Annotated in this window: 48 protein-coding genes, 1 tRNA gene and 2 pseudogenes (2 of these 51 cut by a window edge); 19 read left to right on the forward strand and 32 right to left on the reverse strand. The window is 74.4% G+C overall.

Going from position 1 to position 56132, the window contains the following annotated elements; all coding sequences use genetic code 11:
- Both AB0K43_RS07575 and AB0K43_RS07580 read left to right on the forward strand, forming a co-directional pair.
- Window positions 1-83: the 3' end of a hypothetical protein gene (locus tag AB0K43_RS07575; protein ID WP_363636834.1), read on the forward strand. Its footprint begins 529 nt before the window's first position; the window shows 83 of its 612 coding nt (coding positions 530-612); the start codon falls outside the window, past its left edge; its stop codon occupies window positions 81-83.
- 118 nt (window positions 84-201) lie between these two features.
- Window positions 202-294, forward strand: a tRNA-Cys gene (locus tag AB0K43_RS07580).
- A gap of 45 nt (window positions 295-339) precedes the next feature.
- On the opposite strand, the pseudogene AB0K43_RS07585 reads toward AB0K43_RS07580, so the two are convergent.
- From AB0K43_RS07585 to AB0K43_RS07595, 3 genes and pseudogenes are all read right to left on the reverse strand, one after another.
- Window positions 340-488, reverse strand: a pseudogene (locus tag AB0K43_RS07585) (IS5/IS1182 family transposase); the annotation flags it as partial.
- Window positions 489-509: 21 nt separating this feature from the next.
- A complete protein-coding gene (locus tag AB0K43_RS07590) occupies window positions 510-698 on the reverse strand; it encodes a transposase (RefSeq protein ID WP_363636836.1) in 189 nt (62 codons plus the stop codon).
- Window positions 699-883: 185 nt separating this feature from the next.
- On the reverse strand, window positions 884-1291 hold the full coding sequence (locus AB0K43_RS07595; RefSeq protein ID WP_363636838.1) for a helix-turn-helix domain-containing protein: 408 nt from the start codon (window positions 1289-1291) through the stop codon (window positions 884-886).
- A 92-nt stretch (window positions 1292-1383) separates the two neighbouring features.
- On the opposite strand from AB0K43_RS07595, the gene AB0K43_RS07600 reads away from it, so the two are divergent.
- Window positions 1384-2133: an SDR family oxidoreductase gene (locus tag AB0K43_RS07600; protein WP_363636840.1), complete on the forward strand. Its 750-nt coding sequence runs from the start codon at window positions 1384-1386 to the stop codon at window positions 2131-2133.
- Between the two features lie 365 nt (window positions 2134-2498).
- Here the strand turns inward: AB0K43_RS07600 and AB0K43_RS07605 are convergent, their stop codons facing one another.
- The 3 genes from AB0K43_RS07605 to AB0K43_RS07615 all read right to left on the reverse strand — a co-directional run bounded on the left by AB0K43_RS07605 (window position 2499) and on the right by AB0K43_RS07615 (window position 5480).
- A complete protein-coding gene (locus AB0K43_RS07605) occupies window positions 2499-2915 on the reverse strand; it encodes an acetyltransferase (protein ID WP_363636842.1) in 417 nt (138 codons plus the stop codon).
- A gap of 158 nt (window positions 2916-3073) precedes the next feature.
- A complete protein-coding gene (locus AB0K43_RS07610) occupies window positions 3074-3505 on the reverse strand; it encodes a hypothetical protein (protein WP_363636844.1) in 432 nt (143 codons plus the stop codon).
- 376 nt (window positions 3506-3881) lie between these two features.
- Complete coding sequence (locus tag AB0K43_RS07615; RefSeq protein ID WP_363636846.1) at window positions 3882-5480, reverse strand: FAD-binding oxidoreductase; 1599 nt, start codon at window positions 5478-5480, stop codon at window positions 3882-3884.
- A gap of 76 nt (window positions 5481-5556) precedes the next feature.
- Here AB0K43_RS07615 and AB0K43_RS07620 point away from each other — a divergent pair, with 76 nt between their 5' ends.
- The gene (locus AB0K43_RS07620; protein WP_363636848.1) at window positions 5557-6195 is read left to right on the forward strand and encodes a helix-turn-helix domain-containing protein; all 639 of its coding nucleotides are present in this window, start codon (window positions 5557-5559) and stop codon (window positions 6193-6195) included.
- 14 nt (window positions 6196-6209) lie between these two features.
- Here AB0K43_RS07620 and AB0K43_RS07625 read toward each other — a convergent pair whose 3' ends face one another.
- The 3 genes from AB0K43_RS07625 to AB0K43_RS07635 all read right to left on the reverse strand — a co-directional run bounded on the left by AB0K43_RS07625 (window position 6210) and on the right by AB0K43_RS07635 (window position 8100).
- Window positions 6210-6887, reverse strand: coding sequence for a hypothetical protein (locus AB0K43_RS07625; RefSeq protein WP_363636850.1), 678 nt, complete (start codon window positions 6885-6887; stop codon window positions 6210-6212).
- A gap of 9 nt (window positions 6888-6896) precedes the next feature.
- A complete protein-coding gene (locus tag AB0K43_RS07630; protein WP_363636852.1) occupies window positions 6897-7310 on the reverse strand; it encodes a VOC family protein in 414 nt (137 codons plus the stop codon).
- A 325-nt stretch (window positions 7311-7635) separates the two neighbouring features.
- Window positions 7636-8100, reverse strand: coding sequence for a VOC family protein (locus tag AB0K43_RS07635; protein ID WP_363636854.1), 465 nt, complete (start codon window positions 8098-8100; stop codon window positions 7636-7638).
- Between the two features lie 128 nt (window positions 8101-8228).
- On the opposite strand from AB0K43_RS07635, the gene AB0K43_RS07640 reads away from it, so the two are divergent.
- A complete protein-coding gene (locus AB0K43_RS07640; protein ID WP_363636856.1) occupies window positions 8229-8789 on the forward strand; it encodes an isochorismatase family protein in 561 nt (186 codons plus the stop codon).
- A gap of 74 nt (window positions 8790-8863) precedes the next feature.
- A complete protein-coding gene (locus AB0K43_RS07645) occupies window positions 8864-9868 on the forward strand; it encodes a YdcF family protein (RefSeq protein ID WP_363636858.1) in 1005 nt (334 codons plus the stop codon).
- 25 nt (window positions 9869-9893) lie between these two features.
- Here the strand turns inward: AB0K43_RS07645 and AB0K43_RS07650 are convergent, their stop codons facing one another.
- The 5 genes and pseudogenes from AB0K43_RS07650 to AB0K43_RS07670 all read right to left on the reverse strand — a co-directional run bounded on the left by AB0K43_RS07650 (window position 9894) and on the right by AB0K43_RS07670 (window position 13048).
- Entirely contained in the window at window positions 9894-10274 is a 381-nt protein-coding gene (locus AB0K43_RS07650; protein ID WP_363637162.1) for a hypothetical protein, read from the reverse strand.
- Between the two features lie 427 nt (window positions 10275-10701).
- A pseudogene (locus AB0K43_RS07655) lies at window positions 10702-10890 on the reverse strand (TIGR04222 domain-containing membrane protein); the annotation flags it as partial.
- Window positions 10891-10932: 42 nt separating this feature from the next.
- Window positions 10933-11292: an avidin/streptavidin family protein gene (locus tag AB0K43_RS07660; RefSeq protein ID WP_363636860.1), complete on the reverse strand. Its 360-nt coding sequence runs from the start codon at window positions 11290-11292 to the stop codon at window positions 10933-10935.
- Between the two features lie 90 nt (window positions 11293-11382).
- Window positions 11383-12090: a pyridoxamine 5'-phosphate oxidase family protein gene (locus AB0K43_RS07665; protein WP_363636862.1), complete on the reverse strand. Its 708-nt coding sequence runs from the start codon at window positions 12088-12090 to the stop codon at window positions 11383-11385.
- 103 nt (window positions 12091-12193) lie between these two features.
- Window positions 12194-13048 carry a universal stress protein gene (locus tag AB0K43_RS07670; protein WP_363636864.1) on the reverse strand — a complete coding sequence of 285 codons (855 nt, stop codon included), beginning with the start codon at window positions 13046-13048 and terminating at the stop codon, window positions 12194-12196.
- Between the two features lie 296 nt (window positions 13049-13344).
- Between AB0K43_RS07670 and AB0K43_RS07675 the strand changes: the two genes are divergently transcribed.
- Window positions 13345-14376, forward strand: coding sequence for a zinc-dependent alcohol dehydrogenase family protein (locus AB0K43_RS07675; RefSeq protein ID WP_363636866.1), 1032 nt, complete (start codon window positions 13345-13347; stop codon window positions 14374-14376).
- 99 nt (window positions 14377-14475) lie between these two features.
- Here the strand turns inward: AB0K43_RS07675 and AB0K43_RS07680 are convergent, their stop codons facing one another.
- From AB0K43_RS07680 to AB0K43_RS07695, 4 genes are all read right to left on the reverse strand, one after another.
- The gene (locus AB0K43_RS07680; protein ID WP_363636868.1) at window positions 14476-17217 is read right to left on the reverse strand and encodes a beta-ketoacyl synthase N-terminal-like domain-containing protein; all 2742 of its coding nucleotides are present in this window, start codon (window positions 17215-17217) and stop codon (window positions 14476-14478) included.
- Window positions 17210-20332 carry an amino acid adenylation domain-containing protein gene (locus tag AB0K43_RS07685; RefSeq protein ID WP_363636870.1) on the reverse strand — a complete coding sequence of 1041 codons (3123 nt, stop codon included), beginning with the start codon at window positions 20330-20332 and terminating at the stop codon, window positions 17210-17212. The genes AB0K43_RS07680 and AB0K43_RS07685 overlap by 8 nt, the downstream gene beginning before the upstream one ends.
- 237 nt (window positions 20333-20569) lie before the next feature.
- A complete protein-coding gene (locus AB0K43_RS07690; RefSeq protein ID WP_363636872.1) occupies window positions 20570-21664 on the reverse strand; it encodes an alpha/beta hydrolase-fold protein in 1095 nt (364 codons plus the stop codon).
- A gap of 97 nt (window positions 21665-21761) precedes the next feature.
- Window positions 21762-21986, reverse strand: coding sequence for a hypothetical protein (locus AB0K43_RS07695; protein WP_363636874.1), 225 nt, complete (start codon window positions 21984-21986; stop codon window positions 21762-21764).
- Window positions 21987-22088: 102 nt separating this feature from the next.
- Between AB0K43_RS07695 and AB0K43_RS07700 the strand changes: the two genes are divergently transcribed.
- The 3 genes from AB0K43_RS07700 to AB0K43_RS07710 all read left to right on the forward strand — a co-directional run bounded on the left by AB0K43_RS07700 (window position 22089) and on the right by AB0K43_RS07710 (window position 27991).
- Window positions 22089-24545, forward strand: a complete 2457-nt coding sequence (locus AB0K43_RS07700) for a helix-turn-helix domain-containing protein (RefSeq protein WP_363636876.1) — start codon at window positions 22089-22091, stop codon at window positions 24543-24545.
- Window positions 24546-24610: 65 nt separating this feature from the next.
- The gene (locus AB0K43_RS07705; protein ID WP_363636878.1) at window positions 24611-27352 is read left to right on the forward strand and encodes a SpoIIE family protein phosphatase; all 2742 of its coding nucleotides are present in this window, start codon (window positions 24611-24613) and stop codon (window positions 27350-27352) included.
- Between the two features lie 81 nt (window positions 27353-27433).
- Window positions 27434-27991, forward strand: coding sequence for a GNAT family N-acetyltransferase (locus AB0K43_RS07710; RefSeq protein ID WP_363636880.1), 558 nt, complete (start codon window positions 27434-27436; stop codon window positions 27989-27991).
- Here AB0K43_RS07710 and AB0K43_RS07715 read toward each other — a convergent pair whose 3' ends face one another.
- Window positions 27992-28612, reverse strand: coding sequence for a hypothetical protein (locus tag AB0K43_RS07715; RefSeq protein ID WP_363636882.1), 621 nt, complete (start codon window positions 28610-28612; stop codon window positions 27992-27994).
- 141 nt (window positions 28613-28753) lie between these two features.
- Between AB0K43_RS07715 and AB0K43_RS07720 the strand changes: the two genes are divergently transcribed.
- Both AB0K43_RS07720 and AB0K43_RS07725 read left to right on the forward strand, forming a co-directional pair.
- On the forward strand, window positions 28754-29173 hold the full coding sequence (locus tag AB0K43_RS07720; RefSeq protein WP_363636884.1) for a helix-turn-helix transcriptional regulator: 420 nt from the start codon (window positions 28754-28756) through the stop codon (window positions 29171-29173).
- A 10-nt stretch (window positions 29174-29183) separates the two neighbouring features.
- Entirely contained in the window at window positions 29184-29597 is a 414-nt protein-coding gene (locus AB0K43_RS07725; protein WP_363636886.1) for a VOC family protein, read from the forward strand.
- Here AB0K43_RS07725 and AB0K43_RS07730 read toward each other — a convergent pair.
- Complete coding sequence (locus AB0K43_RS07730; RefSeq protein WP_363636888.1) at window positions 29578-31491, reverse strand: transcriptional regulator; 1914 nt, start codon at window positions 31489-31491, stop codon at window positions 29578-29580. The two genes, AB0K43_RS07725 and AB0K43_RS07730, sit on opposite strands and share 20 nt — an antisense overlap.
- A 234-nt stretch (window positions 31492-31725) precedes the next feature.
- Between AB0K43_RS07730 and AB0K43_RS07735 the strand changes: the two genes are divergently transcribed.
- Window positions 31726-34539 (forward strand): BTAD domain-containing putative transcriptional regulator, encoded by a 2814-nt coding sequence (locus AB0K43_RS07735; RefSeq protein WP_363636890.1) that lies wholly within the window; start codon window positions 31726-31728, stop codon window positions 34537-34539.
- A 45-nt stretch (window positions 34540-34584) separates the two neighbouring features.
- Here AB0K43_RS07735 and AB0K43_RS07740 read toward each other — a convergent pair whose 3' ends face one another.
- Both AB0K43_RS07740 and AB0K43_RS07745 read right to left on the reverse strand, forming a co-directional pair.
- A complete protein-coding gene (locus tag AB0K43_RS07740; protein WP_363636892.1) occupies window positions 34585-37536 on the reverse strand; it encodes an AAA family ATPase in 2952 nt (983 codons plus the stop codon).
- 268 nt (window positions 37537-37804) lie between these two features.
- A complete protein-coding gene (locus AB0K43_RS07745) occupies window positions 37805-40282 on the reverse strand; it encodes an RICIN domain-containing protein (RefSeq protein ID WP_363636894.1) in 2478 nt (825 codons plus the stop codon).
- Window positions 40283-40990: 708 nt separating this feature from the next.
- Between AB0K43_RS07745 and AB0K43_RS07750 the strand changes: the two genes are divergently transcribed.
- Window positions 40991-42052 carry a magnesium and cobalt transport protein CorA gene (locus tag AB0K43_RS07750; protein ID WP_363636896.1) on the forward strand — a complete coding sequence of 354 codons (1062 nt, stop codon included), beginning with the start codon at window positions 40991-40993 and terminating at the stop codon, window positions 42050-42052.
- Between the two features lie 121 nt (window positions 42053-42173).
- Here AB0K43_RS07750 and AB0K43_RS07755 read toward each other — a convergent pair whose 3' ends face one another.
- The 7 genes from AB0K43_RS07755 to AB0K43_RS07785 form a co-directional block, all read right to left on the reverse strand.
- A complete protein-coding gene (locus AB0K43_RS07755) occupies window positions 42174-43001 on the reverse strand; it encodes a sigma-70 family RNA polymerase sigma factor (RefSeq protein WP_363636898.1) in 828 nt (275 codons plus the stop codon).
- A gap of 508 nt (window positions 43002-43509) precedes the next feature.
- Window positions 43510-43974 (reverse strand): hypothetical protein, encoded by a 465-nt coding sequence (locus tag AB0K43_RS07760; protein WP_363636900.1) that lies wholly within the window; start codon window positions 43972-43974, stop codon window positions 43510-43512.
- A gap of 56 nt (window positions 43975-44030) precedes the next feature.
- Window positions 44031-45062 carry an SCO0930 family lipoprotein gene (locus AB0K43_RS07765; RefSeq protein ID WP_363636902.1) on the reverse strand — a complete coding sequence of 344 codons (1032 nt, stop codon included), beginning with the start codon at window positions 45060-45062 and terminating at the stop codon, window positions 44031-44033.
- Window positions 45063-45207: 145 nt separating this feature from the next.
- Window positions 45208-46644 (reverse strand): NADH-ubiquinone oxidoreductase-F iron-sulfur binding region domain-containing protein, encoded by a 1437-nt coding sequence (locus AB0K43_RS07770; RefSeq protein WP_363636904.1) that lies wholly within the window; start codon window positions 46642-46644, stop codon window positions 45208-45210.
- Window positions 46641-47333: a ferric reductase-like transmembrane domain-containing protein gene (locus AB0K43_RS07775; protein WP_363636906.1), complete on the reverse strand. Its 693-nt coding sequence runs from the start codon at window positions 47331-47333 to the stop codon at window positions 46641-46643. The genes AB0K43_RS07770 and AB0K43_RS07775 overlap by 4 nt, the downstream gene beginning before the upstream one ends.
- Window positions 47334-47580: 247 nt before the next feature.
- Window positions 47581-48972, reverse strand: a complete 1392-nt coding sequence (locus tag AB0K43_RS07780) for a DUF1996 domain-containing protein (RefSeq protein ID WP_363636908.1) — start codon at window positions 48970-48972, stop codon at window positions 47581-47583.
- Between the two features lie 69 nt (window positions 48973-49041).
- Window positions 49042-49665: a DUF4142 domain-containing protein gene (locus AB0K43_RS07785; protein ID WP_363637148.1), complete on the reverse strand. Its 624-nt coding sequence runs from the start codon at window positions 49663-49665 to the stop codon at window positions 49042-49044.
- Window positions 49666-50318: 653 nt separating this feature from the next.
- On the opposite strand from AB0K43_RS07785, the gene AB0K43_RS07790 reads away from it, so the two are divergent.
- The 3 genes from AB0K43_RS07790 to AB0K43_RS07800 all read left to right on the forward strand — a co-directional run bounded on the left by AB0K43_RS07790 (window position 50319) and on the right by AB0K43_RS07800 (window position 53030).
- Window positions 50319-51251 carry a LysR family transcriptional regulator gene (locus AB0K43_RS07790; protein ID WP_363636910.1) on the forward strand — a complete coding sequence of 311 codons (933 nt, stop codon included), beginning with the start codon at window positions 50319-50321 and terminating at the stop codon, window positions 51249-51251.
- Between the two features lie 74 nt (window positions 51252-51325).
- Window positions 51326-51859, forward strand: a complete 534-nt coding sequence (locus AB0K43_RS07795) for an AAA family ATPase (RefSeq protein WP_363637150.1) — start codon at window positions 51326-51328, stop codon at window positions 51857-51859.
- Window positions 51860-51986: 127 nt separating this feature from the next.
- Window positions 51987-53030 (forward strand): alpha/beta hydrolase, encoded by a 1044-nt coding sequence (locus AB0K43_RS07800; RefSeq protein WP_363636912.1) that lies wholly within the window; start codon window positions 51987-51989, stop codon window positions 53028-53030.
- A gap of 17 nt (window positions 53031-53047) precedes the next feature.
- Here AB0K43_RS07800 and AB0K43_RS07805 read toward each other — a convergent pair whose 3' ends face one another.
- Window positions 53048-53833, reverse strand: a complete 786-nt coding sequence (locus tag AB0K43_RS07805; RefSeq protein ID WP_363636914.1) for a helix-turn-helix transcriptional regulator — start codon at window positions 53831-53833, stop codon at window positions 53048-53050.
- 55 nt (window positions 53834-53888) lie between these two features.
- Here AB0K43_RS07805 and AB0K43_RS07810 point away from each other — a divergent pair, with 55 nt between their 5' ends.
- Window positions 53889-54461, forward strand: a complete 573-nt coding sequence (locus AB0K43_RS07810) for a class I SAM-dependent methyltransferase (RefSeq protein WP_363636916.1) — start codon at window positions 53889-53891, stop codon at window positions 54459-54461.
- Window positions 54462-54529: 68 nt separating this feature from the next.
- Here AB0K43_RS07810 and AB0K43_RS07815 read toward each other — a convergent pair whose 3' ends face one another.
- The gene (locus tag AB0K43_RS07815) at window positions 54530-55045 is read right to left on the reverse strand and encodes a carboxymuconolactone decarboxylase family protein (RefSeq protein WP_363636918.1); all 516 of its coding nucleotides are present in this window, start codon (window positions 55043-55045) and stop codon (window positions 54530-54532) included.
- Between the two features lie 75 nt (window positions 55046-55120).
- Complete coding sequence (locus AB0K43_RS07820; RefSeq protein ID WP_363636920.1) at window positions 55121-55660, reverse strand: hypothetical protein; 540 nt, start codon at window positions 55658-55660, stop codon at window positions 55121-55123.
- A gap of 90 nt (window positions 55661-55750) precedes the next feature.
- Here AB0K43_RS07820 and AB0K43_RS07825 point away from each other — a divergent pair, with 90 nt between their 5' ends.
- Window positions 55751-56132: the 5' portion of a PadR family transcriptional regulator gene (locus tag AB0K43_RS07825; protein WP_363636922.1), read on the forward strand. The gene runs 128 nt beyond the window's last position; only the first 382 of its 510 coding nucleotides appear in the window; the start codon lies at window positions 55751-55753; its stop codon lies off the right edge, out of view.

The raw sequence follows: 56132 nt of genomic DNA on the forward strand, positions 1-56132 counted from the left end.
CGGTGGCCCTGTGCCTCCCGGTGGCCGCGGCCGTCCGGCTCGGCCGCTCCGCCGCGCGGCTGCGCCGGGCGAGCGCGCTCTGACACTCCCGGCGCGGCAGCCCCGACCGACCGGCGGCCGGGTCAGCCGCGGCTCAGCGCCGCGTCAGGCCGCCCCGGCAGCATGGATCCAGGCCGGGGAGCAGTCGGACTCCCCGGCTCGGGAGAGGTGCCCGGAGCGGCTCATCGGGTGCCAGGCCGGCAACGGCCAGCAGGGTCCACGCGGCCCGCGCAGGTTCGAATCCTGCCCTCTCCGCCCTGTGGCCCTCCTGGGGCGTGTTTCGAAAGGGATCGTGCAGCCGATGCGACGTCTGCGCGGGTAGCTGCGGTTCGCGCGGGAGCCGTACGCCGGGTCGGCGCGGACCCTGTCCGGCCGGGTGCGCGGCCATCCCGGGCCGGGCCCGGGCACACGGATGCGACCCAGGACCACCGGAACTGTGGAGACTCGCCCCGCCAGCGGCGGAACGGCCCCTACACCGTCTCCCAGGGCCCGTGGCGCTCCGGGAGATCCCGCCACCGTATGCCCATCCGGACCCCGAACCGTATCCCGTTGATCAGCTGCCGCTCGGTGTGCACCGGCGGCCGACCGGCCTTGCTGCCCTGCGGCGACAAGGGTTCCAGCAGCGCCCACCGTGGGTCTGTCAGATCTCCCCGAGCCATGGAATGTGATCATCGCACGACCTTGATCCACTTCTGAAGCGGACCTGGCCGCGATCGCCTGCGGCACCCAGCGGGACGCCATCCTCGCCCGCGCCCTGGAGCTGGTGGACGGGACCTGCGTTCTCCGGCCAGGTCGGCTGGTGCTGCCGCAGGACTCCGCCGAACCGACCCATGGGACCGGCCCGTTACTCGCGAGCTGACGCCTGCTGGCTGTCGTAGTGCTCCTGGGCGGCGAGGAGCTCGCCTCCGTGCCGGCCGAACCACTGGATCAGTTCGGTCAGCGGCCCGGCCAGGCTGACACCGAGTTCCGTCAGGCTGTAGGTGACCTGGGGCGGGTTGGTGGGCGCGACATGGCGGCCGACGAGCCCGGCCCGGGCCAGTGCCTTGAGGTTCTGCGACAGCATCTTCTGGCTGATGCCGCCGACTCGTTGGTGCAGCTGCGCGAAGCGGTGCGGCCCGGCGATGAGGGCCGAGATGATCAGTGTCGCCCAGCGACTCGTCGTCTGGTCCATGATCGGCCTGAGCGCGCACTTGTTGTCGAAGGTGTCGTGGGCCAGGAGCCGGGTGGCGGTCGCGACCTGCTGAGTTTCCATCACAGCAGGAGCTTACAAAATAGTAGGTACTTCCCAGCAGTAACGGGCTTTCCTACGGTGACCTCGTAAGCACCGACGTTCGAGGAGCCACTGTGAGCAGCAGCAACGCACGTACGGCGATCGTCACGGGCGCATCGAAAGGCCTGGGCGCGGGGATCGCCAAGGCGCTGGCCGGGACCGGCGCGGCCGTCGTGGTGAACTACCGGGAGGATGCGAAGGGTGCCGAGCGGGTCGTCGCGGGCATCACCGCCAAGGGCGGCCGGGCGATCGCGGTCCGGGCCGACGTGGCCCGCGGCGACGAGGTGCGCCATCTGTTCGATCGGGCGCGCGAGGAGTACGGACCGGTCGACGTACTCGTGAACAACGCGGCCGTCGCCGCCTTCGCGCCGCTGTCGGGCATCACCGAGGCGGAGTTCCAGCGCGAGATGACCACCAACCTCCTGGGTACGATCCTCACCACGCAGGCCCTGGCCGCGCAGGACGACATCGGCGCCGCTTCGATCATCAACGTCTCGACGGCCGGCACACTGACCCACCCGCCGTACGCCTCGCTCTATGTCGCGTCCAAGAGCGCTGTCAACGCGTTCACCATCGTTGCGGCCAAGGAGCTGGGCCCGCGCGGCATCCGGGTCAACGCGATCATGCCCGGACCGTCGGACACGGAGGGCACCAGGGCCATGGGATTCCCCGGCTCGGCCCAGGAAGCGCAGGCGATCGCCGGCACCCCGCTGGGCCGAACGGGCACCCCGGACGACTACGGCCCGCTGGTGGCCTTCTTGGCTTCCGACGACGCGCGCTGGATCACCGGGGATGTCATCCTCGCTTCCGGCGGCATGCGCTGACGCCCCGTCCGTTCGGCTACCGGCTCCGCCGCCTGCCTGCGGTCGGCAGGCCCCTGCAGCCAGATCGGTGATCGTCCGCAGGAGGTGCGTGTGGTGGCCGCGGCATGGCTCGCACATCTGACGGGTGGCCCCGTTGCCCTCGCGGTACCCGCTCCAGGACGGGCGTGATCGAGCTGACCTTCCGGTCCGACGGCAACCTCGTCTTCCACACCACCAGCGGCAAGGCCACCTGTTCGCCCGCTGCATTCGGCCCCGGCATCGGGCCCGCAGCGGCATCGGGCGGGGCGGAACGCCGAAGCCCCGCCACCGGGCCGGACCGCTGTGGGGCGGGATCCGGGTCCGGTGGCGGGGCCAGCGTCGGCGGGTCAGCCGCAGTGGCTCCAGGGGCTCTCGTACGCGCTCTGGTCGAAGTCGCTGAAGAAGCCGCCCCACTTGACGCACTTGCCCGCGGCGTGGGCGTAGACCGGGCCGGCGTAGGACCCGTAGTAGCCGGTGTCGGACTTCTGGGAGCCGCCCTGGACGGTGAGGTCGGCCGACATGTGCACCGGGTCGCCCCCGTTCCCGCGGATGGTGACCACGCAGTTGTAGCCATTGGAGCTGTTGTAGGTCAGGTAGACCCACACGGTGCGGTTGATGAGCTGTTCGGAGTCGACGACCTTGTAGCCGGGGCCGCAGACCTCCGTCGGCGAGGCGGTGAGAGCCGAGGCCTCGGGCGCGGTCATCACGGTGGCGGCTCCGGCCATCGCGAGGGCACCAAGGACGGAGACGAGCTTCTTGCGCATGGAAAACCTCTCTTGCACCGAACATCCAGTGGTTCGACACGGTCGGAAATGCGGATCTGTCGGGCTCCGGTCGGTCCGCCGGGGGACGGGCCCGCCGGAGCCGGGAACGGGACCTCGGGGGCGTTCCCGCGGCCCGTCGAGGGGGCGGGACGCGGTGCTCAGCAGCCCCGGGTTCCGCTCGACACGGAGTACTCGTGGCCGGCCCAGTTGACGTAGCCGTAGGCGTAGACGCAGTAGTTCGCCGTGCCGGTCACGCCGACCGGTCCGGCGTTGTACGCGTACGATCCCTTGTCGATGCGCGACGAGGCGGCGACGGTGCAGCCGCCGCCCGTACCGGACGTCTGCAGGCACCGGTAGATCTCGACGCTGGTCGTCGCCGAGACGCCGTAGGACGCCCCTCGGTGGTAGAAGCAGGCGCTGTTGGTGCCGCCGTTGCTGCTGTTGTAGTAGATGACCAACTCGCCGATGGCACTGCCGTCGTGCGAGACGCTCTGGTCGTACGTGACGGTGCCGGAGCAGGAGGTGGCGGCCTGCGCGGTGGAGGACGCGAAGAGGCTGACGCCGGCGAGCAGCGCCACACTCGCGAACACTGCGAGGACTCGGCGGAGGACGTGCATACGGAACCCTGTCTGAGGCGGATCATCGGTGATCGATCGAACGTCGACCATGCTGGCGCAGCCGCGTAACGCCGCCGTATCGCACGAGGGCCCCGCACCATCGGCCGGCGCGGGGGCCTCACCGCCGTCCCCGGGAAGCGTCTGCTGCGGGCCGGCCCGACGGGGGCGGCCGCGCAGGGCTCGGACGGAGCCCGAGGCACCCGCCCGCGCGGTGAACAGGACGTGATCGCCGTGGCACCGGATACGGCCCGCTGGATGCTGGCGTTCCCGGATCCCCAGAACCCACGGGAAGCAGGACACCGTCGCCGCCCGCTCCGCCGGCTGCTCCGCCGACCCGCGGCGCACCGGCTCAGTCGATCAACACCCCCGGATTGAGCACCCCTTGGGGGTCGAGGGCGCGCTTGGCCGCCCGCAGCGCGAGGGCGAACGGTTCGGGGCGCTGGCGGTCGTAGCCGGGGCGGTGGTCCCGGCCGACGGCGTGGTGGTGGGTGACGGTGGCGCGGTGGCGGTGCAGCACCTCGGTGGCCACCGCCTTGAGCTCGTCCCAGATCGCGACCTCCGATCCCGGTCGGCCTGCGGCGAGCACCGTGAAATAGGGCGCCGCGCCGTCCGGGTAGACATGGGTGAGGCGGCAGTTGACGAACGCCGGGTGCCCGGTGGCCCGGTGCGCGGCGGCGCCCAGCTCGGTCCGTACGGCCTCGATCAGGGCGGGCAGCCGATCCCAGGTGGCGGCCGTCTCGAAGGTCTCCACCACCGCCCCCATCCGGGCCAACCCGTCGCGCAGGTAGGGCATCCGCAGGAAGGCCGCCCGCCAGGCGTCGACGGCCGCACCCGCCGGGGCGCCGCGCTCGGCGGCCGGCTCCCCGCCGCGCCCGCCGTGCTCGCGGACCAGCCCGACGGCCTGGGTCAGGCGGTCCTCGACCGGGGCGAAGGCCGATTCGAAGCCGAGCACCAGCACCGCCGAGCCGTCCTGGGCGGCGCCGGACATCGCGGCCTCCCCGGCGTCCAGCAGCCGGCAGTTGGCCGGAGCCAGGTCCGACTGGGCGACCGCCCGCACCGCGCCCAGCGCGGCGCCGAAGTCGGTGAACGCCAGCGCGGCCGAGGCCCGGTGGCGGGGCCGCTCCTGCAGTCGCATCCAGGCCTCGGTGATCACCCCGAGGCTCCCCTCCGAGCCGAGGAACAGCCGGTCGGGCGAGGGTCCGGCGCCGGAGGCAGGCAGCCGCCAGGACTCGCCCGTACCGGCCGGGGTGACCACCCGCAACGACTGGGCGAAGTCGTCGATGTGGGTGCGGACGGTGGCGTAGTGCCCGCCGGCCCGGGTGGCGAGCCAGCCGCCGAGGGTGGAGAACTCGAAGCTCTGCGGGAAGTGGCGCAGCGTCAGCCCGTGCGGCCGCAGCCGATCCTCCAGAGCCGGGCCGAGAACACCGGCCTGGATGCGCGCGGCCCGGCTCTCCCGGTCGATCTCCAGGACCTGGTCCAGGGCGCCCAGGTCGAGCGAGAGCACCGCGCGGTGCTCGTCGCCGCGGTACTCCACACCGCCCGTCACCGAGGACCCGCCGCCGTACGGCACCACGGCGACGCCGTGCTGCCCGGCCCAGTCGAGGAGGTCGGCCACGTCCTGGTCCCGGGCCGGGCGGGCCACCAGGTCGGGGAGCCGGCCGGCCTGCCCGCGCAGCGCCCGCATCACATCACGGTAGGCCTTGCCCATGGCGTGGCCGGCGCGCTGCCGCGGATCATCGGTGACCAGCTGTGCCAGCGCGCGCGGCACCCGGACGGCCGGGGCACCGATGCCGAGGTCGGCGACGCGCGGCTCGGGCAGCGGTCGGGTCAGGGTGCCGGGGAGCAGGCCGCCGAGCGCGACGCACTCGGCGTCGTCGAGCTGCGCGTCGGCCCAGCCCCAGCCCCACCAGGAGCGTGCGCGTGACGTCGGGTTCGCGGGATCGGGCATGGCGTTGCGGCTCCTCGGTCGGTCGGGAAGCTGGAACTTACCTAGCAGTAAATTACCTTAGGGTAAGATGCCGCCCGTGACCACCAGTCAGGGCAGAGCCGGCACCAAGGGCGTACCGCGGGCCCACCGCGAGCAGCAGATCCTGGCCGCCGCCACCGTCGAGTTCGGCCGCCGCGGCTACGAAGGCGCCTCCATGGCCGCCATCGCCGAGCAGGTCGGCGTGACCAAGACGCTGCTGCACCAGTACTTCGGCGCCAAGCAGGACCTCTACCTCGCCTGCCTCACCCCGGTCGGCGAGCGGCTGGTGGGCGCGCTGGGCGCGGCGATGGCGGGCAGCGGGTCGGCGCTTGACGCCCCGCTGCCGGTGCTGCGGGCGGTCTTCACCGCACTGGAAGGCGGCCGCGAGGCCTGGTTCGTGCTGTACGACACCGGCCTGCCGCCCGAGAGCGAAGCCGCCCGCGCCGCCCGGAGCTACCGCGCCGCGATCGACCGGCTCGCGGCGAGCGGCTCCGCCGAGGTCCTGCGCGCGAGCGGCCCGGCCGATCCGCTCGACGCCCTCGACCCGCTCGATGCGGACGCGCTCAAGTACGCCTGGCGCGGCCTGGTCACCGGCCTGGTGCACTGGTGGATCCGCCACCCGGAGCAGAGCCCGGACGCCATGGCGCAGCGCTGCGCCCGCCTGTTCGCCGCGGCGGGCGCCGTGTTCGGCCGGTGACGGTCGAACGTGCCTCAGGTGGCAGGGCCGTCGTACGGCGCCGCGGCCGGCCCGCCGCCCGACCCGAGGACCTCCAGCCAGCTGTGGCCCGGATGCACCCGGGCGAGGAGCGTGGCCAGAGTCCGGCGCGCGGCGTCGTCCATCAGGGGAAGCGCGCCGGCGAAGTCGTGCTGGTCCTTGGGGCGGGCCGCCTTCGCCTTGAACAGCAGCACCAACTCGGGTGCGAGGTAGGGAATCCCGTCCGGGGTGCGGCGGACGACGGCGGTGTACGGCAGGCGGATCGACGGGTCGCGCCGGCAGATCCAGGTCTCCCCGTCGTGCGGCTCGCGGAACACGTCCACCAGGTAGTCCCCGGTAGACGGGTCGCGCACCCAGGCCTGGTGGCTCAGCTCCGAGACCTCCGGCGTGAACTCCCAGATCCGGCCGGATGCCACCGCATCGAAGCCGAACCCGGTGAACCGGGCCCGGATCTCGGGGAACCGGGCGGCCGGGACGGCGATTTCGAGGTCGCCGTGCTCCCGGGTCTGCTCACCCCTGAACAGGTCGACGGCCCAGCCCCCGGCCACGCACCAGGGCGCCGAGACGCCCGCCAACCGGGCCGCCACCTCGGCGGGGGTCCAGGCGTTAGCCCACCTGGCCTCGGCCTCGGCCTCGGTGATCGCGACGCCGCCCGGGGGCAATCCTTGGCTCATCCGGCCAGACTACCGGGCAGCGCCCCGCGCCGAGGCCCCTCGGAGCGGCCGGAGTCGGGCGTGCAGCAGGCAGAACTCATTGCCTTCCGGGTCGGCCAGGACGTGCCAGCTCTCGGCGCCGGTCTGACCGATGTCGACGGGCCTGGCGCCGAGCGCGAGCAGCCGCTCCAGCTCGGCGTCCTGGTCGCGGTCGGTGGCGTTGACGTCGATGTGCAGGCGGAGCTTCCCGGGTCGCGGGCCATTGCTGGGGCTCAGCACGAGGGTGGGCTGCGGGCCGCCGAAGCCTGCGTCGGGCGGCCCGATCTCGATGCTGCTGTCGTCCTCCCGGCCGAGCTCGACATAGCCGAGGACCTCGCTCCAGAACGCGGCGAGCCGTTCGGGGTCGGCGGCGTCGATGACCAGCTCACTGATGCGGCATGCCATACCCACCAGCGTACCGAGACCCTGCCGGCCCTGCCCTCGACCCCGTCGGACGGGAGGCAGTTGCTCGGCGTATCCTGATCCGCCCGCCCCGAGCACGACGGGGATCCCCGCCTGCTCCACCAGTCGACCCTGCCGAACGGCGAGCCCCGCCCGCGAGGGCCGCTGCGCTGCGACGGAGGGCCGCGCGGCCTGCTCGACCTGGAGGGCATGCGGGCGATCAGCGTGGCGAACGCGGCCGCGACCTGGGCGGTATGGGCCCGATTCTCCGCCGAACACCCTCCGGCCGAACCCCTGTCGACGCGGGCCCGGCCGCGGAGCCGTCCGGCTAGTGCACGCAGAACTCGTTGCCCTCCGGGTCCGCCATCACCACCCACTCACCGCCCGGCTCGCTGACCTCGCGGAGCACCGAGGCGCCGAGCGCGCGGATCCGCTCCACCTCCTCCGCCCGCCCGCCCGCGGGGCCGTGCAGGTCGATGTGCAGCCGGTTCTTGGTGGTCTTCGCCTCCGCCGCCGGCACCCGGTTGAAGAGGATCCGGCGCCCCAACCCCGTACCGCTCGCCGGGTCGTACGGCTCGTCGGGGTGGCGCACCGCCGCCGCGTCCCGCCAGGCGCGCCGGTCGTGGTGGTCGATCAGGATCCCGGGCGGGATGGCGCCGAGGTCGAGCAGCCTGCCGATCAGGGCGCTGTGGTCCTCGACCTGGTACCCGAGCGCGGCGGCCCAGAAGTCGGCCTGGGCGTGCGGGTCATGGGCATCGACAACGAGCTTCCAGTGCAACGGGGCTGAGGTCATGGTCACCACTTATAGCCCCCGCCACCGACAACGACCGGCTGCGACCCGCGCGGTTCGGTCGCCGGGCGGGCGGCGGGGCGGGCTACCCTGCGTGGGGTGGCGGAGCCGCACCTGACGGAGGGATGACCATGAGCACCTTGGAGAACCGTCCGAACAGCGCCCTGCTCGTCGTGGACGTGCAGAACGGCGCGGTCGACCGGGCCGTCCGGCGCGATGCGGTCGTCGCGAACATCGGCGCCCTGGTCGAGCGGGCGCGGGTGGAAGGGGTGCCGGTCGTCTGGGTCCAGAACCACGACGAGCACCTCGTCAGGGGCAGCGACGCCTGGCGGCTGGTCCCCGAGCTGGCCCCGGCCGAGGAGGAGTCGCTCGTCGAGAAGGCCTACGGGGACTCGTTCGAGGAGACCGACCTGGAGTCCGTCCTGGCGGGGCTCGGCGTCGGTCGGTTGGTCGTCGTCGGCGCGCAGAGCGACATGTGCGTCCGCTCCACCCTGCACGGCGCGCTCGTCCGGGGCTACGACACCGTCCTGGTCGGCGACGCCCACACGACGGAGGACCTGAGCGCCTGGGGCGCGCCCCCGCCGGACCAGGTCATCGCGCACACCAACCTGTACTGGAGCCAGCAACGCGCCCCCGGACGGACCGCCGGCACCGCCACCACCGCCGACGTCCGGCTGGGCCGGACGGGCTGAGGCCGAGGCCCGTCGCGGCCGGGCCCGCTACGGCGGACGGCCGCCGATCCGGCGCCACGACCTACGATCGCCGCATGGTCGCCTACGTTCTCGCCGCCGTCTTCCTGGTCCTGCTCGCCCTCGGGGTCCGCCGCGACGTGCGCCGCTTCAGCAACGCCGTGCTGCTCGGGCTCGCGGTGACCTTCACGGTGGCCGGGCTGCTCGGCGAGCTGGCACGGCTGCCGGACGGCGTCCTGCGCGCGGCCGTCGACGTGCTGCCCGCCGCGGCCGCGCTGGGGGTCGCGGTGGTCGCCGTGCTCCTGGTCGGGAACGGCGTGGTGATGGTGCGCCAGGAGGGCGGCCGGCCAGCCAACCTGCTGTCGCTGGCGACCGGCATCGGCGGCTTCGGGCTGATCGCCCTGCTGTGGGCGGCCGCGCACGTCGACTCCGGGGCGCTGCACGCGGTGGCCACGGCCGCGCTGCTGGTCGCGGGCTACCTCTCCTTCCTGCTGTTGTGCTTCGTGGGCTACGCCGCCCTCTACGGCCGGCTCCCGCCCAGGGACGACGTGGATTTCGTCGTGGTGCTCGGGGCCGGCCTGGTGAACGGCGACCAGGTGCCGCCGCTGCTCGCCGGACGGCTCGACCTCGGGATCGCCCTGGCCGGGGCGCGGACCGTGGACGGACGGTCGCCGGTGCTGGTGGTCTCCGGCGGCAAGGGCTCCGACGAACAGGTCCCGGAGGCCACCGCGATGGCCGGCTACGCCGTCGACCACGGGGTGCCCGCCGCGCGGGTGCGGTGCGAGGACCGCTCCCGCAGCACCGCCGAGAACCTGCTGTTCAGCGCCGAGCTCATGCAGGCCGAGCGGCCCGGCTACCGCTGCACCGTCGTCACCAGCAGCTTCCACGTGCTGCGGGCCGCGCTCGCGACGCGCCGCGCCGGGGTGCGCGGGCAGGTCGTCGGCGCGCGGACCGCGGGGTACTACTGGCCGAGCGCGATGCTCAGGGAATTCGCCGCCGTACTGCTGTCGTACCCGCGGGTCAACGCGGGCGCCGTGCTGCTGCTGGTCGTGGTCGGCGCCGCGGCGGGCTGGCGGTCCTGACGGCAGGGCTGCCCGCGCGGACGGCCTACCCGGGCGTGCCCGAGGAGCGATCGTCGGTCTCGAAGACGATCAGGAACCCGACCTCGGTGTCCTCCGCGTCCAGGCACGCGTAGCACTCGCCGCCGGCGCCGAAGGCCAGGACCACCAGGGCGCCGGGGCCCTCGGCGCCCTCGCCGTGCAGCTGCCGGCCCGCGGCGAGCGCCCCGGGCTCCGGGCGCGCGGCGGCGCTGCCGAGCCGGGCCGGAGAATCTGCCGCCGCGTCACCGATCACCGTGCCGCCGGAGCCGGTGGGCAGCCACGTGCCGAAGCACGGCCGCAGGTCGACCGGTCGGCCCGGCCCGTGCCGGAGCAGGACACCGAGCGCCCGCGGACCGGCACCGGGCGCCGCATCGGTAACGACGTACACCGGGTGGCGGCCCGGCGGGACCTCCCCCGCTGGTCGGCGGCCCGCACCGCCCCCGAGGGCGCCGCCGGCCGCCCGGCCTCGACGATCCACCGCGGCCCGTCGCCGTCCTGCCGGCCTTCGGCCACGAATCCAGCAGCGCGGCGCCGAACTCCACCGGCGGCCCTTCTGCGGCGGGCGACACCGCCGGGCACGCCCCGCAGCCGCTCGCGGCACCCGTGCAGCCGGCCCCGGGCGGGCAGTCCACCCACCCGGCGAACACCGCCGCCGCCGGTGCGAGCACCGGGCCTTGCCCGAGCGCGGCGAGGAGCACCACACCGGCACAGGCGATCCCGGCCGCCAGGAGGGCCGGCTGCACGGCGAACCAGAGCAGCACGCCGAAGCAGCTCAGCAGCGGCCCGAGCAGAGTTGGTCCGGCGAGCAACGCCGCCTCGACCTCGTCGGCGGGCCGCGGGTCCACGACGGCCGCCGTCGCGGTGTCCACGTCCACCACCACCCGGCCCTCGCGGTCCATCCGGAGCAGCGCGGTGTCCACCACCCGCTCCGGTCCGCCCGCCACGAAGGCCAACTCGTAGAGCGACAGCCCAACCCCCACCGGGCACTCCTCCCCCACCGGCATCCGAGACCCCGCCGGCCTACGAGGCTCGGCGGGGCCCCCGGCTCACGGCTGCTGCCGGGTGAAGACGTCCTGGCCGACCATGGTGGCCTCCCACGCGTCCGCCGTGCTCGCCGGTCGGGTGAGCAGCCACATGGCCGCGATGCGCTGCTCCCGCTCGAAGTACTGGCCGCTCCAGCTGGTCACCGAGCCCTCGTCGGTCTCCTGGTTGTGCCAGGCGACCGTCCAGCCGACGGCGGACCCCAGCTCCGGGCGGCCTGCCGGACGGCAGCGCCCGGCGATCTCGAAGCTGCCGACCACATGGCCGGTGCCGGAGGTGTAGACGCCGCTCACGCTGCCGGACGGCTCCACGGCGAGCTGCATATGGGATCCGAACTGGTTGTACCAGTCACCGGCGATGCTCATCGGTCAGCCTCTCTGCCGCCGGCCCCGGGCGGAGCCGCCGTCCCATCGTGACCCGGCCCGCGGGGGTCCGCACACCGGAGGGCCGGGAGTTCAGCCGAGCCGGCCGTCCGGCCCCACCGTCCCGATCCGACGGCCGGTGATCCCCTGCGGGCGGACGCGGACCCACAGCGGGCGGCGCCCGCCGGCCCAGGGCGAGGTGCCCGGACGCTCCTCGATCACCCGGACGGCCTGCGGATCGTCGACCCGCTCGGCGGTGCCGGTGATCAGGACGCTCCAGCCGGTGCCGGTCCGGTCGTCGATCCGGTCCACCTGGAAGGAGACCGGGGTGTCCGGGGCGAGGGCGGCGACGCCGTCCGGGGCCGTCCGGTACACGATCGTCCCGGCGTCGACCGTGTAGTTGACCGGGACCACCACCGGGCTGGGCTCGGCCGCCAGCGCGATCCGCCCCACACCGCGCGGGCCGACCTTCTGCCAGCACTCGCTCTCGGTGAGGCGGACCAGGACGGGGTGCTCCGGTGGACTCCCCGAGCCGCCCGGTGGCGGGTCGGCCGGCCCTTCGAGCAGCTCCCGGTAGGTCACCCCGAGGGCGGCGGCGATCCGCCGCAGCCCGTCGGCGTCGAACTGCGGGCCGGCCTGCGTCACCCGTCGCAGGTAGCTCGGGTCCATCCCGGCGCTCTTCGCCAACTCCGGCTCACCGAAACCGAGTTGTTCGCTGCGCTCGGTGATGCGCCGGCGGACGGCGGGCAGGTCCACCGGCTGCTCGGCGGAGCCGGGGTCGGGGTCGGGAGCGGCCGGCATCGCGGGCCTCCTCTGCTGCGCACCCGGACGTCACGGGTGGTCGGGAGTCACGGGTGGTCGGGGGTCGGAACGGGAGCCGGAGGCAGGCCGGCAGGTGGGGCGGTCAGGAGGTCGGGACGACCGCGACCGGGCAGTGCGCGTGCAGGACGACGGCCTGACTGACCGATCCCATCCGGCCGAACGGGCCCTCCGGCTTGCCGTGGCGGCCCACCACCACCAGCTGGTGCGTCCTCGACAGGGCCACCAGCTGCTTGGCGGGCCCGGACCGCACCGCGTCCTCCTCCACCGGCACCTCCGGGTACTTCTGCTGCCAGCCGGCCATCACCTCGGCGAGCAGTCGCTGCTCCTCGGCGGCCACATGACCCGTCTCGTACACGGGTGGCATCGCATGGCCGGGGCCGAGGACGAGCGGATAGCTCCAGGCGTGCACGGCGCGCAGCGGCAGACCGCGCCGACCGGCGGTGTCGAAGGCGAAGTGGAGCACTCCCTCGGCGGGTTCCCGCGCATGGACGCCGACGGCGACACCGTCCCTGGCCGCGGGGTCGGGTGCCCGGACCACCACGACCGGGCAGGCGGCGTGCGCGGCGACGTGCAGGGTGGTCGAGCCGACGAGCAGTTCGTGGAAGCCGCCCGTTCCGCGCGAGCCGACCACGAGCAGGCCGGCCGCGGCGCTGAGGGTGACGAGGGTGTCACGCGGGCTCGCGTCGAGCAGCTCGCTGCTGACGTCCAGGCCCCGGTGGCGGGCCGCGGCCCGCTCGGTGAGCTCGTGCAGCGTGTCCGCCCCCGCCCGCCGGGAGGCCTCGGCGTCCGCCGGGTCCGGTGCCTGGTGCGGCTCCCACACCCACGCGTGGACGACGTGCAGGCGTAGCCCCCGGGACTGCGCCTCGTCCGCGGCCCAGTCGACGGCGTTTCCCGCACTCGCGGGATCATCGACCCCGACGATCACCGGATGTGCCATGACATCCTCCTTCGCTCCGGGAGAGCCGGGCCTCCGGGCGCGCCCCGGGGTGGCTCCGGGCCAGGGCGGACCGCGGCCGGCCCTTCCCTCGATCGTCGGACGGCGGCCCGGCGGCGGCAACCGGCGGGGCCCGCGCCCGGCGGCGGGCGGGTCGCGGGCCCCGGGCCGTCCGGGCCTTTCGGAGCCGAAAGGGATCCGTTCGACCCTCCTCGGCCGGGCCCCGGAGCGACGAAAATGGGAGGAGTGGTGGGTCCCGCCCCTCGCGGCGGGGCAGGAGCATCGGGAAGGAGCCCGGGATGTCTGCGCCCGACGACGGACCGATCCGCACGGTGGCGTGGGTCGTGGAGCATCCCGGCCCGATGGCCTCGGGCCCGCTGCGGCGGGTGGGGCGCACCGTCCCCGAACCGGGGCCGCAGGAGCTGCTGATCGAGATCGCCGCCTGCGGCGTGTGCCGGACCGACCTCCACCTCGCCGAGGGCGACCTCCTGCCGCGGGTTGCGCGACGCACCCCCGGCCACCAGATCGTCGGCCGGGTGCTGCGTCGCGGCGCCGAGGTGCGGGAGTACGCCCCCGGGGACCGGGTGGGGGTGGCCTGGCTGGCAGGCACCTGCGGCAGGTGCCGGTACTGCCGGGCCGGGCGGGAGAACCTCTGCCCGGACTCCCGCTACACCGGCTGGGACCTGCACGGCGGCTACGCCCGCTACACGGTGGCCGACGCCCGCTTCGCCTACCGGCTGCCGGAGGGGCCGCCCGACGAGGAGCTCGCCCCGCTGCTGTGCGCGGGGATCATCGGCTACCGGGCCCTGGAGCGGGCCGAGCTGCCGGCGGGCGGGCGGCTGGGGATCTACGGGTACGGCGCGTCGGCGCACCTGACCGCCCAGCTCGCCCTCGCGCGCGGGGCCACCGTGCACGTCCTGACCCGGGCCGAGGAGGCCCGGCAGCTGGCGCTGGAGCTGGGCGCGGCCTCCGCCCGGGACGCGTACGGGGCCCCGCCCGAGCCGCTGGACGCGGCGATCCTGTTCGCCCCGGTCGGCGACCTGGTGCCGGTGGCCCTCTCCGCCCTGGACCGGGGCGGCACGCTGGCGGTGGCCGGCATCCACCTCAGCGACATCCCCGGGCTCGACTACCAGCGGCACCTCTTCCAGGAGCGGACGCTGCGCAGCGTCACCGCCAACACCCGTGCGGACGGCCGTGCCTACCTGGCGGAGGCGGCCCGGCACCGCCCGGTGGTCCACGTCCAGCGCTACACCATGGACCGGGCCGACCGGGCGCTGGCGGACCTGGCGGCCGACCGGGTGACCGGCGTGGCCGTGCTGGTCTCGGACTGACCCGCCGGTACCCGAGGACCGGCCCGCTCAGGGCCGGTCGGAGCCGGATCCGAGCCGGTCAGGGCCGGTCGGAGCCGGATCCGAGCCGGTCAGGGCCGGTCAGGGCCGGTCGAAGGCGGCCAGCACGGAGTCCAGGGCGGCGGCCAGCCGGCTCAGGTGGGCGGGGTCGGCGAACATGGTGAAGTGGTTGCCGGGCACGGGGAGGACCGCCATGTCGCCGTCCAGGTGGGCCTGCCAGCGGGTCTTCGGCTCGGCGCGGATCCGGAGCGCCTCCAGCAGGTCCCGGTTCTCCTGCTCCCCGGCCTCGAACAGGACCAGGTCGGTGCGCAGGAGCCGGTCGGGGTAGTGGCCCTTGAGCACGTCGTGGTTGTGCTTCCAGGTACCGAAGAACCCTTGGTACTCCTCGGTGGTGGCTCCGGGCGCGAAGGCCTGGCGGAGCATCAGGGGGAAGGCGGCGGCGAACTCCTGGTCGGTGATCCGCGGGCCCACGTACGCCTCCGGAGGGTGGCTGTCGAACATCACCAGCAGTTCGACCTCCTCGCCCTCCGCCTGCAGTTGCAGGGCGAGTTCGAAGGCGACGTTGCCGCCGAAGGAGTAGCCGCCGAGCCGGTACGGGCCGTGCGGCTGGGCCGCCCGGATCGCGGCCAGGTACGCGCTCGCCAGTGCCCGCAGGGTGGCCGGGCGCTCGCCCGGGAAGCCGAGCGCCGCGAGCGGCGTGCGGGCCCGGCCGGCGTGCGAAGCCAGCTGGAAGTAGCAGAAGTTGGTGCCGCCCGCCGGCGGGAGCAGGAAGAGCGTGCGCCCGTCGCCGGCCCGCACCGGGACGACGCCGGCCACGATCGGGGCACCCGCAGCCGCACCGCCGATCCGCTCGGCGATCCGCTCCGCGATCCGGCGCGGGGTGCGCAGGGCCGCGAAGGTGTCCAGGTCGAGCTCGGCGCCGAAGGTGTCCCGGAGCGCCGTGACGATGCCGACGGCGGTCAGCGAGTCGCCGCCGAGCTCGTAGTAGTCGTCGTCGGGGCCGACCGGCGCCGTCCGCAGGTGGCGCTCGACGAGCTCGACGACCAGCTCCACCGGCGGCCGGGCGGTGTCCGCCGCGATCCGCACCGGACCGGCTGCCTCGGCGGGCACCACCGGCCCGGCGGCCCCGGCGGGCTCCGCCGGCTCGATCCAGTGCCGGACCGGCCGCAGCGGGTAGGGCGGCAGCGAGATCTTGCCCACCGTGTCCAGGCCCCAGTCCGCGGGCCGCGGGTCCTCCCCGTCGAGCCAGGCCCGCACCACCGGCTCGCCGAGGTCCGGCTCCGCGCCGTCGAGCAGGGCCCGCAGCCCGGCCCGTACCTCGGCGGTGTCGGAGGCGGTGAAGGCGTACCGCACCGGCAGCGGGTCGCGGCCGGTCAGCAGGGTCCTGGCGAGCTCGGCGACCGGCACCGACCGGGTCCGCAGGAAGTCGAGCAGGCCCTGCGCGCCGGCCCGCAGCGCCTCGGGGTCGCGGGCCGAGAGCACCACCGGGTACCGGCCGACGGGGCTCGGCCGGCGGGCCGGCGGGGCGGTCAGCACCACGTGCGCGTTGGTGCCGCCGAGGCCGAAGGAGGAGACCGCGGCGGCGGCCAGCGGCGGGTCGCACCGGGTGGCCTCGGTGACCACCCGGTAGGGCAGCTTGTCCAGCCGCAGATGGGGGTTGGGGCGGTCGTAGTTGATCTGCGGCGGGATGGTCTGGTGGCGCAGCACCAGGGCGGCCTTGACCAGGCCGACCACGCCGGCGGCGGCGTCCAGGTGGCCGAGGTTGGCCTTGACGCTGCCGATGGCGCAGCCGGGCGCCGGACCGCCGGCCGCCGCGTGCGCGGCGGCGAGGGCCCGCAGTTCGATCGGGTCGCCGAGCGCGGTGCCGGTGCCGTGGGTCTCCACGTAGCCGATCCGGTCGGCCGGGACGCCGGATTCGGCCAGCGCGGCCAGGATCGCCGCCCGCTGGCCGGCGGGGCCGGGCGCGGTGAAGCCGATCTTGTCGGAGCCGTCGTTGGTGACCGCGGTGCCGCGGATCACCGCGTAGACCTGGTCGCCGTCGGCCAGCGCGTCCGCGAGGCGCTTGAGCGCGACCACGGCGCAGCCGTTGCCCTTGACGGTGCCGGAGGAGTCGGCGTCGAACACCCGGCAGTGTCCGTCCCGGGACAGGATGCCGCCTTCCTGGTAGCCGTGGCCGCCGGTCTGCGGCAGGGTGACGCTGACCCCGCCGGCCAGCGCGAGGTCGCTCTCGCCGCGGCGCAGCGAGGCGCAGGCGAGGTGCACGGCGGTCAGCGAGCCGGAGCAGGCGCTCTGCACGGCCATGCTCGGGCCGGTCAGGCCCAGGCGGTAGGAGACCCGGGTGGTGAGGAAGTCCTTGTCGTTGCCGATCAGGACGGGGTAGCTCAGCGCGGAGTCGGCGTACTCGGTGCTGCGCAGGACGTTGGCGAGCAGGTAGGTGCTCAGGGTGGTGCTGCCGAAGACGCCGGTCCGTCCGGTGAGGCGGGACGGCGGGTTGCCGGAGTCCTGCAGGGCCTCCCAGGCGCAGGTGAGGAACAGCCGTTGCTGGGGGTCGGTCAGCATGGCGTCCCGGGGCGTCATGCCGAAGAACTCGGCGTCGAACAGGTCGGCGTCGGGGAGGTCCGCGCCGTACGGGACGTGGGTGGCGGCCGCCGCCTGCTCCGCCGGGACGCCCGCCGCGCGCAGCTCGTCGGGGTCGAACTTCCTTACCTGCTCGGCGCCTTGGAGCAGTCCGGCCCAGAAGCCGCGGACGTCGGCCGCGCCGGGGAACCGGCCCGCCATCCCCACCACGGCGATCGCCGTGCTCTCCTCGATCGGCTCAGGCACCGGAGTTCGCCTCCCCGAAGGCCGGCGCGGCGGCGGCCGGCACGGGCAGGCCGAGCGCGTCCAGGTGGGCGGCGAGCCGGCGCACCGTGGTGTGCGCGAACAGGTCGGTGATCTCCAACTCCTTGGCGTGCTCGTGCTCCTGGAGGCGCTGGTAGACCTCGATCACGTGCGCGGAGGAGCCTCCGAGGTCGAAGAGGTTGTCGTCGGGGCCGACGGCGGCGCCCGGCAGCGCCTCCTGCCAGGCCGCGCGCACCAGTTCGTGGTTGCCGCGGCAGAGCGGGGCGGTGGGCCGGGGCGAGTCCGCGGCCGGCCAGGGCAGGGCCTGGTCGTCCACCTTGCCGTTGACGGTGAGCGGCAGCGCGTCCAGCCGGACCAGCCGGCCGGGGACCATGTATCCGGGGACCAGGTCGCGCAGTGCGGCCCGGACCTGCGCGTCGGGGCCGATCGCGCGGCCGGCCAGGAAGCCGACCAGCTCCGGCTCGCCCTGCGCGGACCGGGACAGTCGCACGGCGCACTCGCGGACCCCGTCCACGGCCATCAGCGCGGACTCGATCTCGCCGAGCTCGATCCGGAAGCCACGCAGCTGCACCTGCCGGTCGATCCGGCCGAGGTGGACCAGGGTGCCGTCCGGCCGGACCACCCCGAGGTCGCCCGAGCGGTACAGCCGCTCCCCGGGCCGTGGCCCCGGCAGGAAGCGCTGCTCGGTGAGTTCGGGCCGGTCGAGGTAGCCGAGCGCGACGCCGGCCCCGCCGACCAGCAGCTCGCCCGGTACGCCGATCGGGCAGGGGTGCAGGTCCTGGTCGACCACGGTGACCGTGAGGTCGGCGAGCGGCCTGCCGATCACCGACTCCCGGGTCTGCCAGGCGTCCTGCGGCCGGATCGGGTGGTAGGTGGTGTGCACGGTGGTCTCGGTGATGCCGTACATGTTGACCAGCTGGGCCCGCTCGCCCATCAGCTCGTACCAGGGGCGCAGCGCCGCGAACGACAGCGCCTCGCCGGCGAGGACGATCCGGCGCACGGCGAGCGCCTCGGCCCGCTGCGGGGTGAGCACCTTGAGCAGCTGCCGGAAGGCGGACGGGGTCTGGTTGAGCACCGTGACGCCGGTGTCGGCCAGCAGGGCCAGCAAGCGGTCCGGGGACTTGGCGGTCAGCTCGGGCACCACGACCAGCCGGCCGCCGTGCAGCAGCGCGCCGAACAGCTCCCACACCGACACGTCGAAGGCGTAGGAGTGGAACAGGCACCAGGTGTCGTCCGGCCCGAAGCCGTAGTGCCGGTCGGCGGCGCGGAACAGGCGCATCACATTGGCGTGGGTCACCCGGACGCCCTTGGGGCGGCCGGTGGAGCCGGAGGTGAAGATGATGTACGCGGGCTCGGCTCGGCGGTCGCCGCCCACCGGGTCGTGCTCGGCGCCCTCGGCGAGCAGCGCCTCGGCGTCCAGCAGCCGCATCCCGCCGTCCGGCCACCGGTCCTGGTCGGCGATCAGCGGCAGTCCGTCCGCGAAGTCGGCGACGATGTGGGCGATCCGGGTGGCGGGCGAGGCGGGGTCGAGCGGCACGTAGGTCTTGCCGGCCTTGAGCACCCCCAGCAGGACGGCGACCAGGTCGAGGCCTCGGCGCATGGCGACCGCGACGCTGTCGCCGGGGACGAGGGCGGCGATCCGGTGGGCCACCCGGTTGGCCCGGGCGTTGAGTTCGGCGTAGGTCAGCCGGTCGGCGCCGTCCTGGACCGCGGTGCGGCCGGGGTGCTCGGCGGCGGTCCGCGCGAACCAGGCCGCGAGCGAGGGCGGCAGCTCGAACTCCTCCGGCTCGCCGACGAGTTGCCGGATCCGCTGCTCCTGCTCGGGGGCCATCGCCGGCAGCGATCGCAGGTCGGCCCCCGGGTCCTGGGCGACCAGCGTGAGCAGGTGCCGCAGCATGCCCTCCGGGTCGGCCTCACTCAGGCTGTGCACGTACTCCAGGTTGACCGCGAACCGGCCGCCGAAGTCCTCCACGGTCATCCCGAACGGGTACCTGACCTGCCGCCGCGGCACCAGCAGCGGCTCCATCGCGCAGCCGGGGAGCCGGAGTTCGAGCGGCTGGCGGTAGTAGGTGAAGGCGTTGTCGAGGGTCAGCAGGGTGCTCTGCATCCCCTCGGCCACGGTGCGCAGGTTGGCGGCCAGGTCGAAGTCCTGGTGCCGCAGCATGCCGACCGAGGCGTCCTGCACGGTGCGCACCAGGTCGGTGAAGCTCCGGTGGGCGGTGAGGTCGACCGCCAGCGGGAGGGTGTTGACGAAGTAGCCGAACGCCTGGCGCCGACGCAGTCCGCGCCGGTTGCCGAGCGGGACGCCCGCGACCAGCTCGCGGTTGCCGGTCAGCCTGGAGAGCACCACCAGGTGCGCGGCCAGGAAGAAGGCGAACGGGCTGCTGCCCTGCTCGGTGATCCGGGCGCGGATCCGCTCGGACAGCTCGTCGTCGAGTTCGAGCCGCCGCTGGGTCCCGGCCAGCACCCCGCCGGAGCGCGGGTGTCCGAGCCCGTCGTTGGTCAGCGAGGAGAGCGGGCCGAGCTTGCGGCCGAAGAACTCCAGCGCGACCGACCCGGCCGGCTCCTCCTCGACCAGGTCGGCCGGGTGCAGGGCGGCCAGGCCCGGCAGGTCGGCGGTCGGGTCCCGGTAGAGCCGCTCCACCGCGTCGACGAAGTTGTAGAAGGTGTAGGCGTCGGCGACCAGGTGCGAGAAGAGCAGCGAGACGTAGACCCCGTCGGCGGCCCGGTGGACGGCGAAGTCCACCTGCGGCCGGGCCTCCGGGGCGATCGGGGTGTCGGCCAGCGCGGTGAGCCGCTCCAGCACCGCGGTCCGGCCGGACCCGGGCAGGTCGATCACGGGCACCGTGAGCTCCGCCGCCCGGGCGGTGTCCTCGACGCTGACCGTCGTACCGGCCCGGTCCTGGAAGCTCACCCCGAAGGCCGCGATCCCGCGGCCCAGGCGTTCCAGTACCGAGCGCAGCCGCTCGACGTCGACCTCGCCCTCCACCCGGAGGCAGACCGGCAGGTTGAACGAGGCGTCGCCCGGGAACAGGCGGTGGTGGGTGATCAGCCGCAGCTGGGCGGGCGTGGCCGGGCGGATGGTCTCCGCTGTCATGAGTCCCCCATGGATGATGACGAGATCGGGTCGCGGCGGGCCGGGCACGCCCGGCCGCCGACCGCAGTTGAACCAGGAGCGCTGGGGGATGACTGGAGTGCGCGTTCGGCCCCGGTCGACATCCGGTCGCGGACGCACGGCCGGGGTCACAGCAGGGGCGCCCGGCCGAGCCGGTACGGCGGGATCCCCGGCGGAGGTGGGTCCGCCGGGGATGCCGGGCCGGTCGGGCCCCGGGGGTCAGCCGGTCGCCGGGAACGAGCCCTGGAGCCGGGTCACGTAGTCGGCGAGGGCGGGGCCCCAGCAGCCGTAGTTGTGGCCGCCGTCGCAACTGGGGGCCAGCGACGAGCCGTTGCCGTAGTCGACCAGGCGGCTGGGGAGTCCGAGCGGGTCCAGCCGGGCCTTGACGGTGTCGGCGGCGATCTCGGTGAAGTGGTCGATCAGGCCCTGGCTGCCGGTGTAGAGCGCGATCTCGGCACCGTCGAGCCTGGCCAGGTTGGTGGCGGCGGCCGGGTTGACGGCGTTCCAGACCCGGTCCGCACCGAAGACGGGGTAGGGCGAGCCGTAGACCGCGTCGCTGTCGACGGTGGGTCCGTAGCCGGTGCAGGTGCCGGTGCCGGACGGGGTGGAGGTGCTGACGGCGCACCAGGCGCCGGTGAGGTTGAGCTCCGTGGCCAGGACCGCGCCACGGATCTCCGCCATGCCGAAGTCGAGGCCGCCGGAGAGGGAGGCGACGTGGCCGAAGAGGTCGGGCCGGGCCTGTGCGTAGTGCAGGGCGCCGGAGCCGCCCATCGACAGGCCCGCGACGGCGCGGTGCGCGCGGTCGGCGGCGGTGCGCAGGTTGGCGTCGATGAAGGGGACGACCTGGCCGAGGTGGAAGGTCTCCCAGTTCGCCGCGCCCACCGGGGTGTTCTGCATGACCCAGTCGGCGTACCAGCCCTTCAGGCCGCCGTCCGGCACCACCGTGATCATCGAGTCCGAGTGCAGCGCCGGGGCGGCCGCGGCGTCGTCCACGGTGCCGCCGCCGCCGTGCAGGAAGTACAGCACCGGCCAGCGCCTGCCGGGGTCGGCGGCGTAGCCGCTGGGCAGGAAGATCCGGATCTTGTGCGGGCCGGACACCTGACGGGTGGTCACCGTGATCGTGAAGTCGGTGGCGGAGTGCACCTCGGTGGCGCCGGCGACCTGGGTCAGGCCGTACCCGTCGGAGAGCACCGGCGGGGCCGCGCCCTCGGCGTGGGCGGCGGGCACCGTTGCGAGCAGCGCGGTCACGGCGATGGCGGCGGCGGCGACGGCTGCCCTCGCGGGCCGGAGCCAGCTGGTCGAACGTGGAGTCATCGGTCGTCCTCTCGGGGAATGTGCGGTTGTCGGGGATGCGGCCGGGGCGGCGCATTTCCGGTGGCGGAACTCGGCGGGCAGCTTCCGGAAGCTGCTTTCAGCGGTGGCACGCGGCGGCGACGACCAGCAGCAGGATGATTCCGGCCGCCGGGAGGCATCCGCCGCCACCGTCCGGTCTCTTCCGATTGGTCTCCACCTGCCCGCCGGGGGGAATTCCCGGGTGCTGTTTGGCGTAGTGCTCGATCTGCTGCTGCTCACCCTGGGATTCGCCGAGCCACGCCGTCCTGAATCCGCACTCCCCGCACCAGTAGCGGTAAGCCATCTCGACCCCCAAATGTCGTCCGCTCGTCCGCCGTCGGCGGGTGGGCTGCACCGATCCTGCTGTTCCCACAGGTCGGGGGCCAGGTCAGGGCACCGGCCATCCATGACCGGTCGTCACGATAGGCTCTGCGGCGACCGCGCACGGTGGTCGAGGGGGTGCGAAGTGACGGATCAGGTCGGGGCGTTGTTACGACGGCTGCGGACCCGTTCGGGGTTGACGCAGGAACAGGTGGCGGAGCGCTCCGGGGTGAGCGTGCGAACCATCCGCAGGCTGGAGACCGGCAGATCCAACGATCACCGGCTGGGGACGCTGAACCTGCTGGCGGACGCGCTGGAGGCCGGCCCCGAGGACCGCCAGCGACTGGTGGCCACATTGGCGAAAACGCGTACCCTGCCGGATCCCGAGCCGGCCCCGGCCATTCCCGCGCCGAATCCCGCAGCGATTCCCGCGCCGGCCCGCGCGCTCTCCCCGATCCGCGCCGCGCTCGCCACCGCCGCCGACGAGCTGGCGGCCGAGGTCCGCCGCCGCTGGCAGCGCGAGGAGGAGCAGCGCCGGGTGCACGACCCGTTCCCGCTGCCGGTGCGCTGGCAGCAGGCGCCGGTGTCCCTGACCGACCATTCGGAGAACATTCAGCGCCTGCCCCCGGGCGTGACCTCCCCCGGGGTGGACCTCAGCGGGGACCTGCGGAGCGTGACCGAGGTCTACCGGCGGATCTCCTCCGGGCGGCTGGTGGTGCTCGGCCGGGCCGGCTCGGGCAAGTCGATCCTGACGATCCGGTTCGTGCTGGACCACCTGGCGGACCCGGCCCCGCTCGACCGGGTGCCGGTGATCTTCAGCCTGGGCTCCTGGGACCCGACCACCAGCACGCTGCGGGACTGGCTGGTCGACCGGCTGCTGCGGGACCATCCGCACCTGGCCCGCCGGGCCCCCGGCGGCACCACGCTGGCCGCCGCCCTGGTCGACGCCGACCTCGTCCTGCCGGTCCTGGACGGCTTCGACGAGATCGCCGAAGGCCTGCGCCTGGCAGCCCTGGACGCGCTCAACGCCACCTCGCTGCCGCTGGTCGTGACCAGCCGGCGCGGCGAGTTCGCCGAGGCCGTCCGGGCGGCCCGCTCGCCCCTGGTCTGGGCCGCCGGCATCGAACTCACCGACCTCACCCTGGACGACCTCGCCGCCTACCTGCCCCGGACCGCCCGCCCGGTCACCCGCACCGAAGGCGAGGACGCCACGGGCACGCTCTGGGATCCCGTCCTGGCGGCACTGCGGGCCGGGCGCGGCGACGGCAGCCGGCACCTCGCCCGGGTGCTCGGCACCCCGCTGATGGTCATCCTGGCCCGGACGAGCTACAGCGAGTCGCCCGAACGGGATCCGGCGGAGCTGCTGGACACCGGGCGGTTCCCCGCGGAGCACGCCCTGGAGGAGCACCTGCTGGCGGGCTTCGTGCCGACGCTCTACCGGCGCCGGACCCCGGAGCGCGCCGACCGCGGCGGGCCGGAGCGGAACTGGGACCCGGAGCGCGCCGAGCACTGGCTCGGCTTCCTGGCCCACCACCTGGTCCGGCTGGAGCGCGACCAGCAGGACCTCGCCTGGTGGCAGCTGGGCGACTCGCTGCGGCGCTCCACCCGGGTGCTGGCGGTGGTGGTGACGACCGCGCTGTGCGTGGCCGTCACCGAGTGGCTGCTCGCCGTCCCGATCGCCCCGCTCGGGCCCGGTGAGATGCTCCTCCAGGGCGCCCTGATGGGGCCGGCCGCCGGCCTCGCCTTCGGCTCCGTGTACGGGGCGATGACCGCGTCCGGCACCGGGTCCTTCGAGCCGGTCCAGGTGCGGCTGCGGCTGCCCGGCACGCACACCGGCATCGGCCGCCGGCCGATCCGTACCTTCGGCGCCCGGTTCGGATCCGTGCTGCTGGGCGGATTCGTGCTGGGGGCCGGGTGCGCGAGCGCGCTCACCCTGGAGCGCGCGCTGTACGGCCGGGTCCCGCTGCTGAACGCCGAGGTGCTCGAGGGCACCCTCATCAACATGCTGGTCTTCGGCCTGATCTTCGGATCGGGCGCCGGGCTGGTCTTCGGGCTCCTGGCCGCCCTCGAAGCGCCCCTGGACGTCGCCTCGGCGGCCACCCCGGTCGCGCTGCTCAGCGCCGACCGGGCGACGGCGCGCCGCCAGCTGCTGGTCCTCGCGCCGCTGCTCACCCTGGCGATCGCGCTCGGCGGGCACCTGGTCGTCCTGCTGCTCCGGGGGCTGGTCGGGCCGCTGAACTGGGACCTGCGGGACGGCGTCTTCGTCGGGGCCATCGGCGGCATCGGCGGTGCGCTCTCGTACACGCTCTCGTTCACCGCCTGGGGACAGTGGGTGGTGCTGTGCCGCGTCTGGCTGCCGCTGACCGGCAAACTGCCGTGGGATCCGGTCGCCTTCCTGGACGACGCCTACCGCCGGGGGGTGCTGCGCCAGACCGGCGCCGTGTACCAGTTCCGGCATGTCCGCCTCCAGCACCACCTCGGGCGCTCCTACCGCGCGCGGCAGGCCCGCTACGCGCCGGCCCGGTTCGCGCGCCGGGTGTAGGCCCGGCCTGCCGGTGCGGCCGGCAGGCCTCGTGGTCGCTCCCGCCGCGGTGCTAGAAAGGACCCATGGTCGAACACCCCGACCGACCCCGGACCGTGTCGAACCGGTCGCCGATCGCGAAGAGCTCTCGCGGCAAGAGTCCTCGGAGCGTTGCCGGCCAGGTCTTCGTGCTGCAGGTCTCGGTGGTGGTGCTGCTCGTCCTCGGGGCGATCCTGGCGCTGGTCCTCGAGTCGCGCCGGGCCAGCACGGACGAGGCCCTGAACCGCTCGGTGGCCGTCGCGCAGACCTTCGCGAACTCCCCCGGCCTCCGGCTGGCGCTCAAGGCGCCCGACCCGTCCGCGATCCTCCAGCCGATCACGGAGGAGACCCGCCAGAAGGCCGGGGTGGACTTCATCGTGGTCATGGACACCAACGGGATCCGCTACACCCACCCCCTGCCGGACCGGATCGGGAAGAAGTTCGTCGGCACGATCGGCCCGTCCCTGGCCGGCCAGGTCTACACCGAGAGCGTGCACGGACCGCTCGGGCACGAGGTCCAGGCGGTCGTCCCGGTCACCGCTCCCGACGGATCGGTGGTCGCCCTGGTCTCGGCCGGACTCAAGGTCAAGAACGTCACCACGGCCGGCGACCGGCAGCTGCCCGTCATCCTGGGCACCGGCGCCGCGGCGCTCGCGCTGGCGACGGCCGGCACGGCCCTGGTCGCCCGGCGGCTGAAGCGGCAGACCCGGGGCCTGGGCCCGACCGAGATGACCAGGATGTACGAGCACCACAACGCCGTCCTGCACGCGGTGCGCGAGGGTGTGGTCATCGTTTCCCAGGACGGCCGCCTGCTGCTGGCCAACGACGAGGCGAAGGAGCTGCTCGGGCTGCCCGGCGACGCGGAGGGCCGACACCTGGACGAGCTGGGCGACCTGGACCCGGACACCGCCGAGCTGCTGCTGTCGGGCCGGCTGGCCACCGACGAGATGCACCAGTCCCGCGGGCGGCTGCTCGCGGTGAACCAGCGGCCGACCGACCGGCACGGCGGCGCGATGGGCACGGTGGCGACGATCCGCGACTCCACCGAGCTGCTCGCGCTGTCCGGCAAGGCGGAGGTGGCGGGCAAGCGGCTCGCGCTGCTCTACGAGGCGGGGGTCGGCATCGGCGCCAAGCTCGACGTGGCCCGCACCGCCGAGGACCTGGCGCAGGTCGCCGTACCGGGCTTCGCCGACTTCGTGACCGTCGACCTCGCCGACCCGGTGCTGCAGGGCGAGGAGCCCAGCGGCACCGGGATGGACCTGCGCCGGGTGGCCGTCCACGGCATCCGCGCGGACCACCCCTTCTACCCGCGCGGCAGGCTGATCGCCTTCGTCCCCTCGACCCCGCAGGCCCGGGGTTTCGACAGCGGCCGCTCCCAGGTGGTGCGCGACCTGTCCGTGGACCGCGGCTGGCAGGCCCAGGACCCGCAGTGGGCGCAGCGGATCGTCGAGTACGGCGTGCACTCGCTGATCGCCACCCCGCTGACGGCGCGCGGCATCGTCCTCGGCGTCGCCAACTTCTGGCGGTCGCAGAAGCCGGAGCCGTTCGACGAGGAGGACCGGACGCTGGCCGAGGAGCTGGTGGCGCGGGCCGCGGTCAGCATCGACAACGCCCGCCGCTACACCCGCGAGCACGCGATGGCCGTGACCCTGCAGCGCAGCCTGCTGCCGCACGCCCTGCCGCAGCAGAGCGCCCTGGAGGTCGCGCACCGCTACCTGCCCGCGCAGTCCGGGGTCAGCGGCGACTGGTTCGACGTGATCCCGCTGCCCGGCTGCCGGGTCGCGCTGGTGGTGGGCGACGTGGTCGGCCACGGGCTGCACGCGGCGGCCACCATGGGGCGGCTGCGCACCGCCGTGCACAACTTCTCCGCCCTGGACCTGCCGCCGGACGAGCTGCTCGGCCACCTCGACGAGCTGGTGAACCGCATCGACCAGGAGGAGACCGACAGCCGGACCGGGATCGGCGTCACCGGCGCCACCTGCCTGTACGCGGTCTACGACCCGACCTCCCGGCTGTGCACGATCGCCCGGGCCGGCCATCCGGCGCCCGCGCTGGTCCGGCCCGACGGCAGCGTGGACTTCCCGGAGCTGCCGATCGGGCCGCCGCTGGGCGCCGCCGGGGGCATGCCGTTCGAGACGGCGCAGGTGCGGCTGGCCGAGGGCACCCAGATCGTGCTGTACACCGACGGTCTGGTCGAGGAGCGCACCCGGGACTTCGACGTCGGTATGGAGCTGCTGCGCGCGGCGCTGGCGAGCCGGCAGCGGGAGCCCGAGGAGCACTGCCGGGTGGTGCTGGAGGCCATGCTGCCGGCCCGCCCGCAGGACGACGTGGCGCTGCTGATCGCCAGGACCAGGGTGCTCGGCGCGGACCACGTCGCCGAGCTGGAGGTCCCGTCCGATCCGGCAGCCGTCGCCGAGATCCGCGCGTGGAGCAGCGCCAAGCTGGCGGAGTGGGGCCTGGAGGAGCTGGCCTTCGGCACCGAGCTGGTCCTCAGCGAACTGGTCACCAATGCGATCCGCTACGGCTCGCCGCCCGTCCGGGTGCGCCTGCTGCGCGACCGCAGCCTGATCTGCGAGGTGGCCGACGGCAGCAACACCTCGCCGCACCTGAAGTACGCCGCGGCGACCGACGAGGGCGGCCGCGGCCTGTTCCTGGTGGCCCAGCTCACCGAGCACTGGGGCACCAGGTACACCCCGCAGGGCAAGATCATCTGGGCGGAGCAGCCGCTCCCGGCCGCGACCGGGAGCCAGGACGAGCAGCAGCGGGCGCCGTCGGCCGCCGTGCGCTGACGGCCCCTACGGGCCCGGCCGCGCGCCGGGGGCGGCTGCGGGGGCATCATGGCCAGCAGGGAGACCGAGGAGGTTCGGGCGATGGGCATCTCGTTGACCACCGATCGACTCATCGTCCGGGACTGGTCCGTCGACGATGCCGAGGACGCCTTGGCGATCTACGGTTCGCCGGACGTCGCCCACTGGCTCACCCCGGTGATGGAGCGGGTCGGCGACGTGCCGGCGATGCGCGCGGTGCTGCTCGCGTGGCAGGAGGCCCAGCCGAACCTGTCCCCGCCCCGCGGGCGGTGGGCCGTGCAGCGCCGGGACGACGGCGCGGTGGTCGGCGGTCTCGGCATCAGGCTGCTCCCGCCCTACGAGGACGACCTGGAGATGAGCTGGCAGCTGGCCCCCGGTGCCTGGGGGCAGGGCTACGCCACCGAGGCCGGCCGGGCGTTGATCTCCTGGGCCTTCACCCATGACGCCGAGGAGCTCTTCGCGGTCGCGCGGCCGAACAACGCGCGCGCCATCGCCATGTCGAAGCGGCTGGGCATGCGGTGGGTCGGCGAGACCACCAAGTACTACGGTCTCAGCCTCCAGGTCTACCGGATCCGGCCCGGCGACCTCGCCGACCGACCGCCACCCGCCGGCTCCCGCTGATCAGCCGACCAGCCCGCGGCCGCGCTCGAAGAAGGCCAGTACCCCGTCCACCCCGCCGAGCTCGCGGACCGTGGCCAGCGCGCCGAACGACGCGTTCCAGAACGGCCCCTGCTGCGCGGTGTGCGGCCCGACGTAGGCGTACGGCTCCGCCTGGAGGTCGTCGCCCGGGGAGACCCCGTAGTTGACCTCGGCCGCGGTCACGGCGAGGTCGAAGTGCTCGGGCCAGATCACCGGGTCGGCCCCGGGCACGAGCCGCCGCAGCGCGGCGTCGCCGATAGCGAAGGCCTGCGCGATCCGGTGCGCGGCCGGCGGATCGGCTTCGATCACCTCCTCGGGGCGGACCCGGGATCCGTCCGGGTAGAGCCCTTCGGGCGCACCGGCCGTGACCCCGAGCGCGGCCGCCAGCTCGGCACAGCTGGTGCGCTCCAGGAAGATCCGCTGTCCGGGTGCCACCAGGTCCGCGCCGACCACCTGGAGGTCCGGGGCCGCCCGGGTGGCGAAGCCGCCGAGTGAGGCGCGCAGCCTGATCGTGCCACTGGTCCGGTACTGCGGACCGGCCAGCACCAGCTCCGCCACGGCGTGCAGGGCGCGGCGGGTGCGTACGTGCGATGCGATGTCCATGGCGGCATGTTCCCGCACCGGGGCGCCCGGCCGCCGCACCCGACTCACCCGACTCACCCGACGCGCCTGTCGCACCTGTCGCGCCGCCCGTCCGCCCGTCCGCCCGTCCGCCCACCGCGCGGGGTCGGTAACGTGTCCGGTGTGTCTCTCTCCGACCTCGTCCGACTGCGCCAGGCCCGCGACCGGATCGACCGCGACTACGCCGAGCCGCTGGACGTCCCGGCGCTGGCGCGGGTCGCCCTGATGTCTTCGGGGCACTTCTCGCGCAGCTTCCGCGCCGCCTTCGGCGAGACGCCGTACAGCTACCTCATGACCCGCCGGATCGAGCGGGCCAAGGCGCTGCTGCGGCGCGGCGACCTGTCGGTGACCGAGGTCTGCATGGCGGTCGGCTGTACCTCGCTCGGCTCGTTCAGCTCGCGGTTCACCGAGTTGGTCGGTGAGAGCCCGAGCGCGTACCGGGCCCGCGACCACGAGGTCGGGGCCCCGATCCCGGCCTGTGTCGCCAAGATCCACACCCGGCCGGTCAGGAACGGAGAAGCGAAACCCGCCACCGGTCCGTAGCGTGATCGGCATGGATCTCAAGCTCGCACAGTGTTTCATCGCCGTCGACGACCACGACAAGGCGCTCGCCTTCTACCGCGACGTGCTCGGCCTCGAAGTGCGCAACGACGTCGGTTTCGAGGGAATGCGCTGGGTCACCGTCGGCTCCCCCTCGCAGCCCGACGTGGAAATCGTCCTCGAGCCGCCGCTCGCGGACCCGAACGCCCCGGCCGCCGACCGCCAGGCGGCGGCCGAGCTGATGGCCAAGGGCATGCTGCGCGGCGTCATCTTCCGGACGGACGACTGCGACGCCGTCTTCGAGCGGATCAGCACCGCGGGCGCCGAGGTGCTGCAGGAGCCGATGGACCAGCCGTACGGGGTGCGCGACTGCGCCTTCCGCGACCCGGCCGGCAACATGCTGCGGTTCACCCAGCCGCGCAAGTGACCGGCCCCCTGCCCGGCAGCCCCTCCCGCCCCGGCGCGGGAGGGGCGCTCCCGTCCCGGACACCGTCACCGGGGTGAGCGGCCGGGGGCCGGGCGGCGCCAGCCGCGGGCTCGGCCAGCACGAACAGCCGGACCAGGTCGTGCAGGTGGTGGCGGTCGAGGCCGTCGCGCGGCGGCTCCAGCAGCCCCGCGTCGACGAGCCGCCCCAGGACTCCGGTCGTCTCCTCGGCCCCCGGTCCTCGGGGGACCGCGCCCGGCCCTTGGCGGCCTGGCGCGGCACCCGCCCGCTCGGCGCCGGCGAGCCGCCGCAGCGCCTCGGCCGGCTCCTCGGTCAGCTGCCGCAAGCCCGCGCGGAGGTGGGCGTCGACCGCGAGGTCGCCGACCCGGAGCTCGCCGAGCCGGCGGCCCTCCTCCCGCAGCCGGCCGGCGAAGGCGGTGACGCTCCAGGCCGGTCTGGCCGCGATCTTGGTCGCCGCGATGCGCAGGGCGAGCGGGAGGCCGCCGCAGGCCGCCGCGATCTCGTCGGCGGCGGCCGGCTCGGCGGCGATCCGGTCCGGCCCCGCGACGGCCGACAGGAGCTCGACCGCCTCGGCCCGGGCGAGCGGGCCGAGCCGCACCGCGGTGGCGGGAGCGAGCCCGCCCAGCCGGGCCCGGCTGGTGACCAGCACGGCGCAGCCGGGGCCGCCCGGCAGCAGGGGACGCACCTGCGTCTCGCCCTCGGCGCCGTCGAGCACCAGCAGGACCCGCCGTCCGGCCAGCAGGGAGCGGTACAGCTGCGCCCGTTCCACCGGGGCCGCGGGGACCTCCTGCGCCGGCACGCCGAGGGCCCGTAGGAAGCCGCCCAGCAGGTCGGCGGGATCGGCCGGTTCGCCCCGGGCCCCGTGCAGCTCGGCGTAGAGCTGGCCGTCGGGGAAGGCGGCCCGGACGGTCCGTGCGGCCCGCACCGCCACGGTGGTCTTGCCGATGCCCACGCCGCCCGTGACCAGCACGACCGCCGCCGGGCGAGGGCCGGCGAGGGCCTGCGCGATCGCCTCGACCTCGCTGCTCCGCCCGGTGAAGTCGCCGACATCGGACGGGAGTTGGGCGGGCCGGGTGAGCGCCCGGGCCGCCGGGCCAAGGTCGGCGCCGGGCGGTGCGAGGCCAGGATCCGCGCCGAGGATCCGCTGCTGCAACCGTCGCAGCCCGGGGCCCGGCGCCACCCCCAGTTCCGCGGCCAGCACCCGGCGGGCCGCGGCGTACACCTCCAGTGCCTCGGCCTGCCGGCCGCTGCGGTACAGGGCGGTCATCAGCAGCCCGCGCAGGCCCTCCCGCAGCGGGTGCTCGGCGCACAGCGCGGTCAGCTCCGCCACCAGCCGGGCGTGCCCGCCGAGGCCGAGTTCGACTTCCAGGCAGCTCTCCAGGGCGCCGAGGCGCCGCTCGGTGAGCCGCGCGCGCTGCCGCTCGGCGTAGGGGCCCGGCACGCCGCCGAGCGCGGTGCCCGCGCCCAGCGCCAGCGCCTCGCGGTACAGCCCGGCGGCGCGCTCCGGCTCACCGCCGGCCTGCCGGGCCGCCGCCGCGTCCGCCAGGCGGTCGAACTCCTCGGTGTCCAGGCTCCGGCCGGCCGGCTCCAGGGCGTAGCCCCCCGCCCGGGACACCAGGGGCCGTACGGTGCCCGCCCTGGCGGCGCCGAACGCGGCCCGCAGGCGGGAGACGTGGTTGCGCACCACCGCGGCGGCCGACGGCGGCGCGGCCTCGCCCCAGACCAGGTCGGCCAGCTCCTCGACCGTCACCACCCGGCCCGCGCGCAGGGCGAGGACCGCCAGCACGGCCTGCCGCTGCCCGGACCCGGCGGCGACCTCCCGCCCGGCGCAGCGGATCCGTACCGGGCCCAGCAACGAGATCCTCAGAACCTCCACGACCAACCCCCGACCAGCCCCCGACCGCCGCCGGCCCAGCACCACCGTGCCTGCCCGCGCCCCCGGGGACGGCCCCGGCGGAGTCGGCATTGTGGCACGTGGGCCGGCCGCGCGGGCCGCGGCGCGCCGCGGGCGACCCGGTGTACCGGAGCCCGGGTTGGCGGGGCGCCGGTGTGCCTTCGCACCGCTCCGGCGGCTAGGTTGTCGCTCTCGCAGGTTCGGACGGGAGTCAGGGTGACCGACATACGCATCGCGCTACTGGGGCCCGTCCGGGCCTGGAAGGGTGGCGCGGAGATCGACCTCGGACCGGCCCAGCGGCGCGCGCTGCTGGCCCGGCTCGCGGTGTCCGCGGGGCAGGCGGTGAGCACCGAGGAGCTGGTGGACGGGCTGTGGGGCGATGCCCCGCCGGCCCGGGCGGTCGCCGCGCTGCACAACCACGTCTCCCAGCTGCGCGCGGTGCTCGAGGAGGACCGCACCGCACCGCAGGTGCTCGTCTCGGCGGGCGGCGGCTACCTGCTCCGGCTGCCCGCCGAGGCGACCGACCTCGCCGTCCTCCGGCGCCTGGTGCGGGAGGCGGCCCGGCTGAGGGCCGCGGGCGAGCTCGCGGAAGCGGCCGACCGGCTGGCCCGGGCCCTGGAGCTGCACGAGGGGGTGCCGCTGACGGGCCTCCCCGGCCGCCACGCCGAGCAGCAGCGGGACCGGCTCGCCCAGCGGCGCCTGACCGTCGTGCACGAGTGGCTCGACCTCTGCCTCGAACTGGGTCAGCACGGCCGGGTGCTCGATCAACTCATGCCCCTGGTCGGCGAGTTCCCGCTGCACGAAGGGTTCAGGGCGCTGCTGATGACCGCGCTGTACCGCAGCGGCCGGCCGGCCGAGGCGCTGGAGGTGTACGCCGACGCGTGCCGGGTGCTGGATGCCGAGCTGGGGGTCGGGCCCACCCCTCCGCTGCGCGAGCTGCACCGGCGGATGCGGCGGCGCGACCCGGGGCTGTCCGCGCCCGCCGCCGACCGCGCCGGGGCGCCCGGGTGCCACCCCCGTCCGTCCCAACTCCCCGCTGCGGAAGCAGACTTCACCGGGCGTGCCGAGCTGGTCGAGGCGCTGACCCGGGTGCTGGCCGAGCCCCGGGCGACGGCTCCCGCCGTCGTCGCCCTCGCCGGCATGGGCGGCGTCGGCAAGACCGCGCTGGCCGTGCAGGTCGCCCAGCGGGTACGGCACGGCTTCACCGACGGGCAGCTCTACCTCAATCTGCGCGGCGCCCGCGCGGACCCGCTGGAGCCGGGTGCGGCCCTGGTCCACCTGCTCCGCTCGCTGGGCGTGGCCGGGAGCGCCGTCCCCGAGGAGCTCGACGAGCGCGCCGCGCTGTACCGCTCGCTGCTCGCCGAGCGCCGCGTCCTGGTGGTCCTGGACGACGCCCGCGACTTGGCGCAGCTGCGCCCGCTGCTGCCGGGCTCCGAGCACAGCGCCGTCCTGGTGACCAGCCGTGCCCGGGTGCTCGGCCTGGCGCCCACCCGGCAGGTGGACCTGGACGTCCTGGCACCCGGCGAGGCGCTCGAGCTGTTCACCCGGATCGTCGGCGACCGGCGGGTCGGCGCGGAGCCCGCCGCCGCCCGCGAGGTGCTGGCCGCCTGCTGCCACCTCCCGCTCGCCGTCCGGATCGTCGCCGCCCGCAGCGCCGCGCGCCCCGACTGGCCGCTCGCCGAGGTCTGCCGCCGCCTGGCCGACCGGCGCCGGCGGCTGTCGGAGCTGAGCCTGCACGACCTCGCCGTCGAGGCGTGCTTCCGGCTGAGCTACGACCAGCTGCCCGCGCCCGCCGCCCGCGCCTTCCGGCTCCTCGCCGTCCCGCGGACCGGCGACCTCTCCCTGCCGGCCGCCGCCGCGGCCCTGGAGCTGACCGAGCCGTCCGCGCTGGACGTGCTGGAGGGGCTGGTCCACGCCGGCCTGCTGGAGTCCCCCGCCCCGGACCGGTACCGCTACCACGACCTGCTGCGCCTGTTCGCCGCCGGCCGGGCGGAGCAGCTCGACCCGCCGCAGGAACGGGCCGCGCTCGTCCTGAGGATGGTCGACCAGGCCGTGGCGACCGCGGCCAACGCCTACCGCGTGGTCCGGCCCGGCCACGGCGTGCCCGGCGTCCTCGCGCCGGTGGCGGTGCCCGGACTGCCGATGCCCGAGCGGGCGGACGGGCAGCGCTGGCTGGCGGAGGAGGGCGACAACCTGCTGGACCTGGCCGGTCAGGCGCTCGACCTGGCCGGCGCCCAGGGCCGCGTCGCCGACCTGCTGCTGGCGCTCGACCCGCACCTGGACGGCGGCTTCCTGTGGCGCCGGCTCATCGACGTCTGCGGCCGCACCCTGGAGCTGGCCGCCGCGCACGACGACGCCCGGGCCGAGGGGCGGGCGGGCTACATGCTCGGCGGCGGCCTGATGCAGCTGGCGCGGCTGGACGAGGCCGAGCCGGTCGCCGCCCGGGCGGCCGAGCGGGCCGAGGCCTGCCGGGACCTGCCCGTGCTGGCCGAGATCAGCAACGTCCGGGCCATGATCGCCCATCAACGGCGGCGCACCGACGAGTCGTTCGCCCTGATCGACGAGGCGATCCGGCTCGCCGACGCCTGCGGCAGCGCCTGGACCAAGGCGAACGTGCTGGCCAACAGCGTCATCTCGCACCTCGCCCGCGGGCAGGCCGAACCGGCCGAGCGCGCGGCCGAGCAGAGCCTGGCGATGTTCCGGGCCGTCGGGGATCCGTTCGGCGAGGCCTACGCGCTGCACTGCGCGGGCCGCGCGGCCCGCGCGCTGGGCGGGCCCGACCGCGCGATCGCCCTGTACGAGCAGGTGCTCGCGCTGGCCCGCACGCACGGCTTCCCGGTCTTCGAGCCGTCCTCGCTGCTGTCCGGCGCCGACTGCCATCTCGATGCCGGCCGCCCGGCCGAGGCGGCGCGGTGGGCCGAGCGCTCGGTGGCCGCCGCCCGGGCGCTGCAGATGCAGCGGATGGAGGCGGCGGCGCTCGACGCGCTCGCCCGCAGCCGCACCGCGCGGCAGGGAGCCGCCGGGCCCTGAGCGCCGGCCCCGGCCGGCCGGGGGGCTGGCCCCACCGGCCCGAGGTCAGGCGCCGCCGGCCGGGGCGAGCGCCTCGACCAGCCCGGGGCGGCCGTCGATGCCGAGCTTGCCGTAACCGTTCGTCAGGTGCACCTCCACCGTGCGCAGCCCGACGAACAGGTGCTGGGCGATCTCGCGGTTGGACATGCCCTTGGCGGCGAGGACCGCCACCCGGCGCTCGCTCGGGGTGAGCGCGGCCACCCCCTGGAAGGTGCGGGTGCGCGGGCGGTCCCCGGCGGCGCGCAGCTCCTCCAGGGCGCGGTCGGCCACCTGTGCGGCGCCGAGCCGGTGGGCGGCGGTGACCGCCTCCTTCAGGTGGGCGCGGGCCTCCGCCACCCGCCCGGACCGGCGCAGCTGGGCCCCGAGGTCGCCGAGCGCCTGCGCGTGCCGGTACCGGGCCGGCGTGCCGTCCAGCGTCCGTACGGCCTCGCGGAGCAGGTCGAGGCCCTCCGGACCGCCGGTGGCGAGTGCCAGCGCGCGCCCGGCCGCACCGATGGCCTCCGGGACACCCCAGCGCCGGGCGAGGGCCAGCTCCTCCTCCGCCAGCGTCCGGGCCGCCTCCCGCTCCCCGAGGGCCAGCCGGACCAGCGCGGCCTCGGAGCGCCAGGGGTAGATCCACGGGCAGCGCAGGCCGCGGGCCTCGGTCCGCTCGCCGCAGGCCCGGAAGTCCGCGATCGCCTCGGCCGGCCGGCCCTGGGCGGCGCGCAGCTGGCCACGGACCAGGTGGACGTAGTCGGTGATCCAGTGGCCGTTCAACTCGGCGCTCAGGCCGCTGCGTTCGAGCAGCGCTTCGGCCTCCTCGACCCGCCCCTGCTTGAGCAGCGCGTCGGTCAGGGCGGCGGCGGCCAGCACGCTGTGGGCGTGGCCCGGGTCGACGCCGATCTCCCGCAGGGTGCGCAGCGCGGCCTCCGCGTCCGCCTGGCAGTCCAGCACCCGGCCGAGCTGCCCGTACACGCAGGCCCGGATGATGCTGCTGTGGGCGAGTGTGAAGGCCGAGCCCCGCTCACGGGCCTGTGCCACCGCCGCGTCGGCGTGGTCGAGTGCCAGCTCCGTCTCGCCGGCCGAGCCGAGGAAGAGCACGGCGCCCGAGTAGACGAAGGACTCGTCGTCCGGCGGGTTCATGCCGTGGCTCAGGGCCACCCGGGCCAGGGCGACGGCCTCGGCGGGCGACTCGCCCCGCATGATCGCGCGAAGGGCGAGCAGGGCCGCCAGCGGCCGTTCGACCGGGGTGCCCGCGGCGTCGGAGATCCGCAGGTCCATCAGGCGGGGCAGCACCGCCGGGGCGGATGCGGCCTCGTGGAGTCCGGCGTAGATCAGGTCGATCTCCAGCCGCAGCGCCCGGGCCGGGTCGCTCTCGCGCAGCGACTCGGCGGTGTGCCCGAGCAGGTCGAGCCCGTCCGGGTAGCGGTCCAGGGCGAACAGGGCGCCGGCCAGGCGGCGGGCCGCCGCGGTCCGCTCCGCCGGATCGTGGGACAGGTCGAGGCCCTGCCGCAGGTGGTCGACGGCGGTCGGGACGCTGGAGGCCAGCCCCGCCTCGCCCAGGCCGATCAGCACGGTGGCCCGCGCGCCGTCGTCGAGCGGCTCGCGCAGCGCGCGCCGGAACAGCGTGCCGGCCTCCTCGGGAGCACCTCGCCGGACGGCCTCGGCCGCCGCCCGGCACAGCAGCTCGGGCGCCCAGGCGAGGCCGAGCGGCGCGTGCAGGGCGTGCGCCGCCACCTGCTCCGCCGGCGCGCCCTGGGCGAGCAGCAGTTCGGCGGCGCGGGCGTGCACCTGCTGCCGGGTGCTGGGCAGCACCTCGTTGGCGACGGCGACCGCGATCATCGGGCAGGCGAAGGCGGCGGCCTCCTCGGCCCCGGCCATCAGCCCGGCCCGCTCCAGTGCGTGCACGGCGTCCTGGACGGCCGGCTCGGGCAGCCCGGTGACCGAGGCCACCAGGTCGGGGGCGGGCGCGCCGCCGAGCACGGCGGCCGTCTGGGCCACCACCTGTGCCTGGCCGCCGACGGCCTTGACCAGCGCCCGGACGGCCCGCCCCACCTCGGCCGGGACGAAGCCGGTGAGCCGGGCCGCGGTCGCCGCGTCGGGCGCCGCCCCCGCGGCCGCGATGGATCGCAGCAGGCTGTGCAGCAGGAACGGGTTGCCGCCGGTCGCCGCCCGGACGGCCGCGCGGAACGGCTCGTCCCCGGCCGCGCCGAGCACCTGCTCGACCACCTCGGCGACGGCCGCGCCGTCGAGCGGGGCCAGCGCCAGGCGGTGCCGGAAGAGCGCGACCACCCGGCTGAGCACGTCCGTGTCGGGCGGCGCCGCCATCGGGCCGAGGGTGGCGATGACCACCACCGGCAGGTCGTCGGCGCGGCGCAGCAGGCACTGGAGCCAGAGCAGGGAGGCGCGGTCGGCCCACTGCAGGTCGTCGACCGCGAGGACGAGGCGGCCGCGGGCCGCGAGTTTCGCGGCCAGCCAGTACAGCCCGTGCAGGGTCGCCATCGCGGGGCCGGCCGCCGGCGCGCCCGTACCGGCCGGCGCGCTCGCACCCGCCGCCGTACCGCTCGCACCGGCGGCCAGCGCCGCCGCGGCGGGTGCCGCCGGACCCGCGAGCAGGGCGTCCGCCCCGCCCGCTCCGTCCACCGCGGTGGCGGCGAGCACGGCGTGCTCGAACAGCTGGCGGACGACGCCGAACTCCACCCCGCTCTCCAGCGGGTCCGTACCGGCCGAGAGGACCGTCGCCCCTTGCCCTCGGGCCCGGCCGAGCACCTCGCGCAGCAGCGCGCTCTTGCCGCTGCCGGGTTCACCGTGGACGAGGACGAACGCACCGCGTCCGGGGTCCTGCTCCAGGACGGCGAGCACGGCGGCGAGCTCGGTGTCCCGGCCGGTCAGCACGGGATCGCCGGGGCGGGGGCCGCGGTCGGCGCCGTCGGGGTGCGGCGGGTCGGGGATGGACGGGTGCGCGGGGAGTTCGGGCATGGGTGCTCAAGGTGCCGGTCGGGGATCCGGGCCGGCGGGCGCCGGCCGGTGCGCCGGCTCGCCGGGCTGGTCGGTGCCCTGGCGATCCGGTCCGACCCGATCCTGCCGGGTGCGCGTAACTGCCCGCTAAGTTCGCCGTACCTGCCTGGGCCGCGCCGGGCCGCCCGCGCTGCGACCCGTGCCGTGCGGCGCGGCGGGGGCCCTGCGGGCAGGTGTCCGCAGGGCCCCGTCGGCCGGGTCGCTCAGCCGCGTCCGGCCGGGCGCGCGATCAGCTGATGGTCCAGCGCTGGAGGGTGGAGCCGGTGTCCGCCTGCTGGGTGACCAGGGCGCCGTCGGAGGTGGAGGCGGTGGTCAGCAGGAGTCCGGTGGCCAGCGAGGCGATCTTGTATCCGCCGCCGGCGACGGCGGTGACCACCCAGCGCTGGTTGGCGCCACCCGTGCAGGCCCACTGGATGATCGACGCACCGGGCGACGCGGAGCCGCCGTTGACGTCCATGCAGAGGTTGGAGAGGCCGTTGACGATCTGGTAGCTGCCGTCCGGCTGCTGGGTGAAGATCCACTGCTGGTTGCTGCCCGCGTTGGGGCTCCAGGTGATGAGCTGGGTGCCCTGGCTCGTCGAGTGGTTCGGGTCGTCGAGGGCCTTGCCCTGGGCCAGCAGGGTGTGGGTGCCGCTGAGCGCCGGGTTGACGGCCCAGGTGAAGGTGGTCGTGCCGGTGGCGGTGCCGGAGGAGGCGGTGACCGTGACGGTGCTGGAGCCGGCGGTGGTCGGGGTGCCGGTGATCAGGCCCGTGGAGCTGATCGACAGGCCGGCGGGCAGGCCGGTGGCCGAGAAGGTGAGCGCCTTGCCGGCGGAGTCCGTCGCGGCGAGCTGGAGCGAGACGGCCGTGTTGACCTTGCCGGACCGGTTGCCGGGGCCGGTGACCGTGACGATCTCCGGGGACGATCCGGTCGGGGTGAGCGTCAGGGTCTGCTCACCCGCGCCGCGGGCGCCGCCGACCGGGCTTCCGGTGGTGTCGGTCCAGCTGCGGGTGGGCGTGGTCTCGGCGAGCCGGCCGGTGTGGGAGGACAGGCCGATCACCAGGCCGCTGTAGCGGTTGACCAGGCGGTAGGTGCCGTCGGGCGTGTTCGTGGTGGAGGTGCCGGGGATGACGAACCACTGCTGCCCGACGCTCGGCCCCCCCGAGCCGGCGGCGGTGACGGTGGGCCGGGCGCCCCAGGCGCGGCCCGCGGTGGTGGTGGAGTCGACGCCGAGCAGCTGGCCGGTCGAGGAGTTGACGACGCGGTAGGACCCGTCGCCGTTGCCCGCGAAGACCCACGACTCCAGGGCGGAGCCGGTGGCCGCGGCCAGCGAGGTGGTGGTCGAGCCGCCGGAGACCTGGGCCAGCACCCGGCCGCCCGCGCTGCTGATCCGGTACGCCTTGGTCTCGTCCACGGGTGCGGGGGCGGTGGCGGAGGCGCCCAGCGTGATGTCGACGTACTCGCCGGAGGCGCCGCCCGAGCACCCGAAGGAGCAGTAGGAGCGGAAGGTCTTGCCGACGATGGTGCCGTTCGTCCGGTTCGCGCTGTCCAGGAACCAGCGGTACCACGAGGCGGTGTGGTAGCTGCCGGTGTTGCCGATCGGGTACCACTTCTGGGTGGAGAGGTCGTCGGTCGCGTAGAAGTACTGCGGCGACGTGCCGTCCTGGGTGACGGCCTGGGGCTGGCCGATGTAGAGCTTCAGGTAGGCGTTGTAGGTGATGTCCATGACGAACAGCGGGGAGGTCGGGGGCATCTTGCCGGCCGCGATCTGCTGGGCCGCGGTGCCGGTGTTCGCCGGGTTGTACTCGCCCGACACGGGGGTGTAGCCCGTGGTGCTGCCGGAGTCGACCGGGACCATGTTGCTCTCCTGGCCGCCGAGGCCGGGCTGGGTCCAGGCGCCGTTGTACCACTTCTGCCAGGAGCTGGGCGCCATCTTGGCGGAGATCGGGGCCCGCGCCACGTGCTCGTGGAAGGCCTTCCAGCCGCCGCCCTTCTCGAGGATCCGCGAGCCGTAGTAGACGTAGAAGTAGCCGGAGGCGGTGTCCACGTACAGCCGCTGGTCGCCGTCGCCGTAGTCGAACGTCTGGTTGGGGAACGCGGCGCTGTCGCCCCGGGTGGTGCTGTACGGGGACGTGATCACGTGGTTCTTGATGACCCAGGTCTTGCCCTGGTCCTTGGACACCGCGTAGTCGATCGCGTCGAAGTGCAGGCCGTCCCCGAACGGCTGGGGGGTGAACTCGTTGTGCACCAGGCCGTACCAGTCACCGGTGTCCGGGTCGACCCACACCCCGGCGAGGTCGCAGTAGTTCTTCTGGGCGTAGCCGGAGCCGCTCGGCGCGTAGCTGGCCTCCAGGCCGGTCGGACTGTTGTTGCACCGCCAGGTGGTGTCGTTGTTCTTGTCGTTCGGGTTCGCGGGGTCGACCGCGTTGCTGATCGCGCTGGACCGGGTGGCGGTGTCGAAGTCGGTGCCCGTGAAGAAGTCCCAGTACCGGACGTCGTTGGCGCCGTACAGGGCGGCGGACTGCTGGAAGTAGAACGTGCCGTCCTTGTCGACGTACGAGGACGCCTGGGTGTCGGTCGGGTGGGTGTACGGGACGGGCGATCCGACGCCGATGGTGTAGGTGGCGGTGGGCGGGGTCGCCGACGCGGGCGGCGCGAAGGTGCCGGAGAGCGTCAGGACGGCGGCGGCGAACACGGCGGCCGGTGCTCGACGGGCAGGGGAGGACACGGGAGCTCCTTCGGTGGCAAGGCATGGCATGGGGGAATCGCCGAGCGGGTCCGCGAGCCGCGTGCTGGGCCGTCCACCGGGCAGCAGGGGGTACGGATCGGCCGGGCCGGCTCGCGAGGGGTGGAGGCGCCGACCGGCGCTCGACGGGACGGCCAGGCGTGCGGGCCTGGTCCGGCGGTCGTGCGCACCGGTCGTACGAGCACCCGCAGACGGCGATGCTTTGCAACAAGCTGCTCGTTATCGGGGCGCTTCGAGCAACTTGGAGAAGACCGTGACAGCACTCGGGGCCGGAAGTCAAGAGACCGGCGACCGCCGCCCCGGTGCCGCGACGAAAGTCCAAGTCCGGGCCACAGGTGTCCGTTGACGACGGCACCCGCGCTGGTCAGGCTGGCGGACAAGCGCAGGAGCACGGCGGCGGCCGGCACCTGCGAGGCCCGGGGTGCGTGCCCGGGCCCGCGCGCCCTCCCGCCGGCCGCCGCCCCACTCCGGTCCACCCGAACACACCGGGCACACCGGGCACACCGAGCACACCGAGCACACCGAGCAGGAAAGGCACCCCCATGCCCCGTCCTCCCCCCTGCTGCACCCCGGCCACAGGGACATTCCGGCCGGATCGGAGGAGCATCTTGTGCTGTGGGGTGCGGACGGCGCGCCGCGCCGCCGGTGGCCGGCGGGCCGCGCGGTCGGCAGCACGCGAGGAGGAAGGCCATGATCGTCGACTGCGCGCACTACCGGGACGGGCGCCGCCAGCAGGAGGGCTCGATACCGCTGGAGGAGGCGGCCGCCCGGTGCGAGCGGGGTGGGTTCGTCTGGCTGGGCATGTTCGAACCCGGCGCCGAGGAACTGGCCCGGGTGCGGGAGATCTTCGGCCTGCACGAACTCGCGGTCGAGGACGCCCAGGCCTTCCACCTGCGGCCGAAGGCCGAGCAGTACGAGGACGGCACCGAGCTGATCATCCTGCGCACCGCGCGCTACGACGACGAGCGCGAGGAGGTCGACACCGGTGAGATCAGCGTCTTCCTCGCCGAACACTTCGTGATCACGGTCCGCCAGGGCATCGCCAGCGAGCTGGCCGGCGCCCGCAGCAGGCTCGAACGCCGCCCGGAACTGCTGCGCACCGGCAGCGCCTCGACGCTGTGGGCCATCCTCGACCAGGTCGTCGACAGCTACGCGCCCGTGGTGGCGGAGCTCGACCGCGACATCGGACAGATCGAGGCCACGGTGTTCTCCGGGACGATCGCCCCGACCGAGCGCATCTACTTCCTGCGCCGCGAGGCCACCGACTTCTACCGCGCCGTGCACCCGCTGCTCGCCGTGGTCGGCCGCCGGCTCCAGCCCGGCCGGACACCGGGCGAGCTGCTCCCCTACCTCCGCGACGTGCACGACCACCTGCTGCTGGTCAACGAGGAGGTCGCCGCCCAGCGGGACCTCCTGACCACCGTGCTGGAGGCGAACATCGCGGTGATCTCGGTCGAGCAGAACAAGATCAACCTACGGCAGAGCGCCACCATGGAGCGGCTGACCATCGTCGCGACCGTGTTCCTCCCGCTCTCCTTCGTGGTCGGCTTCTTCGGGCAGAACTTCGGCTGGCTGGTCGGCCACATCAGCGGCTTCGGTGCCTTCCTCGCGCTCAGCGTGGTCGGCCTGCTCCTGCCGTGCCTGGCGCTCTACCTCTGGCTGGGCCACCAGCGCCGCCGCCCACCGCCGCAGATGCAGGACGGCAACGGCGCCGCCCCACCCCCGGGCCCCGGCCGGCCGCGCCCGCACTGAGCCGTCCGGGTGAGCCGTCTTGGCGGCTCGCACCCGGACGACCCCGCGCGCAGCCCGCCTCACCGGGACCACGCGGCCCTACGGCCCGGGCGCTGCCCGGCGGGCCGGCGGCCGGCCGGGCTCAACACGGCCGCACCACCTCCGGGCGGGTGGGCACCAGGGGCGAGGACATGATGCGGCGGTTCGCCCGGCGGAACTCCTCGGCCACCCGTACGCAGCCGGGGCACTCCTCCAGGTGCCGGGCCAGCTCGCGTCCGCGACGCCGGCCCGGCCGGCGGACGGCACCGGCCAGCAGCGAGGTGAAGTAGCGGCACTCCTGGCCGGTCCCCTCGTCCACGTGCGCGCGCAGGTACGCCTCGCGCAGCCCCTCGCGGGCACGGGCCGCCAGCGAGCGCACCCCGCTCGGCGTCATGCTCATCCGCCGCGCGACGGAGGTGGCCGGCTCGCCCTCCACCACCAGGAACCAGAGCAGGACCTGCCACCGCTCGGGGAGCGCGCGGTAGGCCTTGGCCACCAACGCCGCCTCCTCGGCCGCGAGCAGCTCGCCGTCGGGCTCGGCGCTGTCGGCCAGGCGCTCGGCCCACGCGTTGAAGTCCTCCGCCAGCACCACCCGGTCCCTGGTCTGGGTGCTCCACTCCATGGCGGTCCGGCGGACGCAGGCCATCAGGTACGGACGCCAGGCGTGCCGCGGGCCGCTGCCGCGGGCGACGGACAGGTAGGTGCTCGCGTAGGCCTCCGCGGCGAGGTCCTGTGCGGTCTGCGGGTCGCGGCAGTAGCCGCGGGCGTAGGCGAGCACGGCGCTGTGGTGGCGGGTGAACACCTCGGCCATCACCTCCCGGATACGTGAGCGGGAGCTGCCGGTCGCGGTCGAGGCGGGGAGCGCCGCCGCGAGTTCGGCGTCGCTCAGTGTGCTCAGAGCCGATTCGCGGGTACTGGTACCAAGGATCAACTTGTTCCTCCTCAGGTCTGGCCTTCTTCTCACGGCGGGGAGTTCGCGGGCCCGGCCGGCCTGACGGCCGCACGGGCCTGGACGGGGAACTGCCCGGACGAAGGGCATCGACGACAGCCTGCTGCTGGGGCCGTCGGGACGGTGTGGCAGGAAGAGCCACAGCACACCAGTCCCACGGGTTTCCGGGCAACAGTCTGCTGAGCGGCCGCTCATCCGGTGATTCCGGATCCGAATGTGGGGAATCCGCGTGCGGGGTGCACAGCGGTGTGCGGGTGGCGCCGTACCCGCCCGGTGGCAAGCCGCCGCACCCGTCGGGTCGATGTCGGGGTCGCGTCAAGCACGGTGCCGGAGCGATAACATAAAAGTTCATACAGCTTTCGCATGGTTGACCGGCCCTGCCGGGGCGTTTTCCTGACACAGCGTCAGTTTTCTGCTGCGGGAAAAGGGCGAGGGTTCCCGCCGGCCACGCCGACGGGAACCCTCGCCCTGCTGGTGCTCCTACCTCCCTTCACCCACCTCCGGTGTGCGCGTGCCCGCCGGCGTGGTCGACCCCGTTCACGATCTCCCCTCCGAGCAGCCCGTGCAGGAGGTCCGCGGTGGCATCGGACAGCACCACCGCCCAACCGTCGCCCACCAGGTACGACCCCCCGTAGGCCTTGGCCTCCGTGGTCCAGGCGTCCCGGGCGCGGGCGGTCGGGAAGGTGGCGATCCAGATCTCCTCCCCGCCCGAGGTGCACACGCCCTGCCGGAGGTCGGTCGCCTCGGCGGTGATCTCGGCCGTGCAGCCGATCCGGCGGGCCAGGTCCTCCACCGAACTCCGACCGGGGGCCGGCGCCGCCGCCTGCGAGGATCCGACCAACCCGCCCGCTCCCCCCAGGAGTTCGAGGACTCCCAGGAGGAACAGTACGAGCAGTGCGGCCCACTGGAACGCGGTGCGGACGCTGCGGGTGGCACCGCCGGCCACGGCGGGCACGACACCCTCGGTGGCCCCTACGGGCACGGCCGGTGCGAGCGCGGTGCCCCGGCCCGTCACTTGCCGGTGGCCGGCTTGCCCGCCGGGTTGATGGCCGACCACTGGTTGTCGATCCCGTTCCCGAGGGCGTCACCGTAGCCCTGGTCGCCCGAGTAGAGGTACGCGGGAGTGCAGTTGATGCTCAACTGCCAGGTGCCGTCCGGGCGCTGCATCTTGCCGATCAGCTTCGGGTCGACCCCCTTGATCTTGTCGGCGTCCACCGGCGGAGCCGGCATCCAGGTCTTCAGGCACTGCCCCTCGCAGTTGGAGCGCATCGGCCAGGCGGTGTCCTTCCCGTAGTGGTAGAGGGTCCGGCCGGAGGCGTCCACCATGATCGGGCCGAGCTGGGGGTGGACCATGACGGAGAGCTGGACCTTGGCCGAGGGCTGCTGGGTCGGCTGCGGCATGGCGGTGGCCGTCGGCGCCGGGGCCGGGGTGGTCGGGGCGGGAGTCGCCGAGGTGTCGGCACCGCCGGCCTTGGCCTTCGACCCGTCCGGCGCCAGCGCGTTCCAGGTGCCACCCACGCCCTGGCCCTTGGTGTCGCCGGGCGCGGTGTCCTGCGCGTAGCGGTAGGCCGGCCAGCCGCCGACGGTCAACTGCTTGGTGCCGTCGGCCCGGGTGATCTCACCGAGCTTGCTCGGGTCGATGCCGTTGCTGGAGGTGGTGCTGGCGTCCTTGAGGACGGGCGGCCAGGTGGTGGCGCAGGTGCCGGAGCAGTTGGACGCCGGCGGCTTGCTGGTGTCCTTGTCGAACCGGTAGAGGGTGAAGCCCTGGCCGTCCGTCAGGATCGACCCGAGCTGGTCGTCCACCCGGACGGCCAGCTGCCCGCCGGGCCTGGCGCCGCCGGCCCCCGCCGAGGATCCGGAGTCGCCGTAGGAGCCGTACGCCCCGGCCGGGGGCGGTGTCCCACCGGCCGACTGTGCGGCACCGGCCGCCGTGTAGGACGGGCTGGCACTGCTGTTGGCGCTCCCGAAGGCCGCCATGAGCACGAGGCCGGCCAGCAGGAGGCAGGCCGCCACGAGGCCGTATCGTTTCGTTGTGGTGGTCAAGATCTTCCTTGCCTTTCCATCGATGGAGCCTGAAAGTTCGAGGGATTGCAGGATTCGCTCGGGTGGCCGCCGGAACCGGCGGCCCGGACATGGGCGCCCCGGAAGCGGGCGGCCCGGATGTGGGTGACCCGGATGTGGGCCGGGCTCACTGGATCCGCAGCGCCAGCGCGGGGCACCGGTCCACCGCCCGGGCCGCCTTCTGGAGCAGCTGCGGCGGGACGGGCATGACGCCGGCGGCGGGGAAGCCGTCCACCCCCAGGCTGATCACCTCGGGCAGGACGCTGGTGCACAGGCCGTGGGCCTCGCAGAGCGTCCAGTCCACGACGATGCTTCCGGCGCTCTCCGCCACCGGCATCGGCAGCACGTCCTGCACGGGCCGGCCGCAGCCGTACTGGTACGAGTGCAGTTGGAGGTCTTCGTCGAACACCTCCAGGGCCGAGGCCACGAACCGGGAGGCGGCGTCGGGGTGACTGCACGCACCCCGACCGGTGACCGCCCGCATCCGGCTCTCGACGAGGTCCAGGGCGGCGCGGCCGCCGCCCCTCACCACCTCCTCCAGCGCTTTGACCAGGGCCGGCAGCCCGAGGTAGCAGGGGCCGCACTGGCCCGCCGTCTCGTCGGCCATCCAGCGGGCGACCCGGAGCGCCTCGCCGAGCGGGCAGGTGGTCTCCGGCAGCGGCAGGATCGCGCCGGCGCCCAGAGCCCCTCCGAGGCTCTGGAAGGACTCGCGCGACACCAGGGCCACCTCGGCGGCCCGGGGGGTCAGCCACTTGCCGTGGTAACCACCGACCAGGACGCCCTGACCGATGCTCAGGTCGAACATCGCGAGCAGGTCGCGGAGCGGGACCCCTGCGGGCGTCTCCACCACCTGGGTGCCGGCGAGGGTCAGCAGGACCGTCCCGGGTTCCGCCGGGGTGCCGACCTCGCGGTAGGGCAGTGCCCCCAGCCGGGCCGCGACGGCCAGCTGCGCGTACGTCTCCGCGTTGGACAGCAGCGTGGGCATTCCCCCGACCCCGCTGTCGCTGGTCCGTACGCCCCCGCCGCGCGGCAGGGCGATCCCGCTGGTGATGCCGCGGGCCAGCGCGCTCCCCTCCCCCGAGACGAACCGCTCGGGCAGCCGGACCACGGAGACCGGCAGCCGGGTGGACCGCCGCTCGGCCAGTGCCCTGCGCAGGGACTGCTCGGTGTCGACCCGGGTGACTCCGACCACCACCTGCTCGGCGTCCAGCGACTCGGCCGCCAGCAGGGCACCGTCCAGCACGAGGTGCGGGGTGCGCAGCAGAAGTGCGGCGTCTTTCAGACAACTCGGTTCTCCTTCCGTACCGTTGACCACCACGACCGGGCGGCCCTTGCGTCGGGCGGCCGACTTGACGACGGCCCGGAGCTTCCTGGCGAACGGGAAGCCGGCCCCGCCCCGGCCGCGCAGGTTGACGTTCTCGGCCAGGTCGGCCAGCTCGTCGGCCGGCATCGTCGGCAGCTGGCCGTGGACGACCAGGTGGGCGCGGTAGTCCAGTTGCTCGGTGTGTTCCAGGCCCGCGAACAGGACCGGCCGGCCGAGCCAGGCGATGGGTGCGCCGCTCATCCGTCCTGCCGTCGTCGCCCGGAGCCGGAGCCGACCAGCTGACGCAGGTCCGCCCGGCGGCTCTCCGGTTCGGGCCGGACCGGGACGGCGGTCCGGCGCAGCGAGCCGCGGTCCTGGAAGACCAGCCGCAGCCCGAGCGCGACGACCACGCCCAGCACGGCCAGGCTGTAGAGGACGGACACCCAGGGGGCGGGCAACCGGCCCGCGTTCAGGCCGTGCACCAGCCCCGCGCCCCAGGCCGGATAGGCGCAGATGTGGACGATCCGCCACCGGCCCACCTCACCGGTCCTGGCCAGCAGCCCGCGGGCCGCCCCGGCGAGGGCCACCGCCAGGAACAGGTAGCCGGACAGCGCGCCGAGGCCCAGGATCACCGGCCGGCGCGGGTCGGCGAACGGCACGAAGGCCGACACCGCGCCGATCCGGTCCTGGATCAGGTTCACCCACACGTGCAGCACCAGGAAGACCACTCCCGCGATGCCCATCGCCCGGTGGACCACCTGGGCGGCCAGCCGGTGGACCGGCCGCAGGATCAGCCGGTCGGTCGCCGCGAGCCCCCACAGGACGGCGGCGGAGAACGACACCAGGGCGAGGACCCCGGCGGCCACCCCGAGGAACGCCTGCAACGCGCCGTTGACGACCACGGCCGACAGACCCAGCCCCACCGCCAGCAGCGGAAGGAACGACCACACCTTGGCAGTACCCCGGCCGCCGGCACCGGACTTGTCGCCCGCGGGCCCCTCCGGAGCCTGCTCCCGGCGGCCCGCGCTTCCCCTCCCTTCGGCCGAACGGCGGGCACGGTGCCCTGGTTCTGTCAACATCGCTGAGTCCTCCGGCCTTGTCCTGGCTCCGGTCGATTGGGTGTCGGGGATCCCCCGGGGCCGCGCGAACGGTGGCGGCCCGACCCGCCGGGCTCCGTCCCGGCGGCGCCTGCGGGGGTCATCCGCAGCGACGACCCTCGTTGATGCAGCTGACCATCTGGTCCAGCAGGTTGCGGTTCATCACATTGATGAAGTCCCCGTGGTCGGTGATCGGGTTGTGCAGCTGCTCGGGAAAGCTGTCGACGGCGAACCGCACCCCGGACGGCACGTCGTAGGCGACCCGCTCGACCAGCTGGGGGATCGCCCGGAAGTTCCTCGGGCAGCTTCCGTCGGCCTTGGAGAAGGCGGTGTGGGTGCGGTGGTTGGCACTGTCGATGTTCTTGCCGTCCCAGCAGTCCGGGAACTTCAGGGTCCGCACCACCCGGCTGCCCTGCGGGCAGCTCGGGTACTTGTCGGCGAGCTGGCGGTTCTCGAACCCGGTGCAGCTCCACGAGGCGTGGGCGTTGGCCGGCCCGTTGGTGAGCGCCTTGGCGTCACCGGTGATGATCCGCAGGAAGCGGGTCATCGGCTGGACCTTGTTCCCCGTGGTGGAGCTGTAGGTGATCCCGACCTCGGCCGGCTGCAGGATCCGTCCGACGTTGCGGTCCTTCCCGCCGCCCGGTGCCTTGAAGTCGCTCTCGTTGACGCCGTTGAGCAGCCGCAGCACCGGCCAGTAGTAGGCCGACTGGTCGCCGTTGGAGCAGCTGGTGCCGGCGGCGGCGAGCCGGTTGTTGGAGGAGAACCCGTCGGTGATCAGGTTCCCCACGTAGTCGTGCATGTGGTGGGCGCCGTTGCTCACCCCGGGGGCCACGATCACGTTGTCGGGGTTGAGATGACGGTTCTCGTTGCGTCCGCACTGCGAGGTGAAGGTGCCGCTGGCCGGTCCGGTCCTGGCGGGCTTGACGACGTTCGGGGCGACCGACCTGATGTCGACGAAACCGCGCCCCAGTCCGGGCTTCCCCCCCTTGGAGCTCTTGCTCCGGTCGGCCACGCCGCTCTGCGCGTCGGGGGCGAAGTCCTTGGCGGAGGCGTCCACCACCAGGTCGCGCCGGATCGAGCAGTTCGCCAGCCCGGAGAGGTCCGTGGGCAGCCCGGCGTCCGGCCCGGCGCTCGCCGAGAGCTTGCGCAGGGTCGCGGACCGCTGCTGGGCCAGGGTGTCCATCACCCGCTTCTCACCACCGCCCGAGCCGGGCTGCGAGAGACTGCGGTAGGCGTCCGCCACCTGGACGTCGAGGTCGGCGAGGTCCCGGTCGACGTCCGGCTGGGCGGCCTCCGGCACCGTGGCCAGGTTCGCACCGACGTCGCCGCAGGCGACCGTGCCCATCTGGGCGGCGGCCGCCTGCGACCACCAGGGGCGCTGCCCGGCGAACGCCGCCGCGGCGAGTACCGACGCGCCGCTGATCGCCAGCACTCCGGCCAGCAGGACCGCCAGCAGTCTCCGCCGTGACCTGTCACGTTTGTGAATCCTCATGTTCGCACCCTCGAAACGGGATCGGGCCTGTCGGACAGGCCGTGGACAGCCTTTCGTTGTTGCATGTGTCTAGCGCTGCGTCCCCCCGGGCGCCGGGACCGGACTCGCGGTCGGTGACGAGCCGCCGGCCGGCGGTCCGGAAAGGTTGCCGAAATCGACCAGATTGGTGTTCTCCAGCACCGTCATATGGTCCAGCACGGTGGAGTTGGCCTGGTTCGCGAGATCTCGGACGGTGGAATTCTGGGTACTGGCGCGCACCTGCGCGACGACCGCGAAGACCTGGCCGTGGGCATTGCGCACGATATTCGCGAACTGCTTGTCGAAATCGGCGCCCTGGGCGTCGTCCAGCGTCTTCAACCAGGCCTTCTGCTGGGCGTTGGGCTCGCTGGGAACGTCCAGCCCCAGGATCCGGGCGGTGTCCAGCACGGCCCGGTCGAGATCCGTGTGCCCGTCGATCAGATGCTGGCCGGCGGTCTTCACCTCCGGGGTCCCCCCTCGATCGAGGGCCATCCGGCCTGCGGGGATCTCCCAGAGTCCGGCCAGCCGGACCCGTTTGACGAAGTCCCGGTCGAGCGGCGTCAGCGGCCCGGTCGGCGTCTGCACCGTGCCCGGCACCTCCTCCGCCCGCGGGCTGCGGTACGAGCCCGCCGAGCGGACGACGGGCACCACCAGGGCCGCCGCCGTGGACAACATGGCCACGATCACAAGGAGAGTGGCGAACGATCGCGGAAAGCGGCTCACCTGGGGAAGGCCGTAGGCCGCTTTTCCGGGTCCGCGCTTCTTCCTCGAAGATGACATCGGTTTCCTCATCACGCCGGGACGGGCGCTCGCACGGCCCAGTGGGGTTTCCGTGATCGCCGGTCCCGGTCGAAGCTCACGGGAATCTGGGACGGTCAGGAGCGAGTACGGATCGCAACTGTGCCGTGGATTCTGCCGCGCCATTCGGGCGAGTGCGGGCCGTGGAACGAATGGTGCACTGCCGCTCGACCGTCGGGGCAGGGGCGCATCGGAACACCTCCCGGGGAACTCCGGCCACAGGCGGGCCGGTCACCAGGGAAAGAGGCCGGATCCGAGGTTTCGTCCCGCGACTTTGCAAATCCTTTACCATCCGGCCGGCGATGGCCCCGCCCGCGCCGCACCACCCGGCCGGCACCCGACCGGACGTCAGCGCACGTGGGAGGAGCGGCAGAAGAGCGCGCACCCCGCCGCCGTCCGGTCGGGCGAGCCGCCGGAAGATCGGCACTGTGGCGCAGGCCCGGGCGCACGGTACATTGCCCTACCGGCCGGGCCAGCGAGGCCCCGTGCCGCCCCTGTGTCCCACACCGTCCGGACGCGAGCGAGGCCACATGCGACTCAACCTCAATCAACTGGCGATCTTCGCACAGGTCATCGAATGCGAGGGGTTCTCGGCAGCGGCCCAAGTCCTGTTCCTGAGCCAGTCATCCGTCTCGAAACAGGTGCAGAGCCTGGAGATAGCCCTGCGGACCCAACTGGTCGACCGCTCCGGCCCGAAGATCCGGCCCACCCTGGCCGGCGAGGTGCTGCTGGCGCAGACCAAGGAGGTGCTGGCCCTGGCCGACCATGCTGTCGAAGCCGTCCGCGCGGCGGCGCTCCTGCACCGCGAACCGCTGGTGATCGGCAGCACCAGCACCATCGGCGGACAGTTCCTGCCGGCGGTCCTGCGGGAGCTGCGCCGCCGGGAGCCCGAGGCGCAGTTCAGCCTCGCCATCAGCACGGCCGACCAGCTCGCCGAAGCGCTCCAGGAGGGCCGCACCGGCATCGGCCTGAGCGGCAGCCCGCTCCCTCCCGGCCGGTATCGGTCGGAGCGGCTGGCCGACGACGCCATGCTGCTGATCTGCCCGCCGGACCACCCGCTGGCGGGCCGCCGGATCTCCCCCGCCGACCTGGCGGGCGAGACCTTCCTGCTGCGCGAGTGCGGATCGCAGACCCGCGGTCAGCTGAAGGACCTCCTGCACAGCTGGGACCTCTCCGGCGCCCGGACCCTGGACCTGTGGGGCACCGAAGGCGTCAAGGAGGCGGTGCGGATCGGCCTCGGCATCGGGCTGGTCCCGCAGAGCTCCGTCCGGCTCGAACTCCGCCACGGCGCACTGGCCGAACTCACCGTCCACCCCGCCCCCGAGCACCGCACGGTGACCGCCAGCTGGACCTTGGCCCGCCCCCTGACGGCCTACGAGCAACTCCTGCTCCCCCTCCTGCGCGAGGTCGCCCGCACCGCCTCGACCTCCTCCCTCGCAACCGCCGGCCGACCGAACGGATGAGTCGACCCCCGCACACCACCACGCCCGGACACCCCGTCACCACCCCCGCGGCGAACGGTGGCACACCCCGGACGATCGTCGGAGGCGAGGGGACCAGGCTCGTCGTCCTCCGCGGGAACTCGGCATCGGGCAAGTCGTCGGTGGCGGCCGAGCTCCGCAACCGGTACGGCCGAGGCCTGGCCCTGGTCGGGCAGGACAACCTCCGCCGGACCGTCCTGCGCGAGCGGGACCGGCCGGGCGCCGCCAACATCGGCCTGATCGACACGGTGGCCCGCTACGCCCTCGACGCCGGCTACCACGTCGTCGTCGAGGGCATCCTCTACGCCGACCGCTACGGCGACATGCTCACCGGCCTGCTGGCCGACCACCGCGGCCTCTCCCGCTGCTACTACCTCGACATCCCGATCGGCGAGACCTTCGTCCGGCACGCCTCGAGAGCCGACCCCGACCACCTGTCCCAGGTCACCGAACGGGAGCTGCGCGACTGGTACCGCGAACGCGACCTCCTCCCCGGTGACTTCGAGACCGTCATCGGCAGCGACAGCACCCTCGACACCACGGTCACCCGGATCCTGCGAGAAACCGGCCTCGCGGACCCACCCGTGTGACCGGCCCGCAAGGCCGTCGCCACCAACGCCCGCCCCGGGCACCGAGGCCTGCGGAGCGGTCACCTTCGGAGTGTGATCTTCGTCGCGACGCTTCGGCAGCGGGCCGGCAGATGATTGACTGCACCGCATGGACCTCACCCGAGCGTTCGCTCACCCCACGGACCCAGCGACTCCGGCCGCGCCGCCATTCGACCCCGAACTGGCCGCTGTGCTCTCGGCCTTGGGCTCCGCCGCGAGGGATCCGCTCACCCCGGAGAACCTCGCGGCCCGGCAGGAGCTGGATGCTTCGACCCGGTCCAGGCCGACCGTCCGGGAGCTCCAGGACGGCGGGCGGTTCGAGGTGACGGAGGTTCAAGTACCGGGTGCGCCGGGCGGGCCGGAGGTCACGCTGGTCAGCGCCCGCCCGGCCGGGATCCCCGGGCCACTGCCGGTGCTCTACTACCTGCACGGCGGCGGAATGGTGGTGGGCAACGCCTGGTCCGTGGTCCCGGCGCTGCTTCACGAATGCGCCCTCCCGCTGGAGTTGGCCGTCATCTCCGTCGAGTACCGGCTGGCGCCGCGGACGCGGTACCCGGGCCCGCTGGAGGACTGCTACGCCGGACTCGTCCAGGTGGCCGCGCGCGCGGCCGAACTGGGCATCGACGCGGACCGCATCGTCATCGGCGGGAAGAGCGCCGGCGGCGGACTCGCCGCGGCCCTCGCCCTGCTCACCCGCGACCGGGGCGGCCCCAGGCCGATCGGGCAACTGCTCCTGTGCCCGATGATCGACGACCGCGGCACCACCTTCTCCAGCCACCAGATGGCCGGCATCGACGTCTGGGACCGCACCTCCAACGCCACCGGCTGGCAGGCCCACCTGGGCGACCGGTACGGTGCGGCGGACCTGCCCGCCTACGCGGCGCCCGCCCGCGCCACGGATCTGTCGGGGCTGCCCCCGGCCTACATCGAGGTCGGATCGGCCGAGACCTTCAGGGACGAGGACGTGGCCTACGCCAACGCGATCTGGCAGGCCGGCGGTCAGGCCGAACTGCACGTCTGGCCCGGCGCCTTCCACGGCTTCGACTCGCTCGCCCCGGACGCCGCCCTCTCCCGGGACGCCCGCGACGCCCGCTCCCGCTGGCTCCGCCGCCTCCTCACCCGCCCCGACCCGACCGGCGCTCCCACCGACTGAACCGGGCACGCCCCGCCTCAGGACACGTACTGCCGCGGGGTGAGCCCGAGGGTGCGACGGAACGCGGCGACGAACGAGCTGGCCGAGGCGTAGCCGACCCGGCGGGCCACGGACTCCACCGTGAGCCCTGCGGCCAGCAGCGGGATCGCGGCCTGCATGCGCAGCTGCTCGCGCCACCGGCCGAAGCTCGTACCGGTCTCGGCGGAGAACAGCCGGGCCAGGGTGCGGCCGCTGGTGCCCGCCACCCTGCCCCAGGACTCCAAGGTCCGGTCGTCGGTGGGATCGGCGGTCAGCGCCTCCGCGACCAGACGGGCGCGCGGATCGGTGGGAGGGGTGACGGTGACCGTCCGTACCGGGAGGGGTTCGAGGAGGTCGAAGAGCACCGCCTCGGCGCGGCCACGGGCCGACGGCCCGAGGCCGGGCCGGGTGAGGTGGTCGATCAGGTCCCGCAGCAGCGGCGGGACGGCCACCACGGTGGGATGCGGCCAGCCGACCGGGCAGCGGTCCGGGTGCACGTACGGGCTTCGCATCACGGCGCCGTCGGTGCTGCCGGTCGCGTGCGGGACGCCCCGGGGGATCCACAGCGCCATGGTGGGCGGCAGCAGCCAGCGCCCGGCCCGCGCCCGGACGGTCAGCAGGCCGGTGCTCGACCAGGCCAGTTGGTGGACGGGGTGCTGGTGGAGCGGGAACCAGTGGCCACGCGGCAGGGTGAAACTGCCGACCGCCACCGCCGCCGCACCGGCGCCCGGCTGTCCTGAACGCTGCCCCGAGCTCTGTCCCGAGCTCTGTCCTGAACGCGACATCGGTTGGCAGCCTAGCCCGTGGCTGCCGCAGAAGTGCCCCGACTAGCGTCGAAGCATGCCGATGAACACAGCGCACCGGAGATTGTGCAGCTCGCAGCAGTGGGCCCGGACCACCGAGGAGCAGATCCTGCCCTGGGCCCTGCAGGACATCGACCTGGGCACCGACGTCCTGGAGCTCGGCCCCGGGTACGGCGCCAACCTGCGGGTCCTGGTGGAGCGGGTCCCCCGGCTGACGGCGGTGGAGATCGACCTGGCCACGGTGCGGCTGCTGGAGCGGGACTACGGCGCCCGGGCGCGGATCGTGCACGGTGACGCCGCGGACCTCCAGCTCCCGGACGGGGCGTACTCCGCGGTGGTCTGCTTCACGATGCTGCACCACGTGCCGACCGACGCCCTGCAGGACCGGATCTTCGCCGAGGCGTTCCGGGTGCTGCGCCCCGGGGGCGTGTTCGCGGGGAGCGACAGCCAGCCCAGCCTGCCCTTCCGGCTGCTGCACATCGGCGACACCATGAACACCCTGGACGCCGACCTGCTGCCGGCCCGCCTCTCCGCCGCCGGGTTCACCGAGGTCGTCACCGACCTCGACCCGGCGGGGCGCCGCATCCGCTTCCGGGCTTGCCGCCCCTGATCCGCACTGCCCTGCCGGTCCGGCGCCCGGGTCGAGTGCTCGTACTCGGCCCGGGCGCCGGCGGAGCGTCAGGTCCACTGCTCGGACGGCGCCACGCCCGGGACGGGCTTGCCGATCAGGGCCAGCGGGACGAAGAAGTTCACCTGCCCGATCGCGATCGTCAGGGTGGCCAGCGCCTTGGGGTCGTAGTGGCGGGCGGCCTCCTCGTACAGGGCGTCGGACACCCTCTCACCGTGCGGGTTCGGGGTGAGGACCGCCTCGACCAGGGCGAGCGCGGCGCGCTCGGCCTCGGTGTAGCAGGTGGCGGTGTGCCAGGTCGCGACGGCGTCGATCCGTCCGTCGCTCTCCCCCGCCTTGCGCAGCAGGCCGGAGTGCATCGCGGTCAGGTACGTCGAGCCGACCATCTGGCCCGCGCGCAGCTGGACCAGGCCGATCGTGGTGCGCGGCACGGAGCGGTTGCCGGTGGCGCGGTACAGCCAGCCGCCCAGCTCCTTCAGCTCCGGCACCAGCTCGGTCGGGTCCGACATCCGCGACGCGACCCCGGCGGCGACGGCGGCGGGCTGGTCGGTGGTGGTGGCGTTCATGGTGGGTTTCTCCCTCGGTGGCTTCCGGTGCCTTCACCCAGCTGACGGATCCCGGGCCCCGGGTGTGACAGCCGCCTACCGGGAGGCGCCGCGCGCCTGCACCGCGGTGACGTACCGCTTGGTGAACAGCATCGGGGCGACGAAGCCGGCGATCTGGACGAGGGTGGCGGTGGTGGAGCGGGCCTGGCCGGCGTGGGCGATCACGGCCAGCGCGACGGCCGTCGCCGTGAAGGCCAGCGTCCAGACCGCGGTGATGACGGTGTTGGTGCGGACGAACAGCGGCTCGGCCCAGATCTCCGGCGGCGTGGACTGCTTGGCGATGCCGAGCGTGAACGGCCGCCGGACCGCCAGCGAGGCACCGGCGATGAGGGCGAGCACCGCGGAGTACGGGTGCAGCGCCGAGTCGGGGCTGGCGAAGGCCAGCGCGGCCAGGGCGGCGAAGAAGACGGCCGAGCCGGACTCGATGATCAGGGCGTCGGGCCGGTACCCGGCGGCGCGCTGCTTGACGATCACCCCGACCGCCACGACCAGGCCCGCGAGCGCGGCCCACTGCCAGTGGGCGGAGGGCAGGACCGCGTAGACGATCCAGGGCAGGAAGGTGAGGACGTAGGTCATGGTGTGATTCCCCCGTTGGTACCGCTGTCTGACATGTCGAAAGTAGAAGGTCGGATCAGACATGTCAATACTGGAAGGTAGGCTGGGGGCATGAGCCTTCGACACGCCTTGCTGGGACTGCTCTCGGACCGTCCGGCCAGCGGTTACGACCTGCTGAAGCTGTTCGAGACCTCGCTCGCCAACGCCTGGCCGGCGACCCAGAGCCAGGTCTACACCGAGCTGACCAAGCTGGCCGACGCCGGACTGATCACCGTCGCCGCCGAGGGCGCCCGGGGCCGCAAGGAGTACGCGCTGACCGACGCGGGGCTGGCCGAGCTCCGGCACTGGCTCACCGAGACCACGCCGGTGCAGCACGCCCGCAGCGACCTCCTGCTGCGGGTCTTCTTCCTCGGGGTGCTCACTCCCGAGCAAGCCCGGGAGTACCTGCGCTGGCTGGCCGAGCTCTCCGCCGCGGGCCACGACCGGCTGCAGG

This window comes from Kitasatospora sp. NPDC049258 (assembly GCF_040678895.1).
In the GTDB taxonomy this organism is placed as follows: domain Bacteria; phylum Actinomycetota; class Actinomycetes; order Streptomycetales; family Streptomycetaceae; genus Kitasatospora.

What these genes read in the sequence shown, in the direction of transcription:
- AB0K43_RS07590 (WP_363636836.1), bottom strand. Translation starts at nt 698, where the DNA reads ATGGCTCGGGGAGATCTGACAGACCCACGGTGGGCGCTGCTGGAACCC.
- AB0K43_RS07595 (WP_363636838.1), bottom strand. Translation starts at nt 1,291, where the DNA reads ATGGAAACTCAGCAGGTCGCGACCGCCACCCGGCTCCTGGCCCACGAC.
- AB0K43_RS07605 (WP_363636842.1), bottom strand. Translation starts at nt 2,915, where the DNA reads ATGCGCAAGAAGCTCGTCTCCGTCCTTGGTGCCCTCGCGATGGCCGGA.
- AB0K43_RS07615 (WP_363636846.1), bottom strand. Translation starts at nt 5,480, where the DNA reads ATGCCCGATCCCGCGAACCCGACGTCACGCGCACGCTCCTGGTGGGGC.
- AB0K43_RS07625 (WP_363636850.1), bottom strand. Translation starts at nt 6,887, where the DNA reads ATGAGCCAAGGATTGCCCCCGGGCGGCGTCGCGATCACCGAGGCCGAG.
- AB0K43_RS07630 (WP_363636852.1), bottom strand. Translation starts at nt 7,310, where the DNA reads ATGGCATGCCGCATCAGTGAGCTGGTCATCGACGCCGCCGACCCCGAA.
- AB0K43_RS07635 (WP_363636854.1), bottom strand. Translation starts at nt 8,100, where the DNA reads ATGACCTCAGCCCCGTTGCACTGGAAGCTCGTTGTCGATGCCCATGAC.
- AB0K43_RS07640 (WP_363636856.1), top strand. Translation starts at nt 8,229, where the DNA reads ATGAGCACCTTGGAGAACCGTCCGAACAGCGCCCTGCTCGTCGTGGAC.
- AB0K43_RS07645 (WP_363636858.1), top strand. Translation starts at nt 8,864, where the DNA reads ATGGTCGCCTACGTTCTCGCCGCCGTCTTCCTGGTCCTGCTCGCCCTC.
- AB0K43_RS07660 (WP_363636860.1), bottom strand. Translation starts at nt 11,292, where the DNA reads ATGAGCATCGCCGGTGACTGGTACAACCAGTTCGGATCCCATATGCAG.
- AB0K43_RS07665 (WP_363636862.1), bottom strand. Translation starts at nt 12,090, where the DNA reads ATGCCGGCCGCTCCCGACCCCGACCCCGGCTCCGCCGAGCAGCCGGTG.
- AB0K43_RS07670 (WP_363636864.1), bottom strand. Translation starts at nt 13,048, where the DNA reads ATGGCACATCCGGTGATCGTCGGGGTCGATGATCCCGCGAGTGCGGGA.
- AB0K43_RS07675 (WP_363636866.1), top strand. Translation starts at nt 13,345, where the DNA reads ATGTCTGCGCCCGACGACGGACCGATCCGCACGGTGGCGTGGGTCGTG.
- AB0K43_RS07685 (WP_363636870.1), bottom strand. Translation starts at nt 20,332, where the DNA reads ATGACAGCGGAGACCATCCGCCCGGCCACGCCCGCCCAGCTGCGGCTG.
- AB0K43_RS07690 (WP_363636872.1), bottom strand. Translation starts at nt 21,664, where the DNA reads ATGACTCCACGTTCGACCAGCTGGCTCCGGCCCGCGAGGGCAGCCGTC.
- AB0K43_RS07695 (WP_363636874.1), bottom strand. Translation starts at nt 21,986, where the DNA reads ATGGCTTACCGCTACTGGTGCGGGGAGTGCGGATTCAGGACGGCGTGG.
- AB0K43_RS07700 (WP_363636876.1), top strand. Translation starts at nt 22,089, where the DNA reads ATGACCGGTCGTCACGATAGGCTCTGCGGCGACCGCGCACGGTGGTCG.
- AB0K43_RS07705 (WP_363636878.1), top strand. Translation starts at nt 24,611, where the DNA reads ATGGTCGAACACCCCGACCGACCCCGGACCGTGTCGAACCGGTCGCCG.
- AB0K43_RS07710 (WP_363636880.1), top strand. Translation starts at nt 27,434, where the DNA reads ATGGGCATCTCGTTGACCACCGATCGACTCATCGTCCGGGACTGGTCC.
- AB0K43_RS07715 (WP_363636882.1), bottom strand. Translation starts at nt 28,612, where the DNA reads ATGGACATCGCATCGCACGTACGCACCCGCCGCGCCCTGCACGCCGTG.
- AB0K43_RS07725 (WP_363636886.1), top strand. Translation starts at nt 29,184, where the DNA reads ATGGATCTCAAGCTCGCACAGTGTTTCATCGCCGTCGACGACCACGAC.
- AB0K43_RS07740 (WP_363636892.1), bottom strand. Translation starts at nt 37,536, where the DNA reads ATGCCCGAACTCCCCGCGCACCCGTCCATCCCCGACCCGCCGCACCCC.
- AB0K43_RS07750 (WP_363636896.1), top strand. Translation starts at nt 40,991, where the DNA reads ATGATCGTCGACTGCGCGCACTACCGGGACGGGCGCCGCCAGCAGGAG.
- AB0K43_RS07770 (WP_363636904.1), bottom strand. Translation starts at nt 46,644, where the DNA reads ATGAGCGGCGCACCCATCGCCTGGCTCGGCCGGCCGGTCCTGTTCGCG.
- AB0K43_RS07780 (WP_363636908.1), bottom strand. Translation starts at nt 48,972, where the DNA reads ATGAGGATTCACAAACGTGACAGGTCACGGCGGAGACTGCTGGCGGTC.
- AB0K43_RS07785 (WP_363637148.1), bottom strand. Translation starts at nt 49,665, where the DNA reads ATGTTGTCCACGGCGGCGGCCCTGGTGGTGCCCGTCGTCCGCTCGGCG.
- AB0K43_RS07790 (WP_363636910.1), top strand. Translation starts at nt 50,319, where the DNA reads ATGCGACTCAACCTCAATCAACTGGCGATCTTCGCACAGGTCATCGAA.
- AB0K43_RS07800 (WP_363636912.1), top strand. Translation starts at nt 51,987, where the DNA reads ATGGACCTCACCCGAGCGTTCGCTCACCCCACGGACCCAGCGACTCCG.
- AB0K43_RS07805 (WP_363636914.1), bottom strand. Translation starts at nt 53,833, where the DNA reads ATGTCGCGTTCAGGACAGAGCTCGGGACAGAGCTCGGGGCAGCGTTCA.
- AB0K43_RS07810 (WP_363636916.1), top strand. Translation starts at nt 53,889, where the DNA reads ATGCCGATGAACACAGCGCACCGGAGATTGTGCAGCTCGCAGCAGTGG.
- AB0K43_RS07815 (WP_363636918.1), bottom strand. Translation starts at nt 55,045, where the DNA reads ATGAACGCCACCACCACCGACCAGCCCGCCGCCGTCGCCGCCGGGGTC.
- AB0K43_RS07820 (WP_363636920.1), bottom strand. Translation starts at nt 55,660, where the DNA reads ATGACCTACGTCCTCACCTTCCTGCCCTGGATCGTCTACGCGGTCCTG.